Raw genomic sequence first — 54,793 nt, 5'->3', positions numbered from 1 at the left:
ACTATGAGGTTCGTGGCGGGAGCTTTATTGGGCAGTTCACCATGTTCCCGCGCCCTACGTTTTACTTCGGTCGGTGCAATGAAAAGAGGCTCCTTTGTCAGGCTCCGGCACGTGCTTTGAATCCATTGCCGGGATCGCAGCGCGCCTTCGTTCCGCAGGGTGTGTTTTTGCGGAGGAGGAGGCCCGGCTGCTCGCGGCTAACGGGTGCTCCCCGGCAGAAGTCGCAGCCACGGTGGAGCGTCGCATCGCCGGCTATCCGCTTGAGCACATCCTCGGCTGGGCCGGGTTCGGTGGTCTGAGGATTGAGCTCGACGCCGGGGTCTTTGTTCCGCGCCGCCGGACCGAACTACTCGTCAACGAGGCCGTTTCACTGCTGTCGACACCCCTGCCGCGGGCGAGGCGTGATGGTGCCCGCCCCGCCGTCGTGGTGGATCTTTGTTGCGGATCCGGTGCAGCAGGTGCTGTCATCGCATCCCGGATCCCCGGGCTTGAACTCTATGCCGCGGATATTGATCCGGCCGCTGTGGCGTGTGCACGCCGGAACGTTGCCAAGGTGGGTGGGGAGGTTTACCTGGGCGATCTTTACGACGCGCTTCCGCCCGTCCTCAGAGGGAAGATCTCAATACTGACCGCGAACGCCCCCTATGTTCCTACACCCGAGATTGCCACCATGCCGCGGGAAGCACGGGACTATGAGCCAATGTTGTCGCTCGACGGCGGCGCGGACGGCCTCGAGCTCCATCGCCGTATTGCCGCAGGGGCGGGGGCCTGGCTGCAGGCCGGTGGGCATCTCATTATTGAAACGAGCGAGCGCCAGGCCGGCCGCACGGCATCGCTTATGGCATCGGCAGGGCTGGTGGTCCGCACCGTCCGGTCGGACTATCTCGACGGCACCGTTGTAGTCGGCCGGGCAGACTAGAGCACGCAATCCTCGCCTATTAGGGGCTTTCCCGGTCCGACCGCGCTGTCCATGTGACCGGCGGTCCCGTCGTGTAATGGGCGGACTGTCCTGCGATCAGCATCCGCGTTCATCCGAAGTTTATTCGCGTTGGGGTGGTGGGGGTGGTTTGAAGTAGTGGTTTTGTTGGGGTTTTTGGGTGGGGTCGATGTGGCGTGGGGGTGTGAACCAGGGGGTGTTGTTGCGGGTGTGGATGGTCCATTTTTCTTTGTGGATGAGGTGGTGGTGGTGGGAGCAGAGGAGGGCGCCGTTGTCGGTGTTGGTGGGGCCGTTTTGTGACCAGTGAGTGATGTGGTGGGCTTCGCACCAGGGGGCGGGGATGGTGCAGTTGGGGAACGTGCAGCCTTGGTCGCGGGCGGTGAGGGCGAGGCGTTGGGCGGGGGTGAAGAGCCGGGTTTTGCGGCCGAGGTCGAGGATTTCGCCGTGGGTGCCCAGGAGGGCGGGGATGATGTCGGCGTCGCATGCGAGTTTGCGGATGGTGGCGGCGGCGACGGGCCCGGTGAAGATGTAGTTCCCCGTGCCCGTGCCCGTGTCCCTTTCTGGGCCGGTGGCTGTGCTTGTGCTCGTTCGCGGGGCTGGCAGGTGGGGAAGGAGGTCCTGGTAGTTGATGGTGGCGAGGATTTGGGGGCGGTTTGCGCCGGCGGTGGGCAGTTTGTTGGTGGACAGGGCTGCTTTGAAGGCGGTGATGATGCCGTCGAGCTGTTTTTGGGAACGGGTCCGCCGGTCCAGGTCGAGGTTGTTCTCCTGCCATACGTCGTGGTGCCCTGCCTGGTTGCGGGGTTCGCCTGTGGGTTGGTGTGTGCGGGGGTTGGTGGCGGCGTTCATGATGGTGGCGAAGTGTTCGTATTGGTCGGTGGTGGCGAAGATTTCGAGGTGGTGCAGGCCGTGGCGGGGTTTGCGGATGAACGCGCCTTGGGTGTGGCGGAGGGCTTCTTCGGTGGGTTCGGTGCCGTCGGCGTTGATGGTGTCGGCCCAGCGGCGGCCGACGCGGGCGACGAAGTCGGGGTCCGCGGTGGCGGCGGTGCGGGTGAGGTCGTGTTCGATCCGGTCCATGTTTTCGGCGGTGGTGTGGTGTTTGAGGCGGTCCAGGGTGGCGCTGATGATGGTCCCGGTCCGGGACGCGAGCGCCGGTCCGGAACCTGCCGGGCACTCGTATGGGTTGCTGGCGTCGGTACTGGGGTCGGCGCCGGGGTCTGTGGTGGTGGCAGGGGAGAAGGCTGCGGCGAGGTGTTCGCGGGCCGGTGGGACCGGGTCTCCGGTGAGGGTGGTGTCGGGAAGGATGGCCTCTGCGAGGTGGAGTCGGCGGCGGGCTTCGCTGAGCCCGATCCGGAGCCTGAGGCGGAGGAACTCGGCGGTGGTCTTGCAGCCGTCATCTGCCGGTGAGCCTGGCATGTGCTGCGGGCATGCGGCGGAACGCACGTCTTCGACGCCGGCTTCGGCGCCGGCGGAGTCGGTGGTGGTGCCGGCCGGCCAGCCGGTGTCGGTTTCGTTGAGGGTTTCGGTGCCGTTGTCCCAGCCGGTGGTCCACGATTTGGTGGCCCGTGTGGTTGCGGCGTTGGTGATGGCCTGGGTCCGGGTGCGGTCCACGGCCCCGGCGGACAGGATCTGGAGATAGTCCACGGACCGGGAGAGATCTTCGACGAGCCCGGCGAAATCGGCGGCCTCGACGTAGCAGGCCTTGGCCAGCTGGTCAGGAGCGGCGGCGGCCGCGGCATTGACCGCAGCGATCACGGCAACGAGCCCGGCGGGCATGGGCACGGTGGAAATACCGCCATGCCCAGCAAGCTGATTCGTCAAAGCCTCCAGAGGAATACTCTGCCGCGAGGGTACGACATTACGGCCGCCGTCGAACATTCCGAGGCCGCCTGAGGCGGTGGGCGCTCAGAAAACATTGATTGGCTCCGGGGTCAAGCGGCTGGTCTCCGGGGGCAAGATCTCCTGACCGTCGGTCGCCGTGACCAGCGTGAATCGCAGGGCACGCTGAAGAGACGGGGCTGGTCAGGCCGGAATGGTGCCCATCAGCGACGACATCAGTGCCGTCATTTTGATGTTCGTCACCACGATGTTGAGGACAACGACGCCGATCAGTACCCAGATGGGGACCAGCCCGCGCCCCCGAGCGACCTTGGACGTGATCACTGAGCGGCCAATGACGTACACCGCGCTGCTGAGGAAGCTCCAGGCCCAATGGAACGGCCTGACGACACCAATGCGTTTAAGCCCTTCGGAGTCAAAGTAGGCAAGCAACACGGACGCCGCATACGCCACGAAGCCCGAGAAAACGAGCATGAAATAGCCGGGAGTGAAGATCGACATAGGGTCCAAGGTGGGCGTCTGCTGCCGTCCGAAGGTAATAAACCGAAGCTCCGGGGTCCAGAGCAGCAAAAGCAGCGTGGAGATCAGCGGGAGTAGCGTGATGGCCCAGATCAGTGCGTTGTAGACCGGAGCGTCCCGGCTGATGAACGGACGCTGAACTGCTGCCGGGGCATTCGCATACGGGCCTGCTGCATACGGGCTCGCCGTATACTGCCCGGCATACGCGCCCTGCTGGTAAGGCGTGCTGAACTGATCCGTCCACGCATAGCCGTCCCACCAGCGGAGCCGGCCCGTCCCGGCCGGATCGGGGTACCAGCCCGCAGGTGCGGCGGGGATGCTGCCTGAAGTGCTCATCTGTACTCCCGAATAGCCCGCTGGCCACGCCAGCCACGGTTGGTTGCCATCACCTAAGACGCCGCTGGCCGCCGCGTCCCCCAAGGATCGCGACGGCCAGCAAGGTCAATCAGTTTTAGCACAGTTCCCGCGGGGCCCGGTGTCACACCGCGGCCGAGCCGTCACGTTCCGGCAGGAACGCGAGCGGTCATTCCCGCCGGGGGTCGACGTTCGTGGCTGCACCGGCTGGAGTGGCGCCCCCCTCATCGGACCAGTCCTGGCCATGAGCGTCGTTCAGCGCAGGGTCGGATTCAACATCCGAGGTCCCCAGATTCACCGTTTCGGGGTGGGTGCTGTGCGCCGGGGCGTGGTTGCCGGCGGTTCCGGGCGCACCAGTGGAGGCGCCGACGTCGGACGTTTTTGCGTTGCCGTTATTGGCCGCGCTGTCACGGTGCATGGCCGACCCGATTACGGTGCTTGCCCGGCGGGCGGTTTCACCTAGCTGGTCCGCCACGTCAGGAGCCTTTTCCTTGATGGCCTGGGTGGCGGCGTTGACCTTGTCCTGGACAGGCTTGCTGTCCCAGATGCCGGCCGCCCGGGTCTTGAGTTTGTCGTATGCTGCCCGGCCGGACCGGGATCCCAGGACGTAGCCTGCCGCGATTCCGATACCCAAAAGAAGTTTAGATTTCATGATGAACTCCTGCTCGTTGAGAAGGGTGTCAGTCCCCAGCCGCTTGGCCGGAGGAAAGAAAACCGGCCCAGGGATGTTGTCCCAGGGCCGGTTTTCATACCGGTGATGACATTAGCCGCGGGCGCTGCGCTTCGTGACCATGCCGTAAACCAGCAGCACGATAATCGAGCCACCGATCGCGAGCAGCCAAGTCTGCAGCGAAAAGAAATCCTGCAGCGGCGCGTTGAAGAGCAGTCCGCCGAGCCAGCCGCCGAGGAATGCCCCGACAACGCCCAGGATGAGGGTGATGATCCATCCGCCACCCTGCGTACCCGGAAGAATCGCCTTTGCGATCGCGCCGGCAATCAGGCCAAGAATCAGAAAAGCAAAGAAGCCCATTTTGTCGTCCTACTTCCTACATAAAGGAGGTACCCGGATCCCGGGACGCTTCATCCTTCTGCCCCAATACTAATCATGCTTAGTTTCGTTAAGCCAGTCCGCAACCTTGTAAAACGCGAGTTCAGGGCCCGTCAATGGCCCGTCGTGTCCGAGTCGTTACCTGAGGTGGGACCCTCGTCCAGGGTGGCAAGTTCCGCCAGATCCTGCGGATCCAGAGAGAAATCAAAGATGTCCAGGTTCTCCCGCATCCGCTCTGGGTCACCCGACTTTGGAATGACCACAAGTTCCTGCTCAATATGCCACCGCAACGCCATCTGAGCCGGCGATTTATCGTATTTTTGACCAAGCTTGGCAAGGAGGGGGGCACGCAGCAGGCTGGCACCGGAGCCGCCCAGAGGGCTGTACGACTCCGTGACGATTCCGTGTCCGGCATTGAACTCACGGTCAGCCACCCGGCTGATCGCCGGACTCAGCTGGATCTGGTTCACCGCAGGCACCACGTCAGTTTCGGCCAGAAGCCGCTCAAGATGAGCCGGCTTGAAGTTGGAGACGCCGATGGACCGGACTTTTCCCTCGGCCTGCAGCCGCTCGAACGTCTTCCACGTCGAGACGAACTCATCACGCGCGGGGAGCGGCCAGTGGATCAGCAGGAGGTCCACATAGTCCAGTCCCATGCGTGTCAGCGACCCCTCCAGCCCCGCCGCCGCGCGGTCCTGGCCTTGGAACTGGCCGTCGAGTTTGGTGGTGACAAACAGTTCGCCACGGTCCACGCCGCTCGCCTTGATGCCGTTGCCCACTCCTTCTTCGTTGCCGTACTTCACCGCGGTGTCGATGTGGCGGTACCCGGCTTCCACGGCATGTACGACGGCGGTGGCCACCTGATCGTCGTCCAGCGGCCAGGTGCCGAGCCCTAGCTGCGGGATGCTGTTGCCGTCATTGAGCTTGATGAGCGGTGAGAGTGTCATGGCACCAGTCTGCCGTGATTTCATCTCCCTGGCATTTGAACGCCCGGAGAATAATTCCGGCCTGATGATCCAGCACGGTCCGGGCCAGGCCGGATACCTGGTCGGGTTTCTTTCGCTGGGCGAGGAACTCCGCGAAGAGTGCTATGGCCTGTCCCGCTTTGGAGGCATCGCCGTCGTCCACTGCCTTGGCCCCCTGCTGCACGCTAGCTGCCAACTGCTTGGCTACACGTCCCGCCACGGCGCCGGACTCGACCAGATCCTCAAGGGCCTGGTGGAGCGTCTTCACATTCCCCGGGAGCCAGGCTGCGCGCAGGGGAGCGTCTACGAAGTCCATGTCCGAGGCGAGTAGTAGGCCTGTGGGTGGCCCACTTGATGATCATATTGGTGCCCGGGGACGTGGTGGAAAGTTTGTCACCGTCGGCCGACTGCATGCCGATGCCGATGCCGATGCCGATGCCGATGCCGATGGCGTGGGCGGGAGCGGACAGCCAGGCCGGGAGTAGCGGGGCTGCACCGCACAGGCTTGCGGGGCGGCGCTCTAAGTGCCTTGGTTTCCCGTGGTGCAGGACCATCTTCAGGAGGACAATTCGAGAACCAGCGGTCCGTCAAATCGTCAAGAAATCAGGTCAACATCGTGGTTGAGTCCAACGCGAATGAGAACGTGATCAACCGGCTAATTGCGTGCATCAACGACCGCCGCATTGAGGTGATGGACGAGCTGTTCCACGACGACGCGGTGATGCACTGGCCCCAATCCGGGGAAGTGGTGCGCGGCGCGGAAAACCGGCGGGGTGTCTACAACGCCTTCCCGCAACTTCCCACCATCACGCCGCGCCGTATGCTAAGCGGCGGGAACCTCGTGGTGGCCGAAGCCCTGCTGGACTACAAGGGGCCGCAGTACGAGACAGTGTTCATCTTCGAATTCCGGGACGGCAGGATTGCCAAGGAAACGGCCTACTGGAGCGAAGCCTTCGACGCACCCGAATGGCGGGCGCAGTGGGTTGATAAAGACTAGCCCGCGCGACGCGCCCAGCTGATCAGCCGGTCGCTGAGGTTCATGAACTCCTGGTCCACCACCTGGAGTTCGGGATGGCTGTCGTACCAGTCAACGATCTCCCGGGCGCCGTCCGCGAACGGGATGGACGCTGTGTAACCGGGTACCAGGGACTTGATTTTGGAGTTGTCGAACACCACGGAGTGCGCCCGGTCGCCGAGGAGGCTGGGCCCGAGGTGGGGGCTATACCGGACGCTGTGTGCGGCGATGGTTTCCGAGGCCACGTGGACCAACTCTGGTTCTGAGACCCCCGCCGCCCGCGCAAACAGGCGGTAGATCTGGTCCCAGGGCAGGTACTCGTCTGAGGTGATGGTGTAGCTCTCGCCCACTGCCTGCGGCCTGCCAAGCAGCCCCACGAACGCCTTGGCGAAGTCCCGGGCGTGCGTCACGGTCCAAAGCGACGTGCCGTCACCGTGCACCATAACCGGCTGCCCGGTGCGCATGCGGTGTATGTCTGTCCAGCCACCCACCAAGCCCACCCGTGTGCGGTCATAAGTGTGCGACGGGCGCACCACCGTGACCGGGAAATCGTCCTGCCGGTAGGCGTCGAACGTCCGTCCCGCCAGCATGCTCCGCACACCCACCGCGTCACGGATGTCCGCCGTCAGTACCTGCGCACCGTCCGGCGCCGACTTGCCCGACTGCCCGCGGTTAAGGACGGTGACCGAGGGCGACGGCGTGTTGCGCCGTTGCGGCACTGATCACTCCGGTGCCGCCGAGGAATAGGATGTCCCGTGGTGGCACGGTGCCTGCTTCGGCACCCAACACGTTCACCACGCGTAGTCCTCCGGCGCCGGACGGTGCCCCGGGAAGATGCCATCAAGGTTCTCCAGCGCTGCCCCGTCGAGGCTGACGTCCAAAGCCCGGACGGCGGCGTCGAGCTGTTCCTGCGTGCGCGGCCCCACGATCGGTGCGGTGACGGCGGGCTGGTGCAACAGCCAGGCCAGGGCGATATCGCCTGGCTCCTGGCCGAGTTCGTCTGCAAAGTCCTCGAATTGCTGGATCTGGTCCCGGTGGTTCTTGAGCGTCTCCGCTGCCCGGCCCTCGGCGCGACGCACGCCTGCGCGTTCCTTCTTCAGCACGCCGCCCAAAAGCCCGCCCTGCAGCGGCGACCACGGGATCAGCCCGAGGCCGTACTGCTGTGCGGCGGGAATGACCTCACGTTCCACCTCGCGGCGGAACAGGTTGTAGATGGACTGCTCGCTGACCAGCCCGGTGTAGTTCCGGCGCAGGGCGGCCTCCTGTGCCTGCGCGATGTGCCAGCCCGCGAAGTTGCTGCTGGCCGAATAGAGGATTTTGCCCTGCTGGACGGCCACTTGAATGGCCTGCCAGATCTCGTCCCAGGGGGAGTCCCTGTCGATGTGGTGGAACTGGTAGACATCGATGTAGTCCGTCTGCAGGCGCTTCAGGCTGGCGTCCAGGGCACGGCGGATATTCAGGGCGGAGAGCCTGGACTCGTTGGGGCGGTCCGTCATGGTGCCGTACAGCTTCGTGGCCAGGACAGTCCGTTCGCGGCGCTCGCCGCCCCGGGCGAACCAGCGGCCGATGATCTCCTCAGTCCAGCCGCGGTGCCCAGATCCGCCATAGACGTTGGCGGTGTCGACAAAGTTGATGCCGGCGTCCAGCGCGGAATCCATAATGGCGTGCGCGTCGGCTTCGTCGGTATGTGGGCCGAAATTCATGGTGCCCAGGCACAGTCGAGACACCTTCAATCCGGAACGGCCAAGATGGGTGTACTCCACGGGGGATCCTCAAACTAGGGGTTGAGCCTGCCCGTGGGTCTCCGACAGGCTCAACCAGGGGTATCTACAGCTGCGAGAAAGCTGCGACGGCGGGGTCCGAACCGATGCGCGCACCTCGCTCGAGGGCGGTGATCGAGGAGAATTCGTTGTCGGTCAGCGTCAGGGACGAAGCGGCGAAGTTCTCACGCATGCGCGCCGAGTCAGCTGACTTGGGAATGGCGATGGTCCCGGCGGCGAGGTGCCAGGCGAGGACCACCTGGGCGGCGGTGGCGTCGTGGGCCTGGGCGACGGCGGTGACTGCGTTTCCCTTCAGGTCGCCACCCTGGCCCAGCGGGCTGTAGGCTTCCACAGCGATGCCGAGGGCACGGCCTTTCGAGGCCAGCTCGGCCTGCTGGTAGCTGGGGTGCAGCTCGATCTGGTTCACGGCGGGAACAACGTCACTGGATGCCAGCAGCGTGTCCAGGTGGTCAGCGAGGAAGTTGGAGACGCCGATAGCCCGGATCTCCTTGCCGGCGTAGAGGCGCTCCATCTCCTTCCATGCCTGCACGTAGAGCTCCTGGGACGGAACGGGCCAGTGGATGAGGTAGAGGTCCACAAAATCAAGGCCCAGCGCCTGGAGGCTGTCCCGGTAGGCATCCTTGGCGCGGCCCTGGTCACCATTGCGGAGCTTGGTGGTGATGAAGAGGTCTTCGCGCGGAATGCCCGAGGCTGCGAGCGCCGCACCCACGCCGGCCTCGTTGCGGTACGCGGCCGCGGTGTCGATATGGCGGTAGCCGGCTGCAAGGGCATCCTCAACGATCCGCTGTGTGTCTTCCGGCGGCACCTGGAAGACACCGAACCCAAGCTGTGGGAGGGTGACGCCGTTGTTCAGCGAGATGTCAGTCATAAGGGAGACTCCTTTGTTGCTGAAAGGTTGGTTTCCGGCGCGCTCGGCTTGCCGCGGAAACCGTTTTCGGAAATGGTGCTGGGACGAGCCTATGCATTTTCGCGTCCACCGTCAGCAACCATGCCGGTGGCTGAACAAACGCTGATGGCCGCGCCCGGGGGCGCGGCCATCAATGATGCCCGTCAGTTAATGCAGTGAGGCTCAGCCTTCGTGCCGGAAACCCAGCTTGACGCGGACCTGCCAGTCTGCGACTTTGCCGTCCTCGAGGTGGCCGCGGATTTCCTTCACCTCGAACCAGTCAAGGTTGCGTAGGGTCTTGCTGGCTTCGGCGATGCCGTTGCGGACTGCCGCGTCGACGCCTTCTTCGGACGTGCCAACAATTTCAGTAATGCTGTAGGTGTGATTGGACAACTTCGCTCCTAGTGATCGCCTTCGATTCCCGGTTGCGGGCCGTCCTTGAACACTAGTGGCATCTCGGGGAGTGTGGCCAGAGGATGGCACGGAGCTGCGAAGGGGACATCGTGCCGCGAGGGATCAGGGTGCGTCGAGGACCAGGGCCTTGAGGTCGTCCAGGGTCTGCTGCATGTGGGCGTCCATGGCGCCCCGCGCCCGTGCGGAGTCGCGTGATTCCAGCGCCTCGGCGATGTTCTGGTGGTGGCCGATTGCGTGTTCCTGGATGGTGGGCACGGCCGACGTTTCCGCGCGGCGTTTTTCCAGCAAGCGGTGCAGCGGTTCGAAGAGGACGGCCACAAAAACGTTTTCTGAAGCCCGCAGGATCAGGTAGTGGAACGCGAGGTCGGACGCCACGAACGCTGCCACATCGTTGATTTCATGGGCCTTCCGCATCGCAGCGACGTGGGCGAACAGTGCTTGGATATCCGTGTCGCTGATCCGGGTGGCGGCGAGTTCACATGCCCCGGTCTCCAACATCCTGCGGAGTTCGATGAGCTGAACGGAGGCTGCGGCTTCGTTCTGGCCTTCCGACGCGGCACGGAGCACAGCTTCCAATGAAGACCAGCGGTTGAGTGGGTTAACGAACGTCCCGCGTCCACGTTCGACGCTGAGGATACGTTGCGCCTCCAAGGTTTTCATGGCCTCACGGACGGTCATCCGGCTCACTTCGTGCTTGGCGCTCAGCTCAAGCTCTCCCGGGACGCTGGAGCCCGGCGGGAAGTCGCCGGCAATGATCCGGTCCAGGAGTGCGTCTGCCACAACGCCCACCAGTGATTTCCGTGCCATCTTTCCCCCTTGCCGCCGTCGCCAGATGTCTGACAAGTCTACTTGCGCGTTTGTATGTCCTGTGCCACACTGTTTCAATTGTAAGATGTCAGACATCTTACAGACACTCTCAAGACAACAGATTTCCTCACAATGGAGTGCACAGTGACGCTTGAAGCAAATCTCCTGGCCAACTTTCCGGCCGAAGTCCGGATTCCCGCCGGGCTCGTGGCCAACGCAGTCGCCGCTGCCAGCGCGGAGAGCCCCCGCATGCTGGTAGTGCTCGACGACGACCCCACCGGAACGCAGTCAGTTGCTGATCTGCCAGTGCTCACCCGCTGGGACGTTGAGGATTTCGTTTGGGCCTTTGGCCAGTCGAAGCCGGCCGTGTATGTACTGACCAACACCCGGAGCCTGGACCCTGCAGAAGCTGCCGCCCGGAACGAAGAGGTAGTCCGCAACGCCTTGGCCGCCGCCGGCTACGGTGACACCACGCCCGGCTCCAGCCTCCGCCTCGGTTTTGTGAGCCGCAGCGATTCCACCCTCCGCGGCCACTACCCGCTGGAACCTGACGTCATCGCCGCCACGGTGGCCGACGTCAGCGGAGAAAAAACCGACGGCGTTGTCCTGGTTCCGGCGTTCCCCGATGCCGGCCGCGTGACCATCGGCGGCGTTCACTACACCCGCGGCACCGGCGAGGACGCAGGCAAGCTCACCCCCGTGGCCGAGACTGAGTTCGCCAAAGACGCAAGCTTCGGTTACGTCAACTCCGAGCTGGCCAAGTACGTGGAAGAGAAGTCCAAGGGCCGCTTCGCCGCGGAATCCGTGATCGTGCTGGACCTGAACATCATCCGCGCCGGGGCTGCCAGCGCAGGCACGGCACAGAACCCCGACGGCGACCCCGCTGTGGGTGCGGCCATCAGCGCCAACGCCATCGCCAATGCCATCACGCCCGCCACGGACTCCACCCCGATCGTGGCCGACATCGTCACCGAAAACGACCTCCGCGCCCTGTCCCTGGGCCTGGAAGAAGCCGAACGCCGCGGCAAGAAGCTCCTCTACCGCGTGGGACCGCCGTTTGTACGTGCCCGGATCGGCCAGGAAATCCGCACCGAGCTCAGCGGCGCCGAGGCCTATGCGGGCAACACGCCTTCCGAGGCAGGCGGCCTCATTGTGGTCGGTTCCCACGTGGGCGTCACCACCCGCCAGCTCAAGGCCCTCACAGAGCAGCACAGCGCGGCACGCATCGTGGAAATCGACGTCGATAAACTACTTGCCGCCGCAACCGAAACAGCCGCGGACGCTTACTTGAACCAGACGGTGGACGCGGTGGTGGAAGCCCTTGGCGGCGGCGACGTCATCATGCACACCAGCCGCCTGCTCATCAAGACTGATGACGCCGCCGAAAGCCTGCGGATCGCACGCACGGTGTCCGCCGCCGTCGTCGCCGTAGTGAACCGGACACTCAAGACCTTCCCGCCACGGTTCGTCATCGCCAAGGGCGGCATCACGTCCTCCGACGTTGCCGCGCACGGCCTCGAAATCCGCCACGCCATTGTCCGCGGCGCCATGCTGCCGGGCATCGTCAGCCTCTGGGAACCGGTGGATGGCCCCGCCAAGGGCATCCCGTACATCGTTTTCGCGGGCAACGTGGGCGGCGACCAGTCCCTCGCCGACGTCACGCGAAAGCTCAGCAACACCTTCTAGTTCCACCTGCCAGCCAAAATCCAAAGGAGAACCTCATGACCAGCAACTACACCGTCACGGTCCTGGGCCTCGGTGCCATGGGCCTGCCCATGGCCACCCGCCTCGCCAGCGAGCTGACCGTCCACGGCTTCGACATCGCCGAGCCGCGCCTGAAGCTCGCCGAAGAGGCCGGCATTCGCACCTTCGCCACCGCCCGTGAAGCCTCGAAGGGCGCCGACGCCCTCCTTCTGGCGGTCCGCAACGGCGAACAGCTCAATGACGTCCTCTTCGGCGAGAACGGCGTGGCCTCCGTGCTTGAGCCGGGTGCCGTCGTCATCCTCGGCAGCACCGTGGGCACCGAAGCGATCCCCGCAACGGTGGAACGTCTCGCAGAATACGGCGTTGAGCTCGTGGACGCCCCGCTGTCCGGCGGCCCCAAGCGCGCCGGCGAAGGCGACTTGCTGATCGTGGTGGGCGCTTCCCCCGAAGCCCAGGAAAAGGCCCGCCCCGCACTGGAACTGCTGGCCTCCACCCTCACCGTGGTGGGCAACAAGCCCGGCGACGGCCAGGCCCTCAAGACCGTCAACCAGCTCCTCTGCGGCGTCCACATCGCCGCCGCCGCCGAGGCCATGGCCCTGGCCGACGCCCTCGGGCTGGACCAGGCCAAGACCCTCGCCGCCCTCGAAGCCGGCGCGGCAGGCTCCTTCATGCTCTCCAACCGCGGCCCGCGCATCCTTGAGGCGTACACCGAGGAAGGCGCCGAAGTCCTGTCCCGCCTGGACATCTTCGTCAAGGACATGGGCATCGTGGGCAAGGCCACCCGCGCAGCCGGTCTCGCAGCGCCCGTTGCCGCCGCCGCCGAGCAGCTCTACCTGCTCGGCCAGGCCCAGGGCCTCGCCGCAGCCGACGACTCCGCCGTCATCAAGGTGGTTGCCCCCACGAAGCGCACCGCCTAGCCACCCACCATCTCCCTCCCATCCCGAGTTTTTGTCCACTTATTGCCCCTTTTGACCCCAATAACTCGCGATAAGTGGACGAAAACTCTGAGGCAGGAACGGACGACGACGGCGGTCCCCGTCCGCCGTCGTCGTACCTCCCAGCGTTACAAAACAAATAATTAGCGCCTGATTGCCCGTCTCTGGAAGACTGGCTCGTCAAAGGAGACACCCGTCATGAACCACCTCATGAACCCGCTGATCGCGCGGGCGGCTGACGCCCCAACGATCAAACCCGCAGTGGAGTTGGGTACTCCGCTGCTTCTCACCATTGCGGCCCTCGGCATCGCCGTTCTGCTGGTGATGATCATCCGCTTCAAGATCCAGGCCTTTGTGGCCCTGCTGACGGTGAGCATCGCCGTGGCCGTGGCGTCGCAGATCCCGCTGAAGGACGTCTTCACCGTGGTGGCCACCGGCGTGGGCGGAACCATGGGCAAGGTGGCGCTGCTGATCGCGCTCGGTGCCGTCCTGGGCCGGATGATCGAGGTCTCCGGCGGCGTCCAGTCACTCGCGGCGCACTTCACCGAGAAACTCGGCGCCAAGCGCGTCGCGGTGGCGCTCACCGCCGTTGGCTTCCTGGTGGCCATTCCCGTGTTCTTCGAGGTGGGCATTATTGTGCTCGTCCCGATCGTCTACGCCTTCGCGAAAATCGCCAACGTGCACCCGGTCAAGTTCGGCCTGCCCATGGCCGGCATTATGCTCTCCATCCACGTCGCCGTACCGCCCCACCCGGGCATTGTTGCCGGCGCAGGCGTGTTCGGCGCCGACATCGGCCTCATCACCATGATCTCCCTGCTGATCTGCATCCCCCTCGGTTTCCTGTCCTACTGGGTTGCCAGCATCATGAACCGCACGGAGTACGAACTCCTGCCCGGCGTCAAGGCCCAGGTGGACGAGTACGGTTCCGATTCCCTGGTCAAGGTTGGCCACGTAGGCCCCGGCGCCGCCGGCCTCGCACCGCCGCGGCCCGCCCTGATCATTTTCCTGATCGCCGCGCCCATCGTGCAGATCCTCATCGGTACCCTGGGCACCCTCACCATCCCCAAGGACAACTCCTGGTACGGCCTCGCGGCTTTCATCGGCAACCCGTTCTTCGCCCTTCTCGTGGCTGTGGCACTGTCCTTCTTCCTGCTGGCCGTCCGCCGCAACTGGTCGCTCAAGGAAACCGGTGAAATCTTCGAAGGCGCATTGCCTCCGATCGCTTCCATCCTGATGGTTGTCGCGGCCGGCGGTGTGTTCGGTGAGGTCCTGCGGACCTCCGGCATCGGCGCCGCGCTGTCCCAGACCCTGGACCACCTGGGCCTGCCGGTCATTGTCCTCGGCTTCGTGATTTCGCTGGCCCTGCGTGCAGCCCAGGGTTCCGCCACCGTGGCAATCGTGACCACCACCGGCCTGCTGACCTCCGCCGTCATGGAAGGCGGCTACTCGCCGGCGCAGATCGCCATCATTGTGATCGCCATCGGCTTCGGCGCCCTGGGCCTGTCCCATGTAACCGACGCCGGTTTCTGGACCGTGGTGCGCTACTACGGCCTCACCGTCTCGGACGGCCTCAAGACCTGGACCGTCCTCACCACCGTCCTGGGCCTGGCGGGCTTCCTCCTGACCTACGTGGCCTGGATCCTGGTGGGAGGCCTGGGCATCTGATGCGCACCCGACTCGACCACCTGGTCACCACAGCCCTGCAGCAGGGCTCGGCCGTGCCGGCGTTCACCTGCTACGACTTCACCACCGCCCTGGCCGTGGTGGGTGCTGCCGAGGACGCGGGCCGGGGCGTCATCCTGCTGGTGGCCCCCAAGACCGCCGCCACGGCCAACGGCCTGCGGCTGATCGCCGCGCTCCGCGGCCTGGCAGACTCCGCATCCGTTCCGGCGGCCGTCCAGCTGGACCACGCCTCGGACCTGAAAGTGATGGCCGACGCCGTCGCCGCGGGGGCGGATTCGGTCCTCGCCGACGGCTCGTCCCTGCCGTATGAGGACAACATTGCGCTGGTCCGTGCGGCGCGCACGGTGCTGGGTGCTGGCGTCGTGCTTGAAGCCGAACTCGGCGGACTGGCCGGTGACGAGGATAAGGCCTTCGGCGCGGACCGGGCGGGCGTGGCAGTGGCCGGCCTGACGGACTCCGCCCAGGTGGAGGACTTCGTGTCGCGGACCGGCGCGGAACTCCTGGCCGTGGCCGTGGGCAACGTGCACGGCCGCTACAAGGGCGAGCCACAGCTGCGCTGGGACGTCCTCCAGGACATAGCGGTGCGGACGCGGATCCCCCTGGTGCTGCATGGTGCGTCCGGCATCCCGGCCGAGGAATTGGTGAAGGTGGCCGCCATGAACGTGGGCAAGGTCAACTTCAACACCGAGCTCCGGACCGGCGTCCTGGCGACACTGCAGGACCAGCTGCCGAAGCACCGGGCTGAGGGCGAGAACATCCAGGGGCTGCTGGGCCACTGGAACACCTCGGCCAGGGAATTTGCCGGGGCAGCGTTGGGGATGCTCACCCGCTGAGAGTTTTTGTCCAGATAAAGCGACTTCAAGGCCTGAAAACGGCGGTTATCTGGACAAAAACTCCGGGGGCGGCCGGGGGCGGCCGGGGGCGGCCGGGGGCGGCCGGGGGCGGGGGGAGTGGGGGCGCGGTTCTGCAAGGAACGACGCCGTTGCTCGCCGTCGTGCTCGGCGTACTGGACGTGCCGCTCGCCTGAGCCGGGAAGACGATCCTGGACCGCCACCCTTGCCGGTAACGGCCTGCTGGCGTAGACATAAGCCAACCGCCCGAACCCGGAACAGAGGATGCCATGATCCAGCACGTGAAATCGGCCGATGGAACCTTGCTCGCCGTCGAATCCTTCGGGGACGGCGAGCCGCTGATCGTACTCGGCGGTGCGCTGAGTACCCGGGCGGCCGTGCAGCAATATGTGCCGTTCCTCGCCACGGACTTTAGTGTCATTGGCGTAGACCGCCGAGGCCGCGGTGACAGCGGTGATACGCCCCCCTACGCCGTCGAACGTGAAGTGGAAGACGTGGCAGCGATTGTCCGGGCGGTCGGCGGGTCGGCGAAGGTTTACGGACACTCTTCCGGTGCCATCCTGGCCTTGGAGGCAGCCGCGGCGGGGGTGCCCATCAGCAGCTTGCTGGCTTACGAGCCGCCGTTCTGCACACCTCAGGAACCGGGGGAGAGCTGGGACCAGTTTGCTGCCCGGGTCCGCCAACTGGCTGAGACCGGCCGGCGTGACGAGGCTGTCGAAGCCTTCCTGCGCCATGCAGGGGTACCCGTCGAGGCGGTGAAGCAGTCCCCCTGGTGGCCCGGAATGACGGCACTTGCCCACACGCTTTTTTACGACCTCACCCTGGCCGGCAACGCAGACATCCCGGCGGAGCGCCTGGCCAAAATCCAGGCTCCGGTGCTGGCCGTATATGGCGGCAACAGCGACTCCTGGGCACAAAACTCGGCCGAGGGAGTCGTGTCAGCAGTTCAAAACGGCCGCACTGCACTGGTTCCCGGCTACGATCACATGGTTGCTCCGGAAGCGCTGACGCCGATCCTGCTGGACTTCTTCGCCGCAGCGTCCGGTTGAGGCCGCAAGGGCGGCTCATGCTCAAGCTTTTGGACGAAACTCCGAGGTGGGACAGCATGGGCGCACAATGAGGTAACACCGGAGTTCGGCGTTTCAGGGAGCCTGCGTGCCGGATGCAGGAGAGCCGGTGAGGGCCCTAGGCCTGGTCATTGACCTGGTCCGGTTCGTCTGCCTGGCCCTGGTGGTGGTGGGCCATTGCACGATGGTGAGTCCTGTCCCGCACGCCAACGGCACCGTGACCACGGAAAACAGGCTGGGGGACCAGCCCTGGTTTGTGCCGGTGATCTGGATTTTTAAGGTGATGCCGCTGTTTTCCGTCACGGCGGCACCACCGGACTCCAGTCCTGGCAACGGCTGAAGGCCGGGGGCGGGACTAGTTTCGAGTTCGCCCAGGCCCGGCTGCTGCGGCTGGGCCGCCGGGCGGCAGCGCTCCTGACGGTCATGTTCCTGGGGCTGTGGGCCGGGCTCCTGGTGGCCATGTCCGGCCTCCTGCTCCTCACCGACTTCCCCCAACCCGCCGCCGGAGTGATGACGGCCGCCATCGTCGTCTTCAACGGCCTGACGCTGGGACTGCTCGGAGGGGGCGCGGCCTGTTTGGTGCTGGCCGTCCTGCTGCTGGGCAGAATGCCGGAACGGGTCGTCGGCGGTGCGTCCCCTGACACCCAGGGAGGGGGTGCCGGGCCATTGCCAGCCGGGCCAAGTAGTGCCAATGTCGAACCATGACTGAGAACATGATTTCCACAGAGGATGAGTTCAGCCCCGACGTTTCGCTGGTCCGGGATGATGAGCATCACCGGTACGAGCTGAGGGTAGGCGGGAAGGTCGCCGTCCAGTCCTTCTTCCAGGACCGGCCCGGACATGTGGATTTCAGCCACACCGAGACAGCCGAGGAATTCAAGGGCCAGGGACTGGGAAAAGTCCTGGCCCACTTCGCCCTTGATGACGTGGTGGCGGCCGGGAAGCGGGTTATCCCGCACTGCCCGTTCATCGCCGGTTACCTCCGCCAGCACGAAGGCTACGAGCAGCACATCGACTGGCCGGAGGCGTCCTAGCGTCGGATTCTGCTCACTCATTCGCCGGCCTCGGCCCAGCCGGGCGCTTACCTCCGGGTCAGGGCTGGAGCGCGCCGGAATGATGACACAAAAATTCGACGGGTTTGTCACCCGCCCCGGCTAGTCTGGGCTGGTGACAACTACAGCCAGCACCACAGCCCTCATCACCGGTGCCAGCGCCGGCCTGGGCGCCGAGTTTGCCCGCCAGCTCGCGGCGCAGGGCCATCATGTGGTCCTGGTGGCCCGGGACCGTACGCGCCTCGAACAAACAGCGGCGGACCTGGAACAGCGCTACGGAACCACTGCTGAGGTGCTGCCCGCGGACCTGACGGACGACGGCGGGATGGCCGCCGTCGTCGGGCGCCTCACCGCTGTGGACAGGCCTGTGGGGATCCTGGTGAACAATGCGGGGATCGGCCTGCTGCGCGACTTCGAGCTGAACAGCATCGCGGATGAGAAATACCTCCTGAAGCTGCACTGCGAGGCGGCGCTGGAACTCACGCATGCCGTGCTGCCCGGAATGCTGGCGCGCGGTGCCGGCCGCATCATCAACGTGTCCAGTATTTCGGCGTTCCTGCCGCGTGGCACCTACGCTGCGGCGAAGGCCTGGCTGCTCAGCTTCAGCCGCTGGGCGAACCTGGCTTACGCGGCTCGCGGCGTGATGGTCACTGCGGTCTGTCCTGGCCTGACGCACACGGAATTCCACGACAGGATGGGCATGGACAAGGCGATGGGTCCGTCCTGGGCTTGGTTGACGGCCGAGCGCGTGGTGCGCGAAGGCCTGGCCGACAACCTCCGGGGCAATGCCGTGTCCATCCCCTCGAAGCGCTACAAGGCGGTGGCGGTTGCGGCGCGGGTGCTTCCGTACCGGCTACTCACGGGACCGGCGCGCAGACCGAAGTAGCGAAAACCGGACAGTTGAATGCCGCGCCGCCGGCTGCCGCACCGCCCGCTGCCGCACGGCCACCACCACCAGGATCCCCACCACGGCTCCCACGCAAGTTTCCACGCCGCGTTCGAGGATCAGGACTAACGGGTCAGTAGGTCCTGCTAGCTGGGTCATCAGGAGGATGACGGGTGTGAAGGAGACCATCGCGAGCCCGTAGTGCCGGGTCATGAACAGCTCCGTAGTGAACTGGAAAATGATGACCAGCAGGGCCAGGACCACCACCTGATGGGCGGCAAACAACGGCGCCAGTGACCACGGCGCCGGGACAAGAACGACGGCGGTGACCGCCAGCCCGAGGAATGTCCCCACGATGCGGTGGATCCCTCGCCGCACCCGGCTGGGGAGGTCCGCTCCGGCCAGGGGGACGGCTGCCGCTGCCATGGCCCAGTGCGGATGGCCGCTGCCGCTGAGCACTCCAAGAGTGCCGGCGAGGCCTACGGCGAGTGTGTATCTGGCCGCGTGGACCGCCGCAGCCCGCCCTGCCGCGCCGCTAAGCGTCACTGCATCGCGTGAGGCGCCGCGCTGCCACGACCTGCCACGTACCCAACCGCCGAAGCCCACTGCCACGGAAAATGCTGCTGAGCCTCCCGCGATCATGAGGGCAACATACCAGGGGATGGTGGTGGGCACGGAGGCACAGGCACCCAGGGCCAGGATGCCGAAGAACGGGCCGTTGGGCTTGAGCATGACTCTGTCCGAGTACACGGAGCCGGCGCCGGCCAGCACCGCCTCGACGGCCACCAGCCACCAGGACTGGAGGTGGTTGACGGACAGGAAGACGCCCACGGCCACGCCGCCGACCAGCACGAGGGCTGCCTGCGACTGGTGCCGGAGCCTCAGCTGGTGCGGTTCTGACCGGCCGTACATTCCGGTCAGAGCGCCGAAAACCGCGTAGATGATCAGGTCGGCCCGGCCCAAAAGCAAAAGGATGAGCGACGGCACTGCAACGCTGGCGGCCACACGGAGGGCTGCCAGATGGTCGTTGTTCGCGGGCTCCAGGCGATGGAGGGCGCGGACCTGCCGCAGGACGGACTTCACGTGCCCACACCGCCTGTCATTGGTTGCTGCCCCGAGCCGGAGCCTGTCAGGAAATTATCTCCCGGCGTCAGCAGCTCCGGCGCACCACCCCGATGCATGGCTAAGGCCCGCCCCACGCTTCCGCCAGGGGAAGCGTGGGGCGGGCCTCTGAGCGCGGGCTACAGGACGGCCCAAACAGGCCGGTTTGTGGTTTCCGGGTGTTGCTTAGACTCCGGTGGGGACCTTGGCGGCAGAGGCATCCGTGATGTCCTGCGTTTCGAACGGCAGCTCGTCCAGGTCAAGCAGCGGGTTTTCATCCTGGGTGGCCACGAGTTCGCGTGCCTCCGCCTGGGTGTCCACACTGGGCATCGAGCCCGGCAGCGGACGCTGGGCGGATTCCTTCAGGAAGTAGATGGCGACAGCCCCGACCGCTGAGGTAGCCATCAGATAGTACGCCGGCATCATGTCATTGCCGGTGGCGTTGATCAGCGCAGCCACGATGAACGGGGTGGTGCCGCCGAAGATGGCAACCGCGAAGTTGTAGGCGATGCCCATCGCCCCGTAACGGCTGGACGTGGGGAACTGGGCCGGCAGCGCCGAGGCAAGGTTGGCCACATAGAAGGTCACGGGGAAGGCGATCAGGGCAAGGCCCAACAGGGTGGTCCAGATCTCGCCCACGCCGATCAGCATAAAGGCCGGGATTGCCAGGACCACGGTGCTCAGCGCGCCGATCCACAACACCGGCCGGCGACCGATCCGGTCGGACAGCTTGCCCGTCAACGGGATACAAAGGCTCATGATGACCAGCACAGGGATGGTCAGGAGCGTGCCGTGGACCTCGTCGTAGCCCTTGGCCTCCGTCAGGTATGTGGGCATGTAGGAGGTTAGGGCGTAGCCGGCCGTATTGGCCGCGGCAACCAGCACCATTGCCACGATAATCGAGCGCCAGTAGGCCTTGACGATTCCAACCGGCCCCTTGACTGCCGCCTCGTCGGTGGAGGCAGCGTTCCTGGCAAGGTCCTCCTGGGCGTCCAAAGTCGCCTGGAATTGCGGGGATTCCTCGATTTTGCTTCGGAAGTAGACCGCGATCAGGCCGAGGGGCCCGGCAATGAGGAACGGAATGCGCCAGCCCCATTCCTCCATGGCGGTCTGGCCAAGGGTCAGTTGCAGGACGGACACCAGGGCAGCGCCGATGGCGAAGCCCAGGTAGCTGCCCAGGTCCAGGAAGCTGGCGAAGTAACCCCGGCGCTTGTCAGGGGCGTATTCGCTGACGAATGTGGTGGCGCCTGCATACTCGCCGCCGGTGGAGAACCCCTGGACGACCTTCAGGAGCACCAGGAGTGCCGCCGCCCACAGGCCGATCTGCGCGTAGCCCGGCAGCAGGCCGACGGCGAAGGTGCTGGCAGCCATGATCATGAGGGTGGTGGCCAGGATCTTCTGGCGGCCCATCTTGTCTCCGAGCCAGCCGAAGATCACGCCACCCAATGGGCGGGCAATAAAGGTGGCAGCGAACGTTCCCAGCAGGAACAGCGTCTGCGTTGTCGGATCCGACTCCGGCAGGAAAACGGGTCCCATGGTGGTGATCAGGTAGCCGAACACACCGACGTCGTACCACTCCATGGTGTTACCCACGATTGTTCCGCCGAGTGCCTTTTTCAGCATGGGCTGGTTCACGACGTTCACGTCGGACTCTTTGAGCCGGCGGCGTGCGAGAATCTTCGGTTTCCGCACCCCTGTTGGACTCACAGGTAGTGCATTCTCTGGTACTGCATTGTTAGTTCCGCTGGCGCTGTTCACGCCTGCGGAAGAGTCGGTCGTGCTTCGGTCTGTGGGCATTTGGGCAACTCCTATGGAGGTCATTTGCTTGCGACTTGTAGCTGCCCCGCTCTGGGCAGGCCTTCAATTTTACGCGAAATCTGATGCAATTCAGAGTTTGATACCGTAGGATCAAGTGTTTCGGAGCGGTTTGAGTGGCCATCACCGTCTTGACTTGAGCCCGTTTCGCCGCGCCAGCACTGGGATCCCGGCCCAATGTGGCCATTGTTACCTAATCTTTTTCTTCCGGCCGGTTTTCGGACCGCTTTTGGCCCCCCTACAGCGTCAAATGTGACAGCCGTCATGGTGGGCGGCGCATCCTGCCCGATGCTGTCGCGGGGCCGAAAATGGGGGTTCACAACCAATGCGCATGCTGCCTATTGTTGTCCCATGGGAACACTGATTTTTGAGTAGGCGGACGCCCGCGGCCTGTTCATACCGGCCCCGTCCTCGCTGATCTCGTCAGACACGCTGATACTCCTCAGAAAGGTTCCACCCAATGACTGAAAATAACACCTCCGACCAGCCCGACAGTTCACCCGACGGCTCCGACGCCAAGGGCATCAGAGCCGGGCTGACCGAAGCACAGCGGGCGATGCTCGCCAGCAAGTCGCGGGGCGGTGACTCCGGTTTGCAGAGCGTCGGCAAAAACCACAAGCCCACGCATGCCAGCGGCAAGCAGGGGCCGGTCGAGAAGAAAGTCCGCTGGTAGTTACTGCGCCTGGAACGCTACTCCAGACGCCTCTATTGATGAATGCTTCATTTCATGGCGGAAGTCATGGCGGAAGTCATGGCGGAAGTCATGGCGGAAGGAAGAACAATGGCTAAGCAAAATGCTGGACCAAGGATCGAGCCGGAGGTTGCGGACCACCTCGCCGCAGCCATGGATGCGCAGTCCATGCCAGGGCCGGCCACCATCGCCGTGACTACGGCCATGGCAGGCGAACAGCACTGGCCGGACGGTAACGGCAAGCGCCGGCACCCCAAGGATGAGGGTTCGGACCACGGCCGGATGGGCCACGAAGCCGCTGTCACGGCCGTGCACCGCACCGGCCGGCCGCAGATGCCGCACTCCTCCTAGCGATGCGGACCTCACGATGCGGACCTGACCTCACGACACGCGTCTGACCTCGCGACACGTACATACCTGGCGATCCCCAAAAACGGGGGTCGCCAGGTATTTTCCGTCGCAAGGGACCCTGCGCGTCGCCGCCGCTGCGCTGGGCTGCACCCGGCGCAGCGCCGCGCTACGCCTCCGGCACCACTTCATCAGCGCTCTTGTCCAGCCGCCAGCCCCGCCATACCGGATGCCTAAGCTTCCCGCTGCCCGTCCACTCGCCGAACGTCACTTCGCCGACCAGCCGCGGCGTAACCCAGCGGGCGTCCGAGGCATCCTCGCGGGGCACGTCGTCGAACGGTGACGTCTTCCTGGCGAGGCCGTCCACTTTCTGCCGGAGTTCCTGCAGTTCGCGCGTGCTGAACCCGCTGCCCACCCGGCCCACATATCGAAGTTTGGTACCGTCGGGGATGCCTACCAGCAGCGAACCGACCGAGCTCTGCCGCCCGCCCTTGCCGGGCCGCCAACCACCCACCACCACCTCCTGGGTCTGCTCCAGCTTGATCTTGATCCAGGTCCGGGTCCGCTGCCCGCTGACATAGCGGCTGTCGGTCCGTTTGGCCATAACGCCCTCCAGCCCCAGCTCTTGCGCGCTCGCCAGGATGTGCTCGATCCTCTCGTCAAGGACGGGCGACAGCTCCACCGGGCAGTCCGACGGCCGGTAGAACTCCTCAAGACGCTGCCGCCGCTGTGCGAAAGTCAGCCGGCGAAGGTCCTCGCCGCCTCCGGCCAAAAGGTCAAAAAGCATCAGCCGGACCGGTATGGCGACGCGCGCCTTCGCGACGTCGCCGGGCCTGGTCAGCTTCATGCGTCCCTGGAGCACGCCGAAATCGGGCCTGCCGGAAGGCCCGACGGCGATGATCTCACCGTCTGCGACGAACGGCCCGTCCGGCCAGCAGGCCCGGGCCGTCAGCTCCGGGTAGGTTGCGGTGACATCGTTTCCGTTCCGGCTGAGGATGCGGACCTTCTTGTCATCGGCCACCATCAGCGCCCGGACGCCGTCCCACTTCAGTTCGAACTTCCAGTCGCTGCCTTGCAGGTCGGCGGGAGTTCCGGACGTTGCCATCATGGGGCCGAAATCCTCGGCGCGGAGGGGCCCGGAGGTCTGTGCCGGAGCCGCGCGATCACGCTCCGCTGAATCACCCTGTGCAGGCTCCTCAGTACTAGACCTATCCGCGGCGGCCAAGTCGTCCAGGCCAACCTCATCCCCAGCGCGCCGGGAGTGGCTGGTGTGGTGGTCCTTGTCCATCAGGTGGATGAGCCATTGCCCTTCCGCGTCCTTGCCCTGGCCCCGGCCGGTATGGATCAGTGCGTACTTCTTGGTCCCACCCAGGCCCCCGCCCTCCGAGCCGGTCAGCGTCGCTATGACCTCCCGCCCATTGATCCACTTGTCCAGTTCATACGTGCCGTGATCCCAGATGGTGACCTCGCCGGCGCCGTACTGGCCTTGAGGAATAATGCCTTCGAAGGTGGCGTAGTCCAGCGGGTGGTCCTCGGTCTGCACCGCCAGGTGGTTCTTCCCGCCGGATTCCGGGACACCTTTGGGCAGGGCCCACGACACCAGCACACCCTCGTGTTCCAGCCGGAAATCGAAGTGCAGCCTGCTGGCGTGGTGCTCCTGGATGACAAAGGTGTTCCCGCCGCTGGAGGTGCCGGCGAAGGGCTCGGGCGTCGACTCAGGGTCACGCATCGAACGGTACCGCGCCAGGCGCGGATGCGGGCCGCCGTCGTCGTGGGTAATTTCTTCGAGGTTCCCCGGATGCCCTGCAACGCGCGCGACGGCGGCGAACGGGTCTTTGCCTTCCTGCACTCTGCGCATCACGGCTTTGTAGTCGAGCTGCTGGAGGCTGGGGGAGCTGAGCTCCGGCCAGGTCCGCGGTGCGGCCACCATGGGTTTCGGCCTGCCGCGGAGGGAATAGGGGACGATGGTGGTTTTGGCCGCGCTGTTCTGGCTCCAGTCCACCAGGACCTTGCCTTTGCGCAGGGTCTTCTTCATGTCGCTGACCGCGAGGTCCGGGTGGTCGGCCTCGAGGGCGCGGGCCAGTTCGTGGGCGAAGGCGGAGATCTGGTCCGAGGTCTGGGTTCCATCAAGGCCGGCGTAGAGGTGGATGCCCTTGCTGCCGCTGGTCACGGGGACGGGATCCAGGCCCACGTCCTGCAGGATGGCGCGGGCCAGGAGCGCCACTTCCACGCATTCGGCCAGGCCTGCGCCGTCGCCGGGGTCCAGGTCCAGCACCAGGCGGTCCGGATTCAGCTGGTTGCCGTGCGAGTCCACCTGCCATTGCGGCACATGGATTTCCAGCGAGTTGATCTGGCCAAACCAGGCCAACGTGGCGGGATCGTTGACGAGCGGATAAAAAATGGTCCGCTCTTTGTGGCTGATGGCGGCGCGAGGGAGCCAGCCGGGCGCGGAATCCTCCAGGTTCTTTTGGAAAAACACCTCGCCGGGCTTGTCGGCTGTGCCCACGCCGTTGACCCAGCGCTTTCTCGTGGCGGGGCGGTTTGTTGCTGCGGGGATGAGTACGTGCGCCACAGCGGCGTAGTAAGCCAGGACGTCTGCCTTGGTGGTTGCGGTCTCCGGATAGATGATTTTGTCCAGGTTGGTGAGCGTCAGTTCCCGCCCGGCCACCCTGACGCGTTCCTTAGTGCCGGCCATGGGTCTTCACCTCTGGCCTGCGGTGATGTTCACTTGAGAGATGAGAGCCATCTGGAAAGGTGCCATCGCGTTTGGCCTGGTCAACGTGCCCGTGAAGGTCTACAGTGCCACCGAGGACCACGACATCAGTCTCCACCAGGTTCACAACGCCGATGGCGGCCGGATCCGCTACCAGCGCCGCTGCGAGGTCTGCACCAAGGTCATCGATTATTCGGACATCGAGAAGGCCTTCGAGGACGACGGCCGCACTGTGGTGCTGTCCAAGGATGAGCTCAAATCCATCCCAGCGGAGAGCAGCCATGAGATCGAGGTGGTCCAGTTTGTGCCCTCCGACCAGCTGGAACCCATGATGTTCGAGAAGAGTTATTACCTGGAACCGGATTCCAAGTCGCCCAAGGCCTACGTTCTGCTCCGCCGGGCGCTGGAGGACACGGACCGCGTAGCCATCGTTCAGTTCGCCCTGCGCGAGAAGACCCGGCTGGGGGCGCTGCGCATCAAGGATGATGTGCTGGTGCTGCAGTCCCTGCTCTGGCCCGACGAGGTCCGGGAGGCCAGTTTCCCCGCACTGGAGGACTCCGTCCGGATCTCCGCGCAGGAACGCGAAATGTCCGCAGCCCTCGTCGAGTCCATGGCCGCAGACTTCGAACCCGCGCACTTCACCGACGAATACCAGGTGCAGCTCCGGAAGCTCATCGAAGCCAAGCTCGAGAAGGGCGATTCGTTGGACACCGATGAAACGTTCGGCGCGGAAGCGGGCGAAGGCGGCAAGGGCGAGGTCATCGACCTGATGGAGGCGCTGAAGCGCAGCTTGGACCGGAAGCGCGGCGGTGCTGCCGCGGCTGCCGGGGATTCGGACGACGCCGACTCGGATGCCGAAGCGGACGACGCCGACACTCCAAAAAGTGCCAAGGGTTCGGCTGGGAAGGCTCCCGCCAAAGCTGCAGCCAGGTCCGCCGGGACCAACACTGCAGCCCGTTCCACGACTCCTGCCAAGAGCGCCGCGACCAAAACTGCTGCAGCCAAATCGGCGGCGGCTAATTCGACGGCCGCGAAGTCCACTGCTGCGAAGCCCGCGGCGAAGGCGCCTGCCACCAGGGCGCGCAAGGGGGCGTGAGGCGGTCCGCGGGCGCTCTGCAGTTCCGGTGATGGCCGCCGCCTAGGAGTTCCGCAAGGCGGAGATGAGGTGGCTCTTCTTTTTGGCTGAGTTGCCTGCCATGTCATCCTCCTTCAACAGGGGCCCGGGATTTCGACAGTTTCAATCCCCGGTTGGAGTTTGTCGAAATCCGGGATGCAAAGGCTCCGTCTTCACAGGTCAAGCTTCCACGCTAATTCCGGGGCTGTGTAAAAACAAGGAACCCCTAAGATTGCTTGCTTTCACGATTTGCTGCCGCCAGAATGGGCGCATCACGGCCTCCACTGTGCCAACAGCGCGCTGTCACTCAAAACCTTAAGAGGAGAGGTGCGCCGGACATGAACGACAAAGCGGACGCGGACGGGGCAGACCGGGCACTGAAACAGAAGCACCGGGCCATGTGGGCCTCGGGGGACTACCCGGCCCTGGCCAGCGAACTGGTCCAGGACCTTGGCGCCATCTTGGTGGAGGCCTGCGGAATCAAGCCGAAGCAGCGTGTCCTGGACGTCGCCGCGGGTGCCGGGAACGCGGCCATCCCCGCAGCGATGATGGGCGCCGAGGTGACAGCCAGCGATCTTACCCCCGAGATGTTCGACGCCGGCCGTCGCGAGGCTGCCGACCGAAACGTTGAACTGGAATGGATGGAAGGCGACGCCGAGTCGCTGCCGTTCGAAGACGACCGATTTGACGTGGTGACGTCCTGCCTGGGCGTGATGTTCGCACCCCGCCACCAAGCGGGCGCGGACGAAATCGTGCGCGTCTGCAAACCCGGCGGCACCATCGGCCTGCTGAACTGGACGCCCGAGGGGTTCATGGGAAAGATGTTTGCCGCCATGAAACCGTTCGCACCGCCGCTCCCGCCCGGGGCCCAGCCACCGCCGCTGTGGGGCAGCGAAGACCATGTGCGCGAACTGTTCGGTGACCGGATCACTGAGATCCACACGGAAAAGCGCATGCTGGCCATCCACAGCTTCCACCATCCTGAGGACTTCCTGCGGTACTTCAAGTCCCACTACGGCCCCACCATCTCCGTCTACAAATTCATTGGTGACAATGGGGACAAAGCCAAAGCGCTGGACACGGCGCTCACCGAACTGGCCGGCTCCTGCGGCGACGCGCATGGTGATGCTGCGTGGCAGATGGAATGGGAATATCTGCTGTTTACCGCCAAGGAGGCAAAGTAGTGCCAGGGAACTTTGTGGCAACGTCCGCTACCACCATTGCCGCACCGGCCGGCCGCGTCTGGGACGTCATCACCGATCCGGCTGCCGTAAAGGTATTTATGTTCGGCGCAGACCTGGTCACGGACTGGGCTGTGGGCGGGCCCATCGTCTGGCGCGGCGAGTGGGAAGGCAAACCATACGAGGACAAAGGGAAAATCCTCGAAGTCGAAGCCGGCCGAAAGCTGGTCCACACTCATTTCAGCCCGCTCGGCGGCGAAGAGGACAAGCCGGACAACTATCACACGCTCACGTGGTCCCTGGAGGACCAGGGCGGCGAAACCAAACTCACCCTTGCGCAGGACAACAACGCCACCGAAGAGGCCGCTGAGCACTCCCAGAGGATGTGGGACATGCTCGTGGCGGACGTCAAGAAGATCGCCGAGCGCTGACCTGCCCAACTAACTGGCAGTTAACGTCGTGAAACTACCGAATGACGACGTTAACTGCCAGTTAGTTGGGTGCGGACCGCTTAAAAGCCAGCGGCCGCCGTCGTACCTTCCCTAATGCCGGGGAGAGGCACGGCGGTGGGCGCCGGCGTGAATGTGCTACTCGGCGTCGTGATCCGTTTCCAGGATCTGGACCAAACGCTCGAGGGCGTCGTCCGCGCCGGTGCCTGCGGCGCGAAGCACCACAACGTCGCCGTGGGATGCGCCTAGGCTCATGAGCGACAGGATGCTGGCGGCGTCCATGGCCTCGTCCACCGGCTCACCCTCGCGGGCGATAGTGATGTCCAGGTCGAACTCGCCGGCGGCCTCAGCAAAGATGGCGGCGGGGCGGGCATGGAGGCCTACGCGGCTGGCGACGGTTGCGGTGCGTTCTGACATTGTTGCTCCTTTTTCTAGCGGCACCTGTTGGTTCAGCGCCGTGAATCGGTGGTGGGTCAGGCGGGGTCAGACAGTTGCGGGAACGGTTTCTACGCTGGCAGCGCTCTCAGGCTGGCGGACAGCCCAGCGTTTAAGGGCGATGACTGCCAGCGCAGTAACGACCGTTCCAACGAGGATTGCGAAAACGAACATCAGGAAGTTGTCGATGGCGAAGAAGACGAACAGGCCGCCGTGGGGGGCTTTCGAACCTACACCTGCAGCCATGGAGATGGCACCGGTCACCGCGCCGCCCAGCATGCTGGCCGGGATAACGCGGAGCGGGTCCGCAGCGGCAAATGGGATGGCACCTTCGGAGATGAAGGATGCGCCCAGCAGCCAGGCTGCCTTGCCATTCTCGCGCTCGGCCAGGCTGAATCGCTTCTTGTCGAGGACCGTGGACGCGAGGGCCATGGCCAGCGGCGGAACCATGCCCGAGGCCATGACCGCTGCCATGATCTGCCACGGTGCCTGGTTGTCCAGCGACGCGGCGCCCAGACCGGCTACAGCGAAAGCGTAGGCGACCTTGTTGACCGGACCGCCGAGGTCGAAGCACATCATGAGGCCAAGAATGACGCCGAGGGCAATTGCGCTGGCGCCGGTCAGGCCGGACAGGAAAGCGTTCAGGCCAACCGTGATAGCCACGATGGGCGCCCCCAGGATCAGGAACATCAGGCCTGAGGCCACGATGGAAGCCACCAGCGGGATGATCACTACCGGCATCAGGCCGCGCAGCCAGCGGGCCACTTGAAGCTGGCCGATGACGTGCGCGATGTAACCGGCGAGAAGACCACCGACGATGCCGCCAAGGAAGCCTGCGCCCATAAAGCCCGCCACGGCGCCGGCAACGAAGCCCGGTGCGATGCCCGGTCGGTCCGCGACGGCGTAGGCAATATAACCGGCAAGCGCGGGGACCAGGAAGCCCAGCGACAGCCCGCCGATCTTGAACAGGACCGCTCCAAGGTAGGCGCCGAGGGGGCCCCACGCGTTCTCCGGAAACTCGGTGGGCAGGTTGAAGAGGCTGTTTTGCACCACGATGGTGTCCGCGTACTTGGTGATGAGGTAGCCGCCCATCAGGAAGCCCAGAGCGATCAGCAGACCGCCGCCGGCCACAAACGGAATCATGTAGCTGACTCCGGTGAGCAGTGCGCGCTTCAGTTTCTGGCCGATGTGCTCGCCCTTTTCAGCGGCTTCCTGCTCGGCTCGCTCTTCGGCGCCGAAGTGGGGCACCCGTCGGGCGTGCGGATCCGTGGCGGCTGCGAGTGCTTCCTCCACCATCTTGCCGGGCTCGTCGATGCCGCGCTTGACCGGGGCATTGATGACGGGCTTGCCAGCAAAGCGCTCCTTGCCGCGCACATCTACATCCACCGCGAAAATGACGGCCTCTGCGGCGGCTATGACTGCCGGGTCCAGGGGTTTGGCCCCGGAGGAGCCCTGGGTTTCAACCTGCAGGTCCACACCCATTTCCTGGGCGGCGGCCACCAGCGAATCGGCGGCCATGTAGGTGTGGGCGATGCCGGTGGGGCAGGCCGTGACGGCGACAATGCGCCTTGGACCTGACGGGGCGCCGGCGGAGCCTGCCGAACCCGGGCCGGTGGAAACGGCCCCGGTGGTTGAGCCCGCCGAAACCGAGCCTGTCGAAACCGAGCCCGCCGAAACCGCGTCCGCAGGCACAGCGGCGGCGTGGGAGGCGGGCTTGTCAGCCAGCGCGCCGTCCACGAGCGCCACGATGTCCGCACGGCTGGCCGCCGCACGCAGGGCCGCGGTGAAGTCCTTTTTGATCAGCGACCGGGCCAGCTTGGACAGGAGCTTGAGGTGCTCCTGGTCCGCGCCGTCGGGTGCCGCGATGAAAAAGATCAGGTCCGCGGGGCCGTCCTTGGCGCCGAAGTCAACCTTGGGGTTGAGCCGTGCCATGGCCAGCGTCGGTTCGACGACGGCGGCTGAGCGGCAGTGCGGGATGGCGATGCCGCCGGGGATGCCGGTGGCGGTCTTCTGCTCGCGGGCGAAGGCGTCGGCGAAGAGGCCTTCAACTTCCGATGCGCGGCCGGTGGCAGCTACTACGCTGGCCAGGTGCCGGATCACGGCCTCGGGCGAGGTGCCCAGGTTCTGGTCGAGCTCGACCAGTTCGGTGGTGATGAGCTGAGTCACTGTCAATCCTTTCGAAGGGCCGTGATGGTTACGGCATTCGGGGTGGTTTGGTGGACTGCCGGGACAGTGGAACCCGGCAGTGAGGCGGCGGCGGCACCGTGTGCCACTGCCTGACGGAGGCAATCGGCCGGGGCGGCGCCCTGGCCGTGGGCGAGCAGATAGCCAGCCAGCGATGAATCGCCCGCGCCGACCGTACTGACCGCGGCGACCGGCGGATGCGTGGCCAGCCAAGCGCCGTAGGCCGTTACCAGGACAGCTCCCTTTGATCCGAGAGTTGCCAGCACAGCGCCCACACCGGAACGCACGACGGCGGCGGCGGCCGCTGCGGCAGCCTCCGGATCCGCTTCAAGTTCCGCTGCGGTTGACACCGTAGTGAAGCCGGCTGCTGCAGCCAGTTCCGCCAGTTCCTCGGCGTTGGGTTTAAGGAGGTCCGGTTTCCCGGACAAGCCGTCCTGCGTTGTGCCATCCGGCGAGCTGCCGGAGACGGCCGCTGCGAGGGGCGCGCCGGAAGAGTCGACGGCGATGAGCGGGGCACCTGCAGTATTGCCGCCGTCGGTCATTGAACGCAGGCGGTGAGTCACCGTTGCGTAGAAGTCGGCCGGAAAGCCGGGAGGCAGGGAGCCTGCCAGGACCACCCAGCTGGCACCGCGGGCCCGTTCCAGGAGCAGGCTGATCAGGGCTTCCTGCTCATCCGCGCTGAGCACCGGACCGGGCTCGTTGATCTTGGTGGTCACGCCGCCCGGTTCGGTGAGGGCCACGTTGGTGCGCAGCGGCTCGTTGATCGGGAGCGCGGCGAAGGGGACGCGGTCGTGGTGCAGGCCGGCAAGGACGGGATCACTGTCGCCGCCCGGAAGGACCGCGACGGTCTGCAGGCCCGAGGCAACCAGCGCCCGGGAGACGTTGACGCCCTTACCGCCGGATTGCTGGCTGACGGAGACGGCCCGTTGGACTTCGCCCCGTTCCAGGGGGCCGGGGAGGGCCACCGTGCGGTCCAGGCTGGGGTTGGCCGTAAACGTGACGATCATGCGATCACCACGTCAACGCCGGCATCGGCCAGGGCGGCTGTGAGTTCCGGGCTGGGCTCGCTGTCTGTAATCAATGTGTCCAGATCTTTCAGGGAGGCGAACTGGACCAGGGTTTCCGCGTCCAGCTTGGAGGAGTCGGCCAGCACCACGATCCGGCGCGCCGAGTGGACGAAGGCTGCCTTGACTGCGGCTTCTTCAGGATCGGGAGTACTGAGGCCAAAACTTGCGTGGATGCCGTTGGTGCCGATGAACGCGATGTCCGGGCGCATCCGCTGCGCCGACTCCACGGTTGCCTGCCCCACTGCGGCCTGGGTGAGGCCGCGCACCCGGCCGCCGAGGATCTGGAGGGCAATCCCCGGCGCGCTGGCCAGCTTGGCGGCGATGGGGACGGCGTGGGTGATGACCACGAGTTCCGGCGACGTCCCTGAGTTGGGGTGCGACGCAGGGGAGTGCGCGGCAGTTGCGTTCGGCGCACCGGAGGGCACTGCATCAGGGCTCGCGGCTCCGAAGGGCGCGACGGCGGCGAAGGGCGCGACGGCGGCGCGCCGGGAAAGCAGGTCGGCGAGGGCTTCGGTGGTGGAACCAGCGTCGAGCAGGATGCTTCCAGACTTCGACTGGGGGATCAGGGCCAGGGCGGCCTGCGCGATGCGCAGCTTCTGGTCCGGCCGCTGGATGGTCCGCTCGTTGATGCTTTCCTCGGTTGTGCTGAAGCGGTCGGCGGCCACTGCGCCCCCGTGGACGCGGCGGACGGTGCCGGCGGTTTCGAGGGTGGCGAGATCGCGGCGGACGGTTTCGGTGGTGATGCGGAAGCGCTCGGCCAGCACGGTCACGCTGACCCGGCCGCTGCTGGCAACAAGCTCGGCAATCTTCTGCTGGCGCTCTTCGGCGAACACGTACCCTCCGTTGCGTAAAGTGCTGAAACCCGTGGACTGTGATGTGCCAGTAGGTACGGCGTCCGGAAATACAGCGTTCGCAAGTACAGTGACTGGCATCACATGATGTTGAATTACTTGACTTTATCTTTATCCATGTTGGTTTGTCAACGAAAAGCCACAAAAACACAGATGCCTCCCCGGAGTTTTTGTCCACTTATTGCCATTTGAACGACCCGGAAGACGCGATAAGTGGACAAAAACTCCCGGACTGGGGACGGGGTGGCGGGGGTGGGTGCCGTCCGGGACTGAAAAGCCGGACCGGACCGTGGTGGTCCGGCCCGGCTTTTGCGGGTTCCCTACTGCGGCGCTGTCGAGACTTAGATTCCGCCGTCGCGGCTTTCGTTGCGGGTGATGCGCTCGCCGGTATTCGGATCAACTACCGAGCGGGTTTCGCTGACGCGGCGGCTGCGGCCCGGCGAGGCCAGTATGAGGGAAGCGATCAGTCCGATGACACCAACGGCCATCAGAATGTAGCCGATCAGAACCTGATCTACATAGGGGATCAATCCCGGGGCGACGGCCCATGCCAGGATGGCGCCGAGTGCAATAAGGAAGATGGAGGAACCGATTCTCATGACTTGCTCCTTGTGGTTCGAGAACGTGTAGTGCCGAACTGATAAGCATGCTGTCCTGTTACGCTACAGCCCGGCGGGGCGCGATTCAATCATGGGGTGGGCCGCGCCTTGGCAGTGTCTTGCCTGTTCAACGGCACGCACTGGCTAGGCTGGTTCGATGGAGACAGTTGTTTGGTCCAAGCCCGAAGCGGAGCGGGGCGGTACGCCGCTGCTGGTCCTGATGCACGGCTATGGTACGGATGAGTCCCGGATGGTGCGGCTGTTTGACTACCTGCCTGCCGAGTTCACCTGCGCAGCATTGCGGGCCCCTATGGTGATCGGCGATCACTACGGCTGGTTCCTGCTCGACTATTTCCTGGCCAACGATTTCGCCGATGTCATCAGCGCCACCAACGCCGTCCATACGTGGATCGGTTCCGTAAAAGGCCAGCACAGCAGCGTGAGCCTGATGGGCTACTCGCAGGGCATGGCCATGGCCAGCACACTCGTGCGCCTGCACCCCGCGGAGTACGAGGCAACGGTGGGGCTGTCCGGGTTCGTGCTGGACAACGAACTCCTGGCGCTCACCGATTCCTTCGAGTCCCCGCCGCCGTTCTTCTGGGGGCGGGACAAGGCAGACCTGGTGATCAACGATGACGCCACGGCGTACACCGGGCAGTGGCTGAACGGGAATACCCAGCTGACCGCCCGGACATATCCAGGTATGGGCCACGCGATGAGCAAGACCGAGATGGTGGACGTCAGCGCGTTCCTGCGCCACTACGTCCTCGGCTGAGCGGCTGAGCGGCTGAACGATCGTGCACGCCATCGGCTGACGCGTCTGGCAGCGGCGTTAGTCTCCCGCCGCCGTCGCGGGTTCCGCGGGGCGGGAGGGATCCAGGGGGTAGGGCAGTTCGTCCCGGGGCATCCGGGCGGCGATCATGGCGGTCACCGCCAGGACGGGGCAGACACCGCCGGCGAACAGGAAGATGGCCGAGATGGGGAGGCCCTCTGCGGCAGGTCCGGCCAGCGCCATCGACAACGGCACCAGTGCGACGGACACAACGAAGTCCAGGCTGGAGAACCGGCCCAGCAGGTGGGCGGGCCGTTGGCGGCCAGCAGGTACTCGGGTGGAAGGATCCGCGGCAGGATCGCGGAGTAAGCAGGAAAGAAGTACGCCGCGCCCGCGCCCAGGACAAAGCTGGCCCCGGCCAGACGCCACAACTGCAGCCAACCCGCCACAGCGAGCCCGCCGGCCGGGAGGAAGGCCACCAGGCCGATGCTGCCTGCAGTAGCTAACACGGACAGTTCCAGCGGGCCGCCGCCCAGGTGGATCACCTGCTGGTTCGCGGGAACAGGAAGGGGTGCATAGTGTTAAGCCCCCTTACTGTTAAGGCAGGGCCGGAGCCAGAACTGCCGGCGGACATACGTACTACTGAAGCAAAGGTGACCATGGCCAAGCGCAGCAATCCCGCAGTACGAATCGCTCAGGAAACCGCCCACAACGCGGTGTTCGACGCCGAGGGCAAGCCCAAACCGGGCGTCCACAACATGCTCCTGAAGGCGGTCGAAATCCAGCGGCCGCTGGTCCTCGCCTATGTCCGGCGGCTGCAACGCAAACATCCCCGGGCCAGCGCGGCCAGGCTCGCGGAAATTCTGGAGCGGGACTACCTGCGGGCTGTGACCGGCGGCGGCGCGCTGGTGGGGGCAACTGCCGTTGTGCCCGGCGTCGGAACCGTTGCCTCGCTGGGGCTTTCCGCAGCGGCCACCGTAGGCTTCCTGGAGGCCACGGCGCTCTACGCGACCTCCCTGGCGGAACTCCACGGAATCCGCCTGACCAACCCGGAAAAGGCCAGCACCATGGTCATGGCCATCATGCTGGGCGAAGAGGGGACTGCCCTCCTCGGAACGCTGAGCGGCCAGGCTATGGGCAAAGGTGCCAGCGCCACGCAGGCATGGGGAAACGCGCTGTCCAAGTCCATGCCCACGGGTTTTGGCGCCATCCGGAGCAAAATCCAGAAAGCCTTTCTCAAGAACCTGCTCAAGCGCCAAGGCACTGCGTTCTTTGGCCGGGCCCTGCCTTTCGGCATCGGCGCCGTGGTGGGCGGCGCGGGCAACCTCATAATGGGCCGGGCCGTGGTAGCGAATGCCAAGGAGGCTTTCGGCTCGATGCCGGATACGATTCCTGGGGAGCTCAAAGCCGCCGCAACGGGCCCGGACAACAACACCCTGGAGGGCAAAAACCTTGGATCTTAACGCTGACCTCGGCGAATCGTTCGGCTCGTGGAACATGGGCGATGACGCCGCGATGTTCCCGCTTGTGACCAGCGCCAATGTGGCCTGCGGCTTTCACGCGGGGGATCCCATCACCATGCTGGACAGCTGCCGTGCCGCGTTCGAGCTTGATGTGACCGTGGGCGCCCACGTGGGGTACCGGGATTTGGCCGGCTTTGGCCGCCGGTCCTTGGACATGTCCTTCGACGAGCTTTTCGGCGACGTCCTCTACCAGCTCGGAGCGCTCGACGGCGTGGCGCACGCTGTGGGTGCCTCGGTGGACTACGTCAAGCCGCACGGCGCCCTCTACAACCGCCTGGTACACGACGCCGAGCAGGCTTCCGCGGTGGTTGCCGCCATCCAGGCCTACGACCCGGGCCTGCCGATTCTTGGCCTGCCGGACTCGCAGCTGCTGATCCAAGCCAAGGAAGCAGGGCACCCCGTGTTTGTGGAGGCCTTTGTGGACCGCGCCTACCAAGCCGACGGCACCCTGGTGCCGCGCTCGCAGGACGGCTCGGTTCTTCACGACGTCGATTCGATCGTGGAGCGCGCCGTGCGCCTGGCGACGAAGGGCGAGGTGGTGGCCGTGGACGGAACCCTGGTTCAGGTCCGGCCGGATTCTCTGTGCATTCACGGCGACACCCCCGGAGCCGTGGAGATGGCAGCGGCCGTGCGGGCTGGGCTCGAAGCAGCCGGCGTGGAGCTGGAGTCCTTCGCCTAGTCCAGCCCGCGTTTGTTAAAAGGGGCCGGGTCAGCCGAAGACCAGATGCGCGGCGCTGAAAATGGCGAGCCCCGCCAGGGAGCCCACCACCGTGCCGTTGATCCGGATGAACTGCAGGTCCTTACCCACCTGGAGCTCAATCTTCTGCGAGGTTTCGTCGGCATCCCAGCGCGCCACGGTGTCGGTGATGACGCCGGCGATGTCCGACCGGTACGTCCGCACGAGGTAGCCGGCGGCGTCGCCGATCCAGGCGTTGACCTTGCCGGCCAGTTCGTCGTCGTTGACCAGGCGTGAACCGAAGTCCCGGACCGCAGCCTTAAACCTCACGGCGAGCTCGCTGTCGGGATCGTCCACGGCGCTGAGCAGGGCGCCCTTGACGGTTCCCCACGTGCGGGACGCCAGCTCGCGGACTTCCGGATCACCCAGGACCTGTGTTTTGATGTCGTCCGCCCGGGCAATCATCGCGGGGTCGTGCTGGAGGTCCTGCGCCAAATCGTTGAGGTACTTGTCGATCGACTGCCGCACCTGGTGGTTCGGCTCGGACTGCACGGCGCGCGCGAACTTGAGGATCTCGACGTAGACCTTGTCGCCCACCAGCCCGTCCACGAACTGTGGGACCCACGTGGGGGAGCGGTCGGAAACCAGCCGGCTGACGGTCTCGTGGTTGTTGTCGACCCAGTCCGCGGCCCGGTCCACGAGGAGGTCCACCAGATTGTGGTGGTGCCCGTCGGCAAAAATCCGTTCCGCCATCCTGCCCACCGGCGGCCCCCACGGCGGAGCCAGCAGGTGCTTGCGGACCATTCCCTCGATAACTGCCTGGACGTCGTCGTCGTTTAACACCGTGAACGCGCCGCGGATGACGGCGGCACCTTCCTTGGCCACCCGTTCGGCGCCGCCGTGACCGGACAGCCACGCACCGGCCTTCCGCGCCACGTCAACCGACGCGAGCTTCTCCTGGACCACCTGCTCGGACAGGAAATTGGTCTCCACAAACTCGCCCAGCGACGCCCCGATCTGGTCCTTCCGGCGCGGGATGATGGCCGTGTGCGGGATCTTGATGCCCATGGGGTATTTGAACAGGGCAGTGACGGCGAACCAGTCGGCCAGCGCGCCCACCATGCCGCCCTCCGCCGCAGCGCGGACGTATTGCAGCCACGGATACTCTTTTTGCAGTGCGAAGGCGAAGACAAAAATGATGGCCATGGCAATGAGGAGTGCCAGCGCCACCAGCTTCATTTTCCGGAGCGCTGCCGCCTTTTCTGCGTCCCCCGCGCTGAGTTGATGACCGACGACGGCGGCACCCGTCTTCCCGTCCGGCGGCACCTGGCCGGGGGGCTGGGGCGGAGACTGCCGGGTAATTGGCTCAGAGTTCACCTGCATGTGCCCAGCCTAGTCCCGCGCCCTCAGGCCTGGTCCGCTAACGTGTCCTCATGACATTCGACGAGTCTGTGCCGGACCGGCCACTGGTATTCGCCCACCGCGGTGCCAGCGCTGCATTTGCTGAACACACCCGCGCCGCGTACCTCCAGGCCATTGCCGACGGCGCCGACGGAGTGGAGTGCGATGTCCACCTCACCCGGGACCAGCACGCCGTGCTGCTCCACGACGCCAATCTGGACCGGACCTCGGACGGTACCGGGCCGGTGGCTGACCGGACGCTGGCTGAGTTGCGGCTGCTGGACTTTTCGTCCTGGAAAGGTGCCCGGATCCCGGAGAAGTATGGGGCAAAATCGGAGCAATTCCTGACCCTGCCGGAACTCCTGAACATCCTACGGGGCGCCGGCCGGCCCATGGAACTCGCAATTGAACTCAAGCATCCCAGCCCGTACCAGCTGAGACTCGAAGACCGGGTGCTGGAGGTACTCCGGGGCGAAGGCTGGGACGCCGCGACCTCAAGGCTGGATAACGTCCGCGTCTCGTTCATGAGCTTCAGCCCGGACTCGGTGAAGCACCTACTCCGGACCGTCCACGCAGAGCACATTTGCCAGCTCGTGGACGACATCGACGTCGATGAAATCCGGGACGAACTGAGCCTTGGGCACTTGGCGGGCGGTGCCGTCGCCAACGTCATGAAGGCGGCCCAGCTGGAAGGCGAACGGATCCTCGATGACTGCGAGGTGGGGCTCGCGGGACCAGGGATCATGTACGTCCGCGAACATGCGCGGACCGTTCAGCGCTGGCTGGAATCCGGCCGCCGGTTCCGCGTCTGGACCGTCGACACCGAACGCGACGTGGCCCTTTGCCAGGGTTTGGGCGTCCACGAAATCACCACCAACAAACCAGCCAGGGTGCTGGCGCAGCTCCAGTCGAGCAGCCAACAGGCACAGCTGCCGTCCTGACTTCGCGCCGCGTTTTTAGTTGCGTGCTCCGGCTGTGATTGAGTGGATCCATGCCTTTTCGATGGTCCGGGCGGGCCATACACAATATCTCCACAGCAACCATGAGCGCGCTGCTGCTGACCAGCGCCATGAAGCACTTCCGTGAGCCACGGTTCTTCGCCCAGGTGGTCCCTGACTATCTCTGCCGCGACGCGCCGGAAACCAGCATTGGGGCGCCAGGGGCCGGTGGGGATAGCACCGGCGAGGCGAACATAACGCACGACGGCGGCGGGCGGCCGCTGGCGGTCATGACCCGGGAGGAATGGATTGCGGTGAGTGGACTCCTGGAGGCGGGTGCCGCCGTCGGACTCCTGGTCCCCGCCGCCCGCCGGGCGGCGGCCACCGCCGTGACTGCCATGTTCACTGTGTTCCTGGCCGGCCATGTGGATGCGCTGCGCCGCGCGTATGGGCCCGCGGGCTCGTCCGCTCAGCGCAAGGCGCATACCGCCAGGTTCCCCCTTCAGCTCCCGCTCATCCTGTGGGCCTGGAGCCTGCGGGCCCCCGATGCCCGGCGGCGGCCGTGAAGCGGCTCGCGTCGCCAGCGGTCCGGGTGGGGATTTCCATCAGCATCGCGACCGGGCTGTACGGGATTTCGTTTGGCGCCCTGTCCGTCACTTCAGGCCTTGATTTCTGGCAGACCATGGCGCTCAGTCTCCTGTTGTTCAGCGGTGGTTCCCAGTTCGCGTTTATCGGTGTGGTGGCGGGCGGCGGCTCCGGCATCGCGGCCATGGGCGCGGCCACGCTTCTGGGTATGCGCAACGGCATCTACGGGATGCAGTTGAACGCGCTCCTGCATCCGAGCGGATGGCGGCGCTATGTTGCCGCGCAGGTCACCATTGATGAGTCAACGGCCACCAGTACAGGGCAGACCGACCCTGCTGAGCAACGGCGCGGTTTCTGGACCGCCGGCATTGGCATCTACGTACTCTGGAACCTCTTCACGGCGTTAGGTGCCCTGGCGGGGAGCGGGCTGGGCGATCCGAAGCAGTGGGGCTTGGACGGCGCGGCGGTGGCGGCGTTCCTGGCCCTGCTGTGGCCGCGGCTCAAGGGCAGGGAGCCCGCGGCGATTGCCGTGGTGTGTGCGCTCGCCACGGTGCTGGCCGTGCCGTTTGTGCCAGCGGGGGTGCCCATCCTGATCGCCGCGGTGGTGGCCGCCCTGATCGGCTGGTTCGGCCACGGGCGCAGTGATGAGGGGCTGGAACCGGATGTTGATCCCTACGACGAACACCACGGCCGCGGCGGAATCCGGGAGGCCGGTACATGAATCTCTGGTTCTGGCTGCTGCTGGCGTGTGTGCTGGCCTACGCGTGGAAGCTGGTGGGCTATCTGGTCCCGGCGAAGCTCCTCAAAGACCCCCGAATGTCGCGAGTGGCGGGGACTATGACCATCGGGCTGCTGGCGTCCCTGACGATCGTCAACGCGGTGGCGTCAGCCCAGACGCTGGCTGCGGACGCACGGCTGGGAGCGCTTGCCGCGGCCGCCGTCGCGCTGGCTTTCAGGGCTCCGTTCCTGGTAGTGGTCATCGGCGGTGCAGGCACCGCGGCCGTGCTGCGGTTAATCGGGTGGAACTGACGGCGGACCCCGTAGCGACTCATGTCACGATGCTCGCGAAGGTGTTGTGCGTGCTTCAGTTATTTGTGCTCGTGTGGCTGATGTTTTTAGGGCCCGTGTTTTCGCGGCGGCGAGGGCGATCAGCTGGGTCTGGATGGTGGTGCTGCCTCGGGTGAGGTCGGCCGGGTTGGTGATTGCCATGAGGTCCGCGAGTTCAGCGGCTTTGGCTTCGGTCAGGATTCCGGAATTGATGACGCGTTGGTACGGGGTCCGCGGTTGTCATAGATCCAGTGCGGCGGCCGTGTCGTTGCGGTAGTGGAAGGCGTGCCGGCGGACCACGTCGCCGTTTTTCTGCTCGACGTGGGCGTTGTCGTTGGACTTATAGGGCCGGGAGCGGGTGAAGTAGATGTTTTTGTCGCCGGCCCAGTTGATCAGGGCGTGGTTGATGAATTCGGCGTTGTCGGTGTCCAGACCGACCAGGGGGAATGGCAGTCGGTCCACGACCTCATCCATCGCTTCCAGCACCCATTTGTGCGCCCCGTTACGGACCGCGATGTTCTCGGTCCAGCCGGTGAACACGTTTGTGGCGGTCAGTGTCCTGATGAATTCCCCGGCCAGGGTGGGGCCGCAGTGAACGATCATGTCCGCTTCGACGAACCCGGGGGCCTGTTCGTCTTCGTCGCCGGCCTCACGGACCGTGATGGAGTTCCGGAGCAGCGGGCCGGCCTTGGTCGCAGAGAGCCCGTTGGTCTGTCCGCGTCTTTGGTGGGTTTGAGGAGCCGGTCGATCGTGGCACCGGAGATCTTCAGCAGTTGCCCCCTGACCGCCGGGGTCAGCCTCTTCGCGTCGAGTTCCCCGAAGGCCTGAAGCTTGGGCAACCAGATGCCCATGGTCGCGGCGCCGGCGCGTGCGAAGGGCTTGACCGGTCACTGCGCCGGACGCCGGGCCGCGGGCCGTGCGGGGAGGCGAGAATCGAGTACACACTTCTCGTGCGCCGAGCATGGAAATCCCGTTTACTGTCTCCAGGGCCACCTTCTGCTTTCCCGTGCCCTCATGGCTTGGGGATAGAGGCGGGGTCGACGAAATGGCCCTCTGAGACCGGGTTCATGTCCCCAGTCGTAGCCAGGCCTTATCCGTGGCGGCCATCCCACGTCCACGGCAGTGGACACCCGTATTCAGTATCATGCTGGTGTCAGCTCGGCGGAGCTCCGAAGCTCAAACCAGGCTGGGCGACGACTCTCCGGGCAGGTGAAAGTGGGCCTTAAATTCGGCCGTCCCGCATCCCCAAGGCGCCGCCGAGTTGCTGTTGTGCGGGAGGCGTTGGAAGGTGGGTGGTGGCTTCCGGACGGGCAGGCACCGTGCCGGGCCTTCCAGCGAAGAGAGTATGCCCTGGATTCTATCTTTCAGGAATTGCTCTCCTTGGCTGCTGGGATGTTCGCCGTCCGGGCCCAGCAGCGGAGAGTCGGGCCCGGCTATCCACTGCTCCATGACCGGATCAACAAATTCGGCGCCGGCATCGAGGGCAGCTGACCGCTCCTGCTCAAGGATGACGCCGACATCCGCCGCCGCGGAATCAAAGCCTGTGAGGGGGCCAATAACGATCCGGGCGGCGTGAGGGGCCAGGGTCTTGCTCTCCGAGAGTGCGTCCGCGACAGCCGCTTTCAGCTCCACCGGATCCTGGCCTGCATCATTGTCCGAGCCAAAAAACACCACAACGTCCGTCGAGGCGTTGACCGAGGCGGCGGTCTGCGAACCGAACGTCACCCCTTCCTCACCGGCGGCAATATAGCCTGCCCCGTTTGTCGCCGCGTTGATGATCTCCACCGGCTGCTGTCCGGACTGCAGCTCTTGGCCTAGCCGGCGGGGCCATGCTTCCGCCGGGGAGGTTCCGTACCCCGTGCTGAGGGAATCGCCGATCACGACCACGCGTTCCGGCGCCGGCGGACCGGAGGTCAGGAACGGGGCCGGGACGGATGTGTCTTGCCGCGGGCTCCCTTGGACCATGCGATGGTCTTCAGCCGGGGCGCAGGCGGCAAGGGAGCACAGGACGGCCGACGCACCCAGGGCAGCGACCGGGGCGCACCAGCGGGGGAGACCGCGGCTCACTGTGCTTCCCATGCTGCGTCCCGGACCTGTCGCTTTGCCATGGTAACTAGAATAGACAGCAATCGAACTAAGTTAGCTGCCCGTCGCGTTACCCCCGCACACTCGGGGTTCGCATTACTTTCGAGAGCAGATATCGGGACGTGTGCATGAGTGCACAGTCGACCTGCCGATAATCCGGGAGACCGATGCATTCGCCCTGGTGACTGGCTTCGACGAGACCGCCAGCCGCGCCCGTGAACGACGGAAACTTCGGCTGGAATGCGCTCAACAGCCTGATCGGCTCCGGTGACCTCAACGGCGACAGCAAGAACGACCCCGGAGGGCGCATGACAGACGGAACGCCCTGGGCCTACCGGGGTGTGAGGGTTGCGGTCTAGCCGAGGGCTTCGAGCTGGTGGACGTGGTTGCGTTTCACGGTGCCCGGGTTGGTGCGGTGGCTGAAGTGATCGGCACCGATGCCAGTCTGAGGTGGATCAAGCTGCCACGTGACGATGTCCTTGATCCGATCGGACTCGGGTTCTGAACATATGAGCCGGATCCCGCCCACCGTCCGGCGTGTGTCGGGGAACTTGAGGTGCTCGGCCGCCAGCCAAGGTGCTGGACTGCGATCCATGCGAGGGGCCTGTCCACACAACCGGTTGACACTGCCCGCTGCCGTCTAAGGGTTCCGGAGTGGGGGCCTGCAAGGCCGGTCCCTCACCCCTGCGGCTCCGAATCAGTTTCAGGGACCAAAAGCAGAACGTGGCCATGAATGTGCAGCAGGTACCCGCCATAACCGGAGCGCCCACGCTTCGGCGGCAGATCCTTCCCACCGGGCTCGGTCCCTGCACAGTGGGTGTCCAGCAGGGCGCCGGAGGCCGGCCTCACGCATCTGGCACAGCGGATGTCTACCTTCACGGTGCCGCCGAATCCTGGGCTACCTTCCGGCCATTACTTTCCCGGACACCGGTCCATGACCGGGTGCTGGTTGACCTGCCGGGCTGGGGCGAATCCACGAGAGGTACCCGGCCCGAGCATCTCAGTATCGCGGCGATGGGACGCGCTATCACCGAGGTCCTGAACGCGCTCGGCTACGGGCGGTGGAACCTGGTGGGCCACTCCATGGGGGCCTCCCGGCACGATGGCTAGGAAGAGATAAATAGAGCTGCGAAAAGACCGCCATTTATCGCAGATAATCACAACTGCACAGAATGTCCAAAGCCGTCTGCACAGCCCGCCCGTTGGGGGATCCCCTAACGGGACACCTCTGGGGCGTCGCCAACCAAAGTTCGTCCCGCGGCGGAAGCTGTACGCTCGACTTCCTCGGTGCAATACTGCGGTGATGAAAATCCTGGAGTGGTGGCCTCTGGTCGGCGCGGAAACACGCGACTGGCTCATTGAGCACAACGGCGAGCCGCTGCCGCCGAATGTAGTCGCCGACATCATGGCGGTTACGGGGGGCACGACCGATTCTGGGTGGTGGGCTGGCGAATCAGCAGACGGTCCCCAGCTTTCCGACGAGGCTGTGGATTGGATCGAGGCTGCCGCCAACGACGAGGAGCCGACTACCGGCTGAAATCTTCTGCCGCGTCCGGCCGAGGGTTCGGCTGTCGGGGACGGTGAAGAACGGGACGCGCGACTTACTGCGCACGTTCACGGATCTGGACGCGGGGATGGCGATGAACCTCTCCCAAGAGCCGTATGTCCCCACGGTGGGAAGCCTTCCGCCGCATGCCACTCATGCAGAAGCCCTGGCATGGATTGAGCGCCAGCGACGGCGCCACATCGAAGGGACAAGATTTTCCTTCTCGATAGCCGACCTCAAAACTGATCGCTCCATGGGGAACATCGGACTGTGGATCAGGGAGTTGGACACAGGCCGCGCTCAGGTGGGATATGCCGTTGCCCCAAATGCGAGAGGCCACAGCATTGCATCCGATGCCCTGTGCGCCCTCGCTACCTTTGCCTGGACGATCCCCCATCTGCACCGTCTGGAGTTTTATATCGAGCCGTGGAACGCGGCTTCTATCCGCACGGCCAACGTGCAGGTTACGAACGCGAGGGACTACTTCGCGGTCATCAGGAGATCGTCGGAGAGCGTTGTGACATGTTCCTCTACGCCGCAATCCGGGAGAGCACAGTCCGCTAAAAGATCGTCTAACGGGCGCTGGTGCGACACCGAGCGATCACAGAAGGCCGCCACAAAGCGATCAAATCCACAGGCCGGGCGCCGCTTGATCAGCCATCCTGTCTAGATAAGGGATCCGTTGCTGAGACGGATGTGGGCGAAGTGGTCGGTGTCAATCCGGTACCGAATCGGCAAGGCACTATTCGCCGGTATGCCCGCGGGCCGTCCGTCAGTGGTGCGGCAGAACCGGCAGCTGCCTGTCAGGTCGCAGAGTCAGGCCCGCCCCGCACGTTCCAAGGAGAGGCGCATTCTGCTCAGGCCGTCCCGGATGCGGGATTTCACCGCCGGGACTGTAATCTTCAATGCGGCGGCTACCTCGGTCTGAGTGTGGCCGCCGAAATATGCCAGGACGATGGCTTCTGACTGCCTTGCGCTGAGCGTGGACAGGCACGCACGGACTTCTTCCGCCCTGAGCCTGCGCAGGGCAAGGTCCTCGATGAGTTCCTGGCCCAGTGCCGAGGTCTCGCGCTGGTGCTGGGAGTGACGTTCAAGTGCGCTTTGCTCGCGCCGGACTCTGTCCACCGCGCGGCGATGGGTCAGGGTGAACAGCCAGGCGAGGGGTGTGCCCAAAGACCGGTCGTATCGTCCCGCTAAGGACCACACCTGCACGTAGACTTCCTGCACCACATCCTCGGCCATGCCTCTATCCCTGACCACCCCCAATGCCAGAGCGTATAGCCGCCTCACCGTCCGCGAATACAGATCCTCGAACGCATTTGCATCCCCCGCTTCGATTCTGCCCAGAAGCACCTGCAAAGACTCCTCGGGTTCAGGGACGCCCCGATGGTTCCCGGAAATTGTCACTGTCACCTCCAATACCCGGCCGCCGGAAGTACCGGACACTTATGACTAATAACCACAGAACCCGGGACATGCACGATGCGCTCCGCACTCTTAAGATGGGTACTTCTCCCATGTGCACCGAACCTATCCCGGGATCGGGCCAAATACGATCACAAAGAAGTAAATCTTTTAATGTATTGACAGGATCGGTAAATACGCCGTCAAGGACTATGACGGGGAATGATGGTGTAGCGGCCCGACCTCCCGGGCGTGGGATTCCGACGTGCGTCGGTCAGAAGGGCTTTCAGTACGTCCGGTGCGTGGTCGCCGGTGACGGGTTGCAGCCTCTGAAGGGGCACTCAGCGGATAGCAGGACGCCTATGTGGCTAGCCTGCGGGTACGAAAAATTCCAGAGCGATTCCGTCTGGATCCTTGAAACTCAGGGCCGTTCCGTACGAGGCCTCGACCAACCCGCTGTGCTCGACGCCAATTTCTTCGAGATGGTCGCGCCACTCAAGCAAGCCGGTTCGATCATGCACCGCGAATCCGATGTGGTCGAGGCCCGGATTTTTTTCATCGAAGTCCTTTGCGGAACTGATGGCCTGCTGGGTCAGCCCGAGGGTAAGTCCATCGGCGAGGGCGAAGATCCTGCGTATGAACGGGCCGTCAGCCATATACCCCGTGGGTTCGGTTTGCCAAAGTCGAGAGTAGAAGGTCGTACTGGCGATGATGTCCCTGACGGTCAGCGCCAGATGGTCAATACTCGGCAGAGCGGGCATGAGTGTCCTAGTGATAGATTTCGGTAGCAGACTCCTGCCAAGGTACGGCAACTCAAGGCTGAGATCGTGATGTGACTGGCGCTCGCGTCCGGGACAACTCGGCCATTCCCCCCTCCGGGCCTAATTTCCGTCGGCAGTGTGCGCACGCCGGCACGCGGAGGCACCCGGGTCCGACGGCTGCCGAGGTTTCAAAGGGTTTCCTTAAGGACCGGCGCCCTTTGGTGCCGGGGTTGCTCAGCACACAGCTTCTGGTTTCTGCAGACGGGCCTCCGCTGCGCGCCCAAGCCGTCGCCCTATGGACCGGTCCACGGGAACGGGAAGAACGACCCAGAACAGCCCCGCACCCGGGACAACAACACCGCAGTTTGTGGCTCAGTCCGTAGCGACTCATGGCACGATGCTCGCGAAGGTGTTGTGCGTGCCTCAGTTATTTGTGCTCGTGTGGCTGATGCTTTCAGGGCCCGTGTTTTCGTGGCGGCGAGGACGCTCGGCTGGGTCTGGATGGTGGTGCTGCCTCGGGTGAAGTCGGCCGGGTTGGTGATTGCCATGAGGTCCGCGAGTTCAGGGGCTTTGGCTTCGGTCAGGATTCCGGAATTGATGACGCGTTGGTACGGGGTCCGCGGTTGTCATTGATCCGGGTCTTCTGCCCGTGTTTGTTGGAGCGCCAGCCGGTTGCTTTCGTGGTGGCGGTGAAAAGGTTCAGCCGGACCCGGACAAGGGTATAGAGGGCGTTGAGGAGCTTCAGTGCGGCGGCGGTGTCGTAGCGGTAGTGGAAGGCGTGCCGGCGGACCACGTCGCCGTTGGACTTGTAGGGCCGGGAACGGGTGAAGCAGGTGTTTTTGTCGCCGGCCCAGTTGATCAGGGCGTGGTTGAACCCGGGGGCCTGTTCGTCTTCGTCGCCGGCCTCACGGACCGTGATGGAGTTCCGGAGCAGCGGGCCGGCCTTGGTCGCAGAGAGCCCGTTGGTCTGTCCGCGTCTTTGGTGGGTTTGAGGAGCCGGTCGATCGTGGCACCGGAGATCTTCAGCAGTTGCCCCCTGACCGCCGGGGTCAGCCTCTTCGCGTCGAGTTCCCCGAAGGCCTGAAGCTTGGGCAACCAGATGCGCATGGTCGCGGCCAGATACTTCCCCGAGGGCATCCCCGCGAGCCGCCACACACTGATCAGGACCTTCACGGTCTCATAGCCATAGGTCCGCCCCCACGGCTTAAGTACGACCGATTTCGCCGGGCCTCTACGCTTCCGGGCCATGGACAGGGCCCGGCGGGCGTCGGCCCTGGACGACCCGGTAACCGCCACGAGCTCGTCCAGAATCAACCCCTTGGCGTTCTTCGACGACTTCGCATAATCGGTCGCGTACTTCTTCGTGATTTCCCTGCGCGTTGCCATCGACAGGTCCATCCCTCATCGTCACCGCCGTGCCCGTAGCGGCCCGTAATTTCGCGAGCGTTTCTCAAATGAGGTATGCACCCCGTTTCGCGAGCACTATAGGTGAGTCTCGTCGGACCCTAGTGGTGCGGGACCCGGGCGCTGTAGCATGAGGCTGGCTATGCAGTTGGCCCTGGACTCCCGTGAGAGTGATGACCATGGAACTAAGACTGCACGCAAGCCGTGCCAGACCCGACAAAACCCGCCGACCCGCACCCCATGGATGGCGCGCCGGCCTGCCAGTCAGGCGCTTCTTCACCCGATTCGGATCCCTCTCCGACGTGCCGCCCGAGGACCTTGACATCCTCTCTGAACGGATAAGACTGGCCTTGGACGTCAGCCAGGAAACGGGCATGGCAGCACTTCACGCGGCGGTTCGGGCTGAGCTCCGTAAGCGCGAACAGGAGCTGGATCAATAGAAGCCGGGCAGCATATCGGCGTGAGCCGGCCAGGGCGGCCGAAGAGGAGCCAGTAGAAATGAACGAACCAGCACAGCACTACGCACAGGATGGCGCCGGCGGTACGGACAACAAGGGGCTGGAACCGAAGTCGCGGCCTACCTACAACGCGAGTGCCTCCGAAGCGACGAGGGAGTTGCGGGACACGTCCCGGCGCCGCCGCGATGCCGAGGAGAAGCTGCAGCAGCATCTAATAAAGGCCAAGGAGCACGTGCCCCATCACCACGAGCCTGAGGTGCCTGCAGTGCCCGATGCCGAGGAAGCCCAAGACACAGACCCAGAGGGTGACGCCGGCCCAACGTGATCCGCTATGTCACCCTTGACTTAGCGAGGCGCGCCCGTCCGGGTCCCCATCAACGCGGTATGCTTCACGGGCCCGCGTTAGATCCCCTTAGGCGGACTGCTCATCAGTGGGAGCGATAGTGCGGCGGGCGCTTTCTTCAACGGCGAATTCGTACCATGCCTGCGCGCCGAGGTCCGGGGCCGGGGTGTCGAGGTTCTGGTACAAAGCGTCCAGCAGATTGGCGAGGTCTTCCGCGGCAAGCGAGGGAAGGACTTCTTCGGGGCCGCGGGGGTCGCTGATTATCCGGGAAAGCGTGGAGTGGTTCATACGGGAAGCACGCGCCTGTCGGTTGAGCTTCGGGGGACGTGGTGCACTGTAACTCCTCTGATAGTTCAGAGGCTGACTGCGTAACCCTACCTGAGTCTATTCCAACGTCTGGACACTAAACAATGCTGCACCATAGGCCCGGTTAGGTGCCTCAGGCGGGTCCCCTCAGGCGAACTGCCGGCCCTGCAGCTCTGAGGCGGGCAGCGGGACGTGTGGGGGGAGGGGCCGGCCGGACCGTTCAGTGCGGATGGCATCCTCGATGAGGGCAACGGGACGGCGCCAGGCGTCGGAACCGGGCTCCATGGTATCCACCACGCCGATCAGCATGGCCAGAAGCCGGAACATGTCAGTCATGGAAATATCGGAACGCAGGGTGCCTTGGCCTTGGCCCCGCACCAGCAGTACGCCGAGGGAGTCCATCAACGAGCCCGTGACCCCGGTGAGGAGTTCGCGGCGCGCCGCTACCGCGCCCAACAGGTTGGCATCGGCGCTGGCGGCGGCCATGATGGCCTCGATGACGCGCAGCAGTCCTACGGCGGCGTCCATGCCCGTCAGCGCGTCGACAATAATCGGGTCCACGGTCTCCCTGAGCTGCCGGTTGAGGGCGGCCAGCACCAGCTCATCTTTGTCGGCGAAGTTCCGGAAGAGAGTGGCCGGGCCTACGCCCGCCGTCGCTGCGATGGTCTGCAGGGAAACCTCGGGACCGTGCTCACGGAAACACTGGCGGGCAGCCAGAATGATCTTGTCCACGTTCCGGGCAGCGTCTGCGCGTAGTGGCTTGCGGACGACAGCAATGCTCATTTGGTCAGGTTAGCAACGCGGCAGGCAATGGACGTGGTTACCGGAGGGTAGCCGGTTATGTGACGTTTCACCTGCCTTCCAGCCCATCCGGTGCCCCGCTCGCGTGGCAGACTTGCCCTATGTTGCTTGCCTTTTCAGTCGCCCCGTCCGGCACGCCCGCCGGGGGTGCCCGCCCCTCCGATGCTTCTGTCCATGACGCCGTTGCAGCCGCCGTGAAGATCGTCCGGGAGTCGGGCCTGCCCAACCAGACGGACTCGATGTTCACCACCATCGAGGGCGAATGGGACGAAGTGTTCGACGTCGTCAAGCGCGCCACCGAGGCCGTGGGCCAGTTCGGAAGCCGCGTCTCGCTGGTCATCAAGGCAGACATCCGGCCCGGTTACGAGGGCGAGCTCAACGCCAAGGTGGACCGCCTGGACAAGGCCCTCGAAGAAGGTTCCTAGACCCCGATGTGGCCGCGTGTCAGACTGTGGCCATGTTTGAGCACAGGACGCAGGCCGGCTGGCTGGAAGTGGAAGAATTCCTGACGGCAACTGTGGTGCATCCCGACGACGCACTGCAGCGGGCGGTGAGCACCGCCGTCGACGCCGGGATGCCGCCCATCGAAGTGACCCCCAACGCCGGCAAGCTGCTTAAGCTCCTGGTCCAGATTTCGGGTGCCCGGCGGGTGCTGGAAATCGGCACGCTGGCCGGGTTCAGCAGCATCTGGATGGCGCAGGGGCTTCCCGACGGCGGCCGGCTGGTGACGTGCGAATACCTCACCAAACATGCGGACGTCGCCAGGGCCAACGTGGCGGCAGCCGGGCTCGCTGACAAGGTTGAGGTGCGCGTCGGGGCAGCCCTCGACACCTTGGCCGCGCTGCAGGCGGAAGGTCAGGAGCCCTTCGATTTTGTGTTCATCGATGCGGACAAGGAACACGACGCCGACTACCTTGAGTGGGCTGTCCGCCTGGGCCGGCCGGGAACCGCCATCGTGCTGGACAACGCGGTGTGGGAGGGGGCAGTCCTGGAGCCATCCATCGACGACGTTAACGCGCCGGGGATCATCAGCGCCCTGGAACTGCTGGGAAAACACCCGCAGCTTGATGGCACCGTAATCCAGACCGTCGGGTCCAAAGGCTGGGATGGGTTCGCTCTGGCTCGGGTCCGCTGAGTGGCAGTCTTCGGTTGGTCTGCCGACCGTCCCGTTCATCCGGAATACTGCTAAGTATGCTTAGAATAACGTTCCGGCCGATGCCCCGTCCGGAACGGACCGCCCGCAGTGGAGGAATTCGATGAAAGCGTCACCCACCCTCGCCAGCAACCTACAGATGGTCCTCACGGACCTGATTGAGCTCCACATGCAAGGCAAGCAGGCCCACTGGAACATTGTGGGCACCAACTTCCGTGACCTCCATTTGCAGCTCGACGAGATCACCGCCAGCGCCCGACTGTTCGCGGACCAGGCGGCCGAACGGATGCGCGCGTTGCATGCCCTGCCTGACGGCCGGAGCAAGACCGTAGCTTCGGACACCCGCCTTGAGGAGTTTCCCGGCGGGCTGGTTTCCACCAAGGATGCCGTCGAGCTGGTCACCGCCAGGCTGGAACGCACTGCCAAGACCATGCGGGATGTCCATGACGAGGTGGACGACGAGGACCCCACCAGCGCCGACCTGCTGCATGCCGCGATCGAACGGCTGGAACAGCTGGCCTGGATGGTCAACGCAGAGGCCATGGCAGCCTCGGCACCCGTTACCCAAGCGGCAGAGAAGTAGGCCGGGACTGACAGGTAACAGCGCGTGACTGAAAATAGAACGCAGACAGAACGGGTGCCGGCAGCGCCAGCAGCACTGACTGCCACGACAACGTCGGCAGGCTTGCGGGCCGCTGCCGCCGGCAAGCGCCGGTGTCCCAAGCCTGTCCGCCTGGTGTCAGCTGAAACGGAGCTGGCCGAGTACGGACCCCTGCTCAACGCCATCCAGTCGGCGGTGGGCGATGTCCCCGTGCTGCTGGCCCTGGCCAGGGAGGTCGGAAGTAAGTGGCCCAAGCCGGGGGATGGACAGACTGGCCTTCTCTGGGAGCTGCTTGCCTCGGTCGCCAGCGTGGATGTGGCCGCAGGCCGCGTTTTCGAACCCCATCTGGATGCGCAGGCCATCCTGGCCCAGGCGGGCATCCACCCGGCCGAACGTGCCGGCGTGTGGGGAGTGTTCGCCGCCGAGGGTCCGGGGGCGCGCCTCCAGGCTAAATCCGATGGTGACGACGTCCTGCTCAGCGGCGCAAAACCGTGGTGTTCATTGGCGCCTCTTCTGGACCGGGCCGTCATCACCGCCCACGCAGAAACCGGTGGCCGGGCCGCCTATGCCGTGGACCTCCGGCACCCGGGTGTGTCGTGCGAGGAACCCGCTTGGGTGGCGCGTGGCCTCCGGGAGATTCCCAGCGGGACCGTCCACTTCAGCCAGGTACCGGCAGTTCCTTTGGGCGGGGATGGCTGGTACTTCAGCCGGCCCGGTTTCGCGTGGGGCGGGATGGGAGTGGCCGCCTGCTGGCTGGGTGGAGCGGTGGCTGTGGCGAGGGAATACAAGGTATCGCTTAGTGCGGCTGCCGGGACGGGCCGGGAACCTGACCAGATCGCGCTGGCGGCGTTGGGAGAAACGGACCGGATCCTGACCTCCACCGTCCAGTACTTGGCGCGCACGGCGCAGCTGATCGACGGCGGTGCACTGTCTGACGACGGCGGCCAACCCGGCGGGGACGGAACCCCTGGGGCAGGCACCAGCGCCTGGAGCGAAGCGTTGCGGGCGCGCGGAACGGTCGCCGCCGCCGTCGAGCGTGTCCTGTCCTTGGTCAGCCAGAACCGCGGACCTGCGCCGCTGGCGTTCGACGAACCGTACGCCAAGCGCATGGCGGACCTGGCCCTGTACGTGCGCCAGCACCACGCCATGCGGGACGACGCCCAGTTGGGGAAACTGACTCTCGGGGGGCAGCACCTGTGGTGACGTTCGCGCACACGGACCGGGGCGCGGACGAAACGGACTGGGCGGCAAGCGGGCTGGCCACGTTGGCTGAGATGGCCCTTGATCCGCAGGAATTGAGTGCCATGCGGTTTGTGGTGCTGGCCGCCCACCCGGATGACGAATCCCTCGGCGCGGGGGGCTTGCTGGCGCTCCTGCACGCGTTGGGAGCCAACGTCGAAGTGCTGCTTTGTACAGCGGGGGAGGCCTCGCACCCGGCGTCCGCCACGATGACGCCTGGGCAGCTCGCAGCCATCCGTCTTGACGAATTCGCGGCCGCGATGGAGGTCCTGGGGCTGACCGGGTGCTGGCGTTTCCTGGGGCTGCCGGATGGCGGCCTGAACGACCGGACGCTGGAAATTTCCGCCCGGCTCCGGGAAGCCATCACCAGGCACCCCGGAAACCCTGAGCAGTTGGCCATAGTGGCTCCCTACCGTGCGGACGGGCACGCGGACCACGACGTCCTGGGCGCTACGGCGGCCGATGTGGCCCGCGAGGGCGGCCACGCCCTGCTGGAATATCCCATCTGGTACTGGCTATGGGCCTCGCCGGAGGACGCGGCCTGGCAGTCGTGGGCGCGGCTTCCCTTGGGCCTTGAACAACAGGCTGCCAAGAAAGCCGCCATGGCCGTCCATGCCAGCCAGGTACTTCCGTTGTCCGAACTGGCAGGGGATGAGGCGCTGCTCAGCGTGGGGTTCCTGGCCCATTTCCAGCGCGCCTTTGAGACGTTTGCCTGGACCCGGCCGGGCGCGGCTGCCGCCGGATCGGCGGCTCAGTCGGCTCCCCATACCAGCGCGGACGCGCAACGGATTTTCGATGCGGTGCACTCGACGTCCGATGACCCATGGCAGTACACCACCCGCTGGTACGAGCGCCGGAAACGCACCCTGACGCTCGCCGCGCTGCCCCAGGAAAAGTACCAGTCGGGCCTGGAAATCGGCTGCTCAATCGGCACCCTGACTGCCGAGCTGGCCGGCAGGTGCCTCAGCCTCCTGGCAGTTGACGCCAGCAGCACAGCCCTGGAGCTTGCCGCCCAGCGGCTTGCACCCTATCCCGGCGTCTCCATCCGGCAGCTGACCTTGCCGGCTGAGTGGCCCAAGGGCCGCTACGACCTGGTGGTGGTATCCGAGGTGGGCTACTACCTCGCGCCGGTCGAACTTGAGCGCCTGCTTACGCGGGTTGAAGCGGCCATGGCGCCGGGCGGCACGCTGCTGCTGTGCCATTGGCGGCACCCGGTTTCCGGCTGGGAGCTCGACGGCGACTCGGTGCACACGCTGGCCCGGAACCGGCTGCGGTGGCGCACCGCAGCACTGTATCAGGAACGCGACTTCGTGCTGGAAGCGCTGGAAGCGCCTACCGATCCCGGAACTTTGGAGGCCTGACGTGGACCGCATTGGGCAGGTGGCAGTGGTGATTCCGGTCCACAATGAGGAACAGCTCCTCCCAGGAGCGCTTGCGGCGGTGCGGGCTGCCGCCGATGTCCTGCAGGGGCAGCGGCCGGCCATCGCGGTAACGATCCTGGTGGTCCTGGACAGCTGTACGGACAACTCCGGCCAAGTGGCCGCAAAGTTCGCGCGCATGGACAGCCGCAATTCACTTCTACGGGTGGCCTTCCGCAGCGTGGGAGGAAGCCGCCGTGCAGGCATTCGCACGGTGCTCTTGGCAAGCCTCGAAAAGGGTCTTCCGGACGCTTCCCCGCAACTCTGGCTGGCCAATACCGACGCCGATTCCTGCGTTCCGGAAAACTGGCTGCTGCGCCAGGTGGAACTGGCCGACCGGGGGGCCGATGCCGTCTTGGGGACAGTGGAGCCAGACCCGGAAAGCACGGACGGCGAGGTGCTGAGACGCTGGCACGCCCGCCACCCGTTAGGGGAGGACCATCCGCACGTGCATGGAGCGAACCTGGGCGTTCGTGCTTCGGCTTATGTGCTGGCCGGTGGTTTTCCCCGCCTTCGCTCGCATGAGGACCGGGCATTGGTGGAGCGGCTTCACAAATACGGGTGCAGTGTCTGGTCCACGGACACCATTAGGGTCCGCACCTCGGGCCGGACCAATGCCCGCGCACCGCAGGGATTTGGCGCCTATCTGCTGGCGCTCACACGGGAACCGGCGGCGTTGAAGGGCTAACGAGTGCAGCTGGCGCATGTGGGAGCACTTGGGCAAGCGCCACTACCTCCACGGCACATCGCTAAAAGCACAGCGCCCGCAAAATATCCAGGGGGCCGACGACGACTGGGGGGACTGGCCTCGGTCTCAGAAGAGGCCACCTCGCCGCCGGCCCCGTCTGACACCCGGGGCCGCAACTGCCCCGGGAAAGAGACGGTATTTCCTGTTACTGATCTTCCTCCAAGTTACTGGTCCTGCCTAGTCCCGCCGCCGCCTGGTTACGCCCTGATATGTAGGCGCGAATGTCAATAGTGCATGGGGAAGCGGGTCCCGGTCTGGTTGGCCCCGGGCCCGCTTCCTTTGGTGAGGGGTCCGGG

60 protein-coding genes and 3 pseudogenes are annotated in these 54,793 nt (G+C 65.1%); 33 read left to right on the top strand and 30 right to left on the bottom strand.

The window, feature by feature from the left end; all coding sequences use genetic code 11:
- The first annotated feature begins 94 nt into the window (after positions 1-94).
- Positions 95-919 (top strand): putative protein N(5)-glutamine methyltransferase, encoded by an 825-nt coding sequence (locus tag ABIB45_RS10700; RefSeq protein ID WP_354215839.1) that lies wholly within the window; start codon positions 95-97, stop codon positions 917-919.
- Between the two features lie 120 nt (positions 920-1,039).
- Here ABIB45_RS10700 and ABIB45_RS10695 read toward each other — a convergent pair whose 3' ends face one another.
- From ABIB45_RS10695 to ABIB45_RS22590, 6 genes are all read right to left on the bottom strand, one after another.
- Complete coding sequence (locus tag ABIB45_RS10695) at positions 1,040-2,755, bottom strand: HNH endonuclease signature motif containing protein (RefSeq protein WP_354215838.1); 1,716 nt, start codon at positions 2,753-2,755, stop codon at positions 1,040-1,042.
- Positions 2,756-2,956: 201 nt separating this feature from the next.
- A complete protein-coding gene (locus tag ABIB45_RS10690; protein ID WP_354215837.1) occupies positions 2,957-3,628 on the bottom strand; it encodes a DUF2510 domain-containing protein in 672 nt (223 codons plus the stop codon).
- 187 nt (positions 3,629-3,815) lie between these two features.
- Positions 3,816-4,298, bottom strand: coding sequence for a YtxH domain-containing protein (locus tag ABIB45_RS10685; RefSeq protein WP_354215836.1), 483 nt, complete (start codon positions 4,296-4,298; stop codon positions 3,816-3,818).
- A gap of 111 nt (positions 4,299-4,409) precedes the next feature.
- Positions 4,410-4,676 (bottom strand): GlsB/YeaQ/YmgE family stress response membrane protein, encoded by a 267-nt coding sequence (locus tag ABIB45_RS10680; protein WP_354215835.1) that lies wholly within the window; start codon positions 4,674-4,676, stop codon positions 4,410-4,412.
- 131 nt (positions 4,677-4,807) lie between these two features.
- Positions 4,808-5,641, bottom strand: coding sequence for an aldo/keto reductase (locus tag ABIB45_RS10675; RefSeq protein WP_354215834.1), 834 nt, complete (start codon positions 5,639-5,641; stop codon positions 4,808-4,810).
- On the bottom strand, positions 5,610-5,975 hold the full coding sequence (locus ABIB45_RS22590; protein WP_502909137.1) for an FIMAH domain-containing protein: 366 nt from the start codon (positions 5,973-5,975) through the stop codon (positions 5,610-5,612). The genes ABIB45_RS10675 and ABIB45_RS22590 overlap by 32 nt, the downstream gene beginning before the upstream one ends.
- A 300-nt stretch (positions 5,976-6,275) precedes the next feature.
- On the opposite strand from ABIB45_RS22590, the gene ABIB45_RS10665 reads away from it, so the two are divergent.
- On the top strand, positions 6,276-6,656 hold the full coding sequence (locus ABIB45_RS10665; protein ID WP_354215832.1) for a nuclear transport factor 2 family protein: 381 nt from the start codon (positions 6,276-6,278) through the stop codon (positions 6,654-6,656).
- Here the strand turns inward: ABIB45_RS10665 and ABIB45_RS10660 are convergent.
- The 5 genes and pseudogenes from ABIB45_RS10660 to ABIB45_RS10640 all read right to left on the bottom strand — a co-directional run bounded on the left by ABIB45_RS10660 (position 6,653) and on the right by ABIB45_RS10640 (position 10,562).
- Positions 6,653-7,460, bottom strand: a pseudogene (locus tag ABIB45_RS10660) (NAD-dependent epimerase/dehydratase family protein). The gene ABIB45_RS10665 and the pseudogene ABIB45_RS10660 overlap by 4 nt on opposite strands.
- A gap of 5 nt (positions 7,461-7,465) precedes the next feature.
- Positions 7,466-8,437: an aldo/keto reductase gene (locus tag ABIB45_RS10655; RefSeq protein ID WP_354215831.1), complete on the bottom strand. Its 972-nt coding sequence runs from the start codon at positions 8,435-8,437 to the stop codon at positions 7,466-7,468.
- A gap of 64 nt (positions 8,438-8,501) precedes the next feature.
- Positions 8,502-9,323: an aldo/keto reductase gene (locus ABIB45_RS10650; protein WP_354215830.1), complete on the bottom strand. Its 822-nt coding sequence runs from the start codon at positions 9,321-9,323 to the stop codon at positions 8,502-8,504.
- Between the two features lie 201 nt (positions 9,324-9,524).
- Positions 9,525-9,734 (bottom strand): dodecin, encoded by a 210-nt coding sequence (locus ABIB45_RS10645; RefSeq protein WP_185262315.1) that lies wholly within the window; start codon positions 9,732-9,734, stop codon positions 9,525-9,527.
- A 123-nt stretch (positions 9,735-9,857) separates the two neighbouring features.
- Positions 9,858-10,562 (bottom strand): FadR/GntR family transcriptional regulator, encoded by a 705-nt coding sequence (locus tag ABIB45_RS10640; RefSeq protein WP_354215829.1) that lies wholly within the window; start codon positions 10,560-10,562, stop codon positions 9,858-9,860.
- Between the two features lie 144 nt (positions 10,563-10,706).
- Here ABIB45_RS10640 and ABIB45_RS10635 point away from each other — a divergent pair, with 144 nt between their 5' ends.
- The 8 genes and pseudogenes from ABIB45_RS10635 to ABIB45_RS10595 all read left to right on the top strand — a co-directional run bounded on the left by ABIB45_RS10635 (position 10,707) and on the right by ABIB45_RS10595 (position 18,740).
- Positions 10,707-12,248, top strand: coding sequence for a four-carbon acid sugar kinase family protein (locus ABIB45_RS10635; protein WP_354215828.1), 1,542 nt, complete (start codon positions 10,707-10,709; stop codon positions 12,246-12,248).
- Positions 12,249-12,283: 35 nt separating this feature from the next.
- Positions 12,284-13,183, top strand: a complete 900-nt coding sequence (locus tag ABIB45_RS10630; RefSeq protein ID WP_354215827.1) for an NAD(P)-dependent oxidoreductase — start codon at positions 12,284-12,286, stop codon at positions 13,181-13,183.
- A 216-nt stretch (positions 13,184-13,399) separates the two neighbouring features.
- The gene (locus tag ABIB45_RS10625) at positions 13,400-14,866 is read left to right on the top strand and encodes a GntP family transporter (protein WP_354215826.1); all 1,467 of its coding nucleotides are present in this window, start codon (positions 13,400-13,402) and stop codon (positions 14,864-14,866) included.
- Positions 14,866-15,717 (top strand): class II fructose-bisphosphate aldolase, encoded by an 852-nt coding sequence (locus ABIB45_RS10620; protein WP_354215825.1) that lies wholly within the window; start codon positions 14,866-14,868, stop codon positions 15,715-15,717. Before ABIB45_RS10625 ends, ABIB45_RS10620 begins: the two co-directional genes overlap by 1 nt.
- Positions 15,718-16,004: 287 nt before the next feature.
- The gene (locus ABIB45_RS10615) at positions 16,005-16,784 is read left to right on the top strand and encodes an alpha/beta fold hydrolase (RefSeq protein ID WP_354215824.1); all 780 of its coding nucleotides are present in this window, start codon (positions 16,005-16,007) and stop codon (positions 16,782-16,784) included.
- 106 nt (positions 16,785-16,890) lie between these two features.
- Positions 16,891-17,264: pseudogene (locus ABIB45_RS22585) on the top strand (acyltransferase family protein); the annotation flags it as partial.
- A gap of 239 nt (positions 17,265-17,503) precedes the next feature.
- Complete coding sequence (locus tag ABIB45_RS10600; protein ID WP_354215821.1) at positions 17,504-17,836, top strand: GNAT family N-acetyltransferase; 333 nt, start codon at positions 17,504-17,506, stop codon at positions 17,834-17,836.
- A 130-nt stretch (positions 17,837-17,966) separates the two neighbouring features.
- Positions 17,967-18,740, top strand: a complete 774-nt coding sequence (locus ABIB45_RS10595) for an SDR family NAD(P)-dependent oxidoreductase (protein ID WP_354215952.1) — start codon at positions 17,967-17,969, stop codon at positions 18,738-18,740.
- Here ABIB45_RS10595 and ABIB45_RS10590 read toward each other — a convergent pair.
- Positions 18,708-19,823, bottom strand: a complete 1,116-nt coding sequence (locus tag ABIB45_RS10590) for an FUSC family protein (protein WP_354215820.1) — start codon at positions 19,821-19,823, stop codon at positions 18,708-18,710. The genes ABIB45_RS10595 and ABIB45_RS10590 overlap by 33 nt on opposite strands.
- Before the next feature lie 204 nt (positions 19,824-20,027).
- Positions 20,028-21,638, bottom strand: coding sequence for an MFS transporter (locus ABIB45_RS10585; RefSeq protein WP_354215819.1), 1,611 nt, complete (start codon positions 21,636-21,638; stop codon positions 20,028-20,030).
- Between the two features lie 478 nt (positions 21,639-22,116).
- Here ABIB45_RS10585 and ABIB45_RS10580 point away from each other — a divergent pair, with 478 nt between their 5' ends.
- Both ABIB45_RS10580 and ABIB45_RS10575 read left to right on the top strand, forming a co-directional pair.
- Entirely contained in the window at positions 22,117-22,329 is a 213-nt protein-coding gene (locus tag ABIB45_RS10580) for a hypothetical protein (RefSeq protein WP_354215818.1), read from the top strand.
- Positions 22,330-22,437: 108 nt separating this feature from the next.
- Positions 22,438-22,698, top strand: coding sequence for a hypothetical protein (locus ABIB45_RS10575; RefSeq protein WP_354215817.1), 261 nt, complete (start codon positions 22,438-22,440; stop codon positions 22,696-22,698).
- Positions 22,699-22,864: 166 nt separating this feature from the next.
- Here ABIB45_RS10575 and ABIB45_RS10570 read toward each other — a convergent pair whose 3' ends face one another.
- Positions 22,865-25,390, bottom strand: coding sequence for an ATP-dependent DNA ligase (locus ABIB45_RS10570; RefSeq protein WP_354215816.1), 2,526 nt, complete (start codon positions 25,388-25,390; stop codon positions 22,865-22,867).
- A 40-nt stretch (positions 25,391-25,430) separates the two neighbouring features.
- Between ABIB45_RS10570 and ku the strand changes: the two genes are divergently transcribed.
- The 3 genes from ku to ABIB45_RS10555 all read left to right on the top strand — a co-directional run bounded on the left by ku (position 25,431) and on the right by ABIB45_RS10555 (position 28,134).
- Positions 25,431-26,504 (top strand): non-homologous end joining protein Ku, encoded by a 1,074-nt coding sequence (gene ku, locus ABIB45_RS10565; protein ID WP_354215815.1) that lies wholly within the window; start codon positions 25,431-25,433, stop codon positions 26,502-26,504.
- 356 nt (positions 26,505-26,860) lie between these two features.
- Positions 26,861-27,706, top strand: a complete 846-nt coding sequence (locus ABIB45_RS10560) for a class I SAM-dependent methyltransferase (RefSeq protein ID WP_354215814.1) — start codon at positions 26,861-26,863, stop codon at positions 27,704-27,706.
- Positions 27,706-28,134, top strand: a complete 429-nt coding sequence (locus ABIB45_RS10555; protein ID WP_354215813.1) for an SRPBCC domain-containing protein — start codon at positions 27,706-27,708, stop codon at positions 28,132-28,134. Before ABIB45_RS10560 ends, ABIB45_RS10555 begins: the two co-directional genes overlap by 1 nt.
- A 156-nt stretch (positions 28,135-28,290) precedes the next feature.
- On the opposite strand, the gene ABIB45_RS10550 is transcribed toward ABIB45_RS10555, so the two are convergent.
- The 5 genes from ABIB45_RS10550 to ABIB45_RS10530 form a co-directional block, all read right to left on the bottom strand.
- Positions 28,291-28,569, bottom strand: coding sequence for an HPr family phosphocarrier protein (locus tag ABIB45_RS10550; protein WP_354215812.1), 279 nt, complete (start codon positions 28,567-28,569; stop codon positions 28,291-28,293).
- A 66-nt stretch (positions 28,570-28,635) separates the two neighbouring features.
- Positions 28,636-30,753: a PTS fructose transporter subunit IIABC gene (locus tag ABIB45_RS10545; RefSeq protein ID WP_354215811.1), complete on the bottom strand. Its 2,118-nt coding sequence runs from the start codon at positions 30,751-30,753 to the stop codon at positions 28,636-28,638.
- 2 nt (positions 30,754-30,755) lie between these two features.
- On the bottom strand, positions 30,756-31,778 hold the full coding sequence (locus tag ABIB45_RS10540) for a 1-phosphofructokinase family hexose kinase (protein ID WP_354215810.1): 1,023 nt from the start codon (positions 31,776-31,778) through the stop codon (positions 30,756-30,758).
- Positions 31,775-32,671: a DeoR/GlpR family DNA-binding transcription regulator gene (locus ABIB45_RS10535; RefSeq protein WP_354215809.1), complete on the bottom strand. Its 897-nt coding sequence runs from the start codon at positions 32,669-32,671 to the stop codon at positions 31,775-31,777. Before ABIB45_RS10535 ends, ABIB45_RS10540 begins: the two co-directional genes overlap by 4 nt.
- A 359-nt stretch (positions 32,672-33,030) precedes the next feature.
- Positions 33,031-33,288 (bottom strand): DUF6458 family protein, encoded by a 258-nt coding sequence (locus tag ABIB45_RS10530; RefSeq protein WP_354215808.1) that lies wholly within the window; start codon positions 33,286-33,288, stop codon positions 33,031-33,033.
- A 157-nt stretch (positions 33,289-33,445) separates the two neighbouring features.
- On the opposite strand from ABIB45_RS10530, the gene ABIB45_RS10525 reads away from it, so the two are divergent.
- The gene (locus ABIB45_RS10525; protein ID WP_354215807.1) at positions 33,446-34,063 is read left to right on the top strand and encodes an alpha/beta hydrolase; all 618 of its coding nucleotides are present in this window, start codon (positions 33,446-33,448) and stop codon (positions 34,061-34,063) included.
- 57 nt (positions 34,064-34,120) lie between these two features.
- On the opposite strand, the gene ABIB45_RS22580 is transcribed toward ABIB45_RS10525, so the two are convergent.
- Positions 34,121-34,330, bottom strand: a complete 210-nt coding sequence (locus tag ABIB45_RS22580) for a hypothetical protein (RefSeq protein WP_502909139.1) — start codon at positions 34,328-34,330, stop codon at positions 34,121-34,123.
- Between the two features lie 41 nt (positions 34,331-34,371).
- Positions 34,372-34,608, bottom strand: a pseudogene (locus ABIB45_RS22575) (MFS transporter); the annotation flags it as partial.
- Between the two features lie 111 nt (positions 34,609-34,719).
- Between ABIB45_RS22575 and ABIB45_RS10515 the strand changes: the two are divergent.
- Positions 34,720-35,523, top strand: coding sequence for a hypothetical protein (locus tag ABIB45_RS10515; RefSeq protein ID WP_354215806.1), 804 nt, complete (start codon positions 34,720-34,722; stop codon positions 35,521-35,523).
- Positions 35,513-36,262, top strand: coding sequence for a LamB/YcsF family protein (locus ABIB45_RS10510; protein ID WP_354215805.1), 750 nt, complete (start codon positions 35,513-35,515; stop codon positions 36,260-36,262). The genes ABIB45_RS10515 and ABIB45_RS10510 overlap by 11 nt, the downstream gene beginning before the upstream one ends.
- A 30-nt stretch (positions 36,263-36,292) precedes the next feature.
- Here ABIB45_RS10510 and ABIB45_RS10505 read toward each other — a convergent pair whose 3' ends face one another.
- Positions 36,293-37,642, bottom strand: a complete 1,350-nt coding sequence (locus ABIB45_RS10505) for a DUF445 domain-containing protein (protein ID WP_354215804.1) — start codon at positions 37,640-37,642, stop codon at positions 36,293-36,295.
- A gap of 50 nt (positions 37,643-37,692) precedes the next feature.
- On the opposite strand from ABIB45_RS10505, the gene ABIB45_RS10500 reads away from it, so the two are divergent.
- Genes ABIB45_RS10500 through ABIB45_RS10485 form a run of 4 tightly spaced genes read left to right on the top strand, consistent with a single transcriptional unit; the run spans position 37,693 to position 40,212 of the window.
- Entirely contained in the window at positions 37,693-38,601 is a 909-nt protein-coding gene (locus ABIB45_RS10500) for a glycerophosphodiester phosphodiesterase (RefSeq protein WP_354215803.1), read from the top strand.
- 50 nt (positions 38,602-38,651) lie between these two features.
- Positions 38,652-39,164 (top strand): DoxX-related protein, encoded by a 513-nt coding sequence (locus ABIB45_RS10495; protein WP_354215802.1) that lies wholly within the window; start codon positions 38,652-38,654, stop codon positions 39,162-39,164.
- Positions 39,161-39,904, top strand: a complete 744-nt coding sequence (locus ABIB45_RS10490) for an AzlC family ABC transporter permease (protein WP_354215801.1) — start codon at positions 39,161-39,163, stop codon at positions 39,902-39,904. Before ABIB45_RS10495 ends, ABIB45_RS10490 begins: the two co-directional genes overlap by 4 nt.
- On the top strand, positions 39,901-40,212 hold the full coding sequence (locus tag ABIB45_RS10485) for an AzlD domain-containing protein (RefSeq protein ID WP_354215800.1): 312 nt from the start codon (positions 39,901-39,903) through the stop codon (positions 40,210-40,212). Before ABIB45_RS10490 ends, ABIB45_RS10485 begins: the two co-directional genes overlap by 4 nt.
- A gap of 258 nt (positions 40,213-40,470) precedes the next feature.
- Here ABIB45_RS10485 and ABIB45_RS10480 read toward each other — a convergent pair whose 3' ends face one another.
- Both ABIB45_RS10480 and ABIB45_RS10475 read right to left on the bottom strand, forming a co-directional pair.
- Positions 40,471-41,193, bottom strand: a complete 723-nt coding sequence (locus tag ABIB45_RS10480) for an integrase catalytic domain-containing protein (RefSeq protein WP_354215799.1) — start codon at positions 41,191-41,193, stop codon at positions 40,471-40,473.
- A 213-nt stretch (positions 41,194-41,406) separates the two neighbouring features.
- Entirely contained in the window at positions 41,407-42,297 is an 891-nt protein-coding gene (locus tag ABIB45_RS10475; protein WP_354215798.1) for an SGNH/GDSL hydrolase family protein, read from the bottom strand.
- Between the two features lie 233 nt (positions 42,298-42,530).
- On the opposite strand from ABIB45_RS10475, the gene ABIB45_RS10470 reads away from it, so the two are divergent.
- Entirely contained in the window at positions 42,531-42,674 is a 144-nt protein-coding gene (locus ABIB45_RS10470) for a hypothetical protein (RefSeq protein WP_354215797.1), read from the top strand.
- Here the strand turns inward: ABIB45_RS10470 and ABIB45_RS10465 are convergent.
- Positions 42,671-42,910, bottom strand: coding sequence for a hypothetical protein (locus tag ABIB45_RS10465; protein ID WP_354215796.1), 240 nt, complete (start codon positions 42,908-42,910; stop codon positions 42,671-42,673). The two genes, ABIB45_RS10470 and ABIB45_RS10465, sit on opposite strands and share 4 nt — an antisense overlap.
- A 134-nt stretch (positions 42,911-43,044) precedes the next feature.
- On the opposite strand from ABIB45_RS10465, the gene ABIB45_RS10460 reads away from it, so the two are divergent.
- The 3 genes from ABIB45_RS10460 to ABIB45_RS10450 all read left to right on the top strand — a co-directional run bounded on the left by ABIB45_RS10460 (position 43,045) and on the right by ABIB45_RS10450 (position 44,531).
- Entirely contained in the window at positions 43,045-43,425 is a 381-nt protein-coding gene (locus tag ABIB45_RS10460; protein ID WP_354215795.1) for an alpha/beta fold hydrolase, read from the top strand.
- A 193-nt stretch (positions 43,426-43,618) separates the two neighbouring features.
- A complete protein-coding gene (locus ABIB45_RS10455; protein ID WP_354215794.1) occupies positions 43,619-43,852 on the top strand; it encodes a hypothetical protein in 234 nt (77 codons plus the stop codon).
- Positions 43,853-43,949: 97 nt separating this feature from the next.
- Complete coding sequence (locus tag ABIB45_RS10450) at positions 43,950-44,531, top strand: GNAT family N-acetyltransferase (protein ID WP_354215793.1); 582 nt, start codon at positions 43,950-43,952, stop codon at positions 44,529-44,531.
- 146 nt (positions 44,532-44,677) lie between these two features.
- Here ABIB45_RS10450 and ABIB45_RS10445 read toward each other — a convergent pair whose 3' ends face one another.
- From ABIB45_RS10445 to ABIB45_RS10435, 3 genes are all read right to left on the bottom strand, one after another.
- Positions 44,678-45,214, bottom strand: a complete 537-nt coding sequence (locus ABIB45_RS10445) for a sigma-70 family RNA polymerase sigma factor (RefSeq protein WP_354215951.1) — start codon at positions 45,212-45,214, stop codon at positions 44,678-44,680.
- Between the two features lie 419 nt (positions 45,215-45,633).
- Entirely contained in the window at positions 45,634-46,026 is a 393-nt protein-coding gene (locus tag ABIB45_RS10440) for a VOC family protein (protein ID WP_354215792.1), read from the bottom strand.
- Positions 46,027-46,606: 580 nt separating this feature from the next.
- Complete coding sequence (locus ABIB45_RS10435) at positions 46,607-47,179, bottom strand: hypothetical protein (RefSeq protein WP_354215791.1); 573 nt, start codon at positions 47,177-47,179, stop codon at positions 46,607-46,609.
- A gap of 749 nt (positions 47,180-47,928) precedes the next feature.
- Between ABIB45_RS10435 and ABIB45_RS10430 the strand changes: the two genes are divergently transcribed.
- Entirely contained in the window at positions 47,929-48,213 is a 285-nt protein-coding gene (locus ABIB45_RS10430) for a hypothetical protein (protein ID WP_354215790.1), read from the top strand.
- An 87-nt stretch (positions 48,214-48,300) separates the two neighbouring features.
- Here the strand turns inward: ABIB45_RS10430 and ABIB45_RS10425 are convergent, their stop codons facing one another.
- Positions 48,301-48,519 carry a hypothetical protein gene (locus ABIB45_RS10425; RefSeq protein ID WP_354215789.1) on the bottom strand — a complete coding sequence of 73 codons (219 nt, stop codon included), beginning with the start codon at positions 48,517-48,519 and terminating at the stop codon, positions 48,301-48,303.
- 165 nt (positions 48,520-48,684) lie between these two features.
- Positions 48,685-49,320 carry a TetR/AcrR family transcriptional regulator gene (locus ABIB45_RS10420; protein WP_354215788.1) on the bottom strand — a complete coding sequence of 212 codons (636 nt, stop codon included), beginning with the start codon at positions 49,318-49,320 and terminating at the stop codon, positions 48,685-48,687.
- Positions 49,321-49,439: 119 nt separating this feature from the next.
- On the opposite strand from ABIB45_RS10420, the gene ABIB45_RS10415 reads away from it, so the two are divergent.
- From ABIB45_RS10415 to ABIB45_RS10390, 6 genes are all read left to right on the top strand, one after another.
- Positions 49,440-49,763: a thiamine-binding protein gene (locus tag ABIB45_RS10415; RefSeq protein ID WP_354215787.1), complete on the top strand. Its 324-nt coding sequence runs from the start codon at positions 49,440-49,442 to the stop codon at positions 49,761-49,763.
- Positions 49,764-49,795: 32 nt separating this feature from the next.
- On the top strand, positions 49,796-50,473 hold the full coding sequence (locus tag ABIB45_RS10410; protein ID WP_354215786.1) for an O-methyltransferase: 678 nt from the start codon (positions 49,796-49,798) through the stop codon (positions 50,471-50,473).
- Between the two features lie 121 nt (positions 50,474-50,594).
- Positions 50,595-51,074: a Dps family protein gene (locus ABIB45_RS10405; protein ID WP_354215785.1), complete on the top strand. Its 480-nt coding sequence runs from the start codon at positions 50,595-50,597 to the stop codon at positions 51,072-51,074.
- Positions 51,075-51,224: 150 nt separating this feature from the next.
- Positions 51,225-52,295 carry an acyl-CoA dehydrogenase family protein gene (locus ABIB45_RS10400; protein WP_354215950.1) on the top strand — a complete coding sequence of 357 codons (1,071 nt, stop codon included), beginning with the start codon at positions 51,225-51,227 and terminating at the stop codon, positions 52,293-52,295.
- Entirely contained in the window at positions 52,289-53,692 is a 1,404-nt protein-coding gene (locus ABIB45_RS10395) for a PIG-L family deacetylase (protein WP_354215784.1), read from the top strand. Before ABIB45_RS10400 ends, ABIB45_RS10395 begins: the two co-directional genes overlap by 7 nt.
- A gap of 1 nt (position 53,693) precedes the next feature.
- Positions 53,694-54,437 (top strand): glycosyltransferase family 2 protein, encoded by a 744-nt coding sequence (locus tag ABIB45_RS10390; protein WP_354215782.1) that lies wholly within the window; start codon positions 53,694-53,696, stop codon positions 54,435-54,437.
- Positions 54,438-54,793: the final 356 nt, after the last annotated feature.

It is taken from the genome of Arthrobacter sp. UYCo732 (genome assembly GCF_040547265.1).
GTDB lineage: Bacteria > Actinomycetota > Actinomycetes > Actinomycetales > Micrococcaceae > Arthrobacter.
Note: the sequence above shows the minus strand (reverse complement) of the source record. Positions and strands in the feature narration are given on the sequence as shown.

Bases quoted from the DNA above. Each gene is read 5' to 3' on its own strand.
- ABIB45_RS10690 (WP_354215837.1), bottom strand. From the start codon at position 3,628: ATGAGCACTTCAGGCAGCATCCCCGCCGCACCTGCGGGCTGGTACCCC.
- ABIB45_RS10685 (WP_354215836.1), bottom strand. From the start codon at position 4,298: ATGAAATCTAAACTTCTTTTGGGTATCGGAATCGCGGCAGGCTACGTC.
- ABIB45_RS10680 (WP_354215835.1), bottom strand. From the start codon at position 4,676: ATGGGCTTCTTTGCTTTTCTGATTCTTGGCCTGATTGCCGGCGCGATC.
- ABIB45_RS10675 (WP_354215834.1), bottom strand. From the start codon at position 5,641: ATGACACTCTCACCGCTCATCAAGCTCAATGACGGCAACAGCATCCCG.
- ABIB45_RS22590 (WP_502909137.1), bottom strand. From the start codon at position 5,975: ATGGACTTCGTAGACGCTCCCCTGCGCGCAGCCTGGCTCCCGGGGAAT.
- ABIB45_RS10650 (WP_354215830.1), bottom strand. From the start codon at position 9,323: ATGACTGACATCTCGCTGAACAACGGCGTCACCCTCCCACAGCTTGGG.
- ABIB45_RS10640 (WP_354215829.1), bottom strand. From the start codon at position 10,562: ATGGCACGGAAATCACTGGTGGGCGTTGTGGCAGACGCACTCCTGGAC.
- ABIB45_RS10630 (WP_354215827.1), top strand. From the start codon at position 12,284: ATGACCAGCAACTACACCGTCACGGTCCTGGGCCTCGGTGCCATGGGC.
- ABIB45_RS10625 (WP_354215826.1), top strand. From the start codon at position 13,400: ATGAACCACCTCATGAACCCGCTGATCGCGCGGGCGGCTGACGCCCCA.
- ABIB45_RS10620 (WP_354215825.1), top strand. From the start codon at position 14,866: ATGCGCACCCGACTCGACCACCTGGTCACCACAGCCCTGCAGCAGGGC.
- ABIB45_RS10615 (WP_354215824.1), top strand. From the start codon at position 16,005: ATGATCCAGCACGTGAAATCGGCCGATGGAACCTTGCTCGCCGTCGAA.
- ABIB45_RS10600 (WP_354215821.1), top strand. From the start codon at position 17,504: ATGACTGAGAACATGATTTCCACAGAGGATGAGTTCAGCCCCGACGTT.
- ABIB45_RS10585 (WP_354215819.1), bottom strand. From the start codon at position 21,638: ATGCCCACAGACCGAAGCACGACCGACTCTTCCGCAGGCGTGAACAGC.
- ABIB45_RS10580 (WP_354215818.1), top strand. From the start codon at position 22,117: ATGACTGAAAATAACACCTCCGACCAGCCCGACAGTTCACCCGACGGC.
- ABIB45_RS10575 (WP_354215817.1), top strand. From the start codon at position 22,438: ATGGCTAAGCAAAATGCTGGACCAAGGATCGAGCCGGAGGTTGCGGAC.
- ABIB45_RS10570 (WP_354215816.1), bottom strand. From the start codon at position 25,390: ATGGCCGGCACTAAGGAACGCGTCAGGGTGGCCGGGCGGGAACTGACG.
- ku (WP_354215815.1), top strand. From the start codon at position 25,431: ATGAGAGCCATCTGGAAAGGTGCCATCGCGTTTGGCCTGGTCAACGTG.
- ABIB45_RS10560 (WP_354215814.1), top strand. From the start codon at position 26,861: ATGAACGACAAAGCGGACGCGGACGGGGCAGACCGGGCACTGAAACAG.
- ABIB45_RS10550 (WP_354215812.1), bottom strand. From the start codon at position 28,569: ATGTCAGAACGCACCGCAACCGTCGCCAGCCGCGTAGGCCTCCATGCC.
- ABIB45_RS10540 (WP_354215810.1), bottom strand. From the start codon at position 31,778: ATGATCGTCACGTTTACGGCCAACCCCAGCCTGGACCGCACGGTGGCC.
- ABIB45_RS10530 (WP_354215808.1), bottom strand. From the start codon at position 33,288: ATGAGAATCGGTTCCTCCATCTTCCTTATTGCACTCGGCGCCATCCTG.
- ABIB45_RS10525 (WP_354215807.1), top strand. From the start codon at position 33,446: ATGGAGACAGTTGTTTGGTCCAAGCCCGAAGCGGAGCGGGGCGGTACG.
- ABIB45_RS10515 (WP_354215806.1), top strand. From the start codon at position 34,720: ATGGCCAAGCGCAGCAATCCCGCAGTACGAATCGCTCAGGAAACCGCC.
- ABIB45_RS10505 (WP_354215804.1), bottom strand. From the start codon at position 37,642: ATGCAGGTGAACTCTGAGCCAATTACCCGGCAGTCTCCGCCCCAGCCC.
- ABIB45_RS10500 (WP_354215803.1), top strand. From the start codon at position 37,693: ATGACATTCGACGAGTCTGTGCCGGACCGGCCACTGGTATTCGCCCAC.
- ABIB45_RS10495 (WP_354215802.1), top strand. From the start codon at position 38,652: ATGCCTTTTCGATGGTCCGGGCGGGCCATACACAATATCTCCACAGCA.
- ABIB45_RS10485 (WP_354215800.1), top strand. From the start codon at position 39,901: ATGAATCTCTGGTTCTGGCTGCTGCTGGCGTGTGTGCTGGCCTACGCG.
- ABIB45_RS10480 (WP_354215799.1), bottom strand. From the start codon at position 41,193: ATGCTCGGCGCACGAGAAGTGTGTACTCGATTCTCGCCTCCCCGCACG.
- ABIB45_RS10465 (WP_354215796.1), bottom strand. From the start codon at position 42,910: ATGGATCGCAGTCCAGCACCTTGGCTGGCGGCCGAGCACCTCAAGTTC.
- ABIB45_RS10460 (WP_354215795.1), top strand. From the start codon at position 43,045: ATGAATGTGCAGCAGGTACCCGCCATAACCGGAGCGCCCACGCTTCGG.
- ABIB45_RS10455 (WP_354215794.1), top strand. From the start codon at position 43,619: ATGAAAATCCTGGAGTGGTGGCCTCTGGTCGGCGCGGAAACACGCGAC.
- ABIB45_RS10450 (WP_354215793.1), top strand. From the start codon at position 43,950: ATGGCGATGAACCTCTCCCAAGAGCCGTATGTCCCCACGGTGGGAAGC.
- ABIB45_RS10440 (WP_354215792.1), bottom strand. From the start codon at position 46,026: ATGCCCGCTCTGCCGAGTATTGACCATCTGGCGCTGACCGTCAGGGAC.
- ABIB45_RS10430 (WP_354215790.1), top strand. From the start codon at position 47,929: ATGAACGAACCAGCACAGCACTACGCACAGGATGGCGCCGGCGGTACG.
- ABIB45_RS10425 (WP_354215789.1), bottom strand. From the start codon at position 48,519: ATGAACCACTCCACGCTTTCCCGGATAATCAGCGACCCCCGCGGCCCC.
- ABIB45_RS10420 (WP_354215788.1), bottom strand. From the start codon at position 49,320: ATGAGCATTGCTGTCGTCCGCAAGCCACTACGCGCAGACGCTGCCCGG.
- ABIB45_RS10415 (WP_354215787.1), top strand. From the start codon at position 49,440: ATGTTGCTTGCCTTTTCAGTCGCCCCGTCCGGCACGCCCGCCGGGGGT.
- ABIB45_RS10410 (WP_354215786.1), top strand. From the start codon at position 49,796: ATGTTTGAGCACAGGACGCAGGCCGGCTGGCTGGAAGTGGAAGAATTC.
- ABIB45_RS10405 (WP_354215785.1), top strand. From the start codon at position 50,595: ATGAAAGCGTCACCCACCCTCGCCAGCAACCTACAGATGGTCCTCACG.